Raw genomic sequence first — 57671 nt, 5'->3', positions numbered from 1 at the left:
CGGAGGCGATCCGAACGAGCACAAATACACCATGCGGATCAGCCGGTTGGCTATCGACAAGCTCGGTATACAACTCTACGACCGGGTCTCGGCGGTACTCGTTGAATTGATCGCGAACTCCTATGATGCCGACGCGACCCTGGTGGAGGTATCGCTGCCCTGGGGCGTGACGCCGGCTGGGACGGTGCATGCCGCGGAGGAACCGCAATACGAGATCGTGGTTACCGACAATGGCCACGGTATGACCGCGGCGGAAGTCAACGAGCACTATCTGATGGTCGGATCCGATCGACGGATGCGGATGGGTTCGGATCTGTCCCGAGAGCGCAAACGTCCGGTGATGGGCCGCAAGGGGATCGGGAAGCTGGCCGCTTTCGGCATCTGCCGCACCATCGAGGTGATCACGGCTGGCGGTGGTCCGGCGGATCGGGCAGTGCACGGTTGGCCGGTATCGCATATCGTGCTGGATTTGCACGATATGTTGTCCGATACCGAACACGACTACTATCCGAAAGTCGTTGCGCGGGATGGTGCTTTCGTCGCACAGCGCGGCACCACGGTAATTCTGCGGGATTTCTTCGGCAAGCGGGTCGATTCCGGTCCCGAGCTCAACCGGCAGCCGGCCGCGAGGTTCGGTATCGAGCGGCCGGATCGATAAACTGGGCCCGGCCTCGTTGTCTTCACTGGACAGCGATATCCGTGTCGATCGCCGCACCTGGCGGGAACTACTCGATTCGACACTACGGTCGCACCGTGATTTCCTCGAGCGTGTCTACACGATGCGCGGTGAGGAAGACGACACCCGACCGAGCGGAGCCAGGGCGGGCTGAGCATCGAAACAGGTGGAGCTGCTCGCTGCCGGTGGACACGAGGCGGTTGTTCGGGCGCGGCGCCGCCGAGCAGAGCGCGGATCCGGATCATCGGAGTTGCCGGGGTTCGGTCCTGAGGTCTGCCGCCGACGCTATACCCGCAGGAACTCGAAATACACCGCCATCAGCCCCCTACCCGGCAATTTATATGACGACTATCCGGTCATCGGCGAGGCTTCGAGATGAATACTCGGAAATCTTCTCTGCGGTGCCCCGGTGAAATAGAATTCGACGACAACCTCTATCAGCCCGTTTGTGTTGGCGTTCGTTTTCGCTGAACCCCTGGCGTCAGGGTATCGGCAAGTTTCCGAGAAACAAGGAGGTGTGTGCGGCAATGGTGGACACAGAACCCACGCTGCGGGCGTGGCCTGCATTGCGCGTCGATGACTGGACTCGGACACGCGACACCTTGCATATGTGGACACAGATCGTCGGCAAGATCAGACTCTCTCTGGCTCCGCTGGTAAACCACTGGTGGCAAGCCACCTTCTATGTCAGCCCACGGGGACTGACCACCTCTGCTATTCCGCATTCGGCGGGTTTATTCGAGATCGAGTTCGACTTCATCGACCATCAGTTGCGTATCCGGACCAGTGCGGGCCGCACTCGGCAGATCGCGCTCGAACCCAAGCCGGTTGCCGATTTCTACGCCGAAACCATCGGTGGGCTGAGCGAACTCGGAATTCCCGTGCGTATCCAAGCCAGACCCAACGAGGTCGAACCGGCGATCCCGTTCGCCGACGACTACGAACATCGATCCTATGATGCTACGGCCGCCACCTTGTTCTGGCAGCAATTGGTCGCAGCCGACCGAGTGATGCACGAGTTCCGTTCGCATTTCATCGGCAAGGTGAGCCCAGTGCACTTCTTCTGGGGCGCGATGGATCTGGCGTGTACCAGATTCTCCGGGCGAACAGCGCCGCGGCACCCGGGCGGTGCTCCGAACTGCGGCGACTGGGTGATGGTCGAGGGCTACTCCCATGAATTGAGTAGCTGTGGATTCTGGCCGGGTGGTGGCGCGGAGGGCGCCTTCTACGCCTACGCATATCCGGAACCCGACGGATTCGCCGAGTACCGCATCGGCCCGCGAGAAGCGTTCTACAGCCGAGAAAACCGCCAGTTCCTGCTGCCGTACGAGGCGGTGCGCACCGCTGAAGCACCGGAACGGGCGCTACTCGAATTCCTCCACACAACGTATGCGGCGGCCGCCGATCTCGGTCATTGGGACCGCGCAGCCCTCGAAGCCGACCCCGGTCGCTGGGATCACAAGCGCCGAATACACCACGCATCGGAGGTGCGGTCATGACCGATCGACAAGACCTACCAGCTCCTGAGCACGGGCTGATCCTGACGCATTTCTTGACTGTGCGTGATGTGGCTCGGTCACGGAACTTCTACGCCGACATCCTCGGCGGTCAGGTGGTTCTGGAGGAGAACCCCGCCATTGTCAAGGTCGCCAACAGCTGGATAATCATGAATCCGGGTGGCGGACCGACCCCGGACAAACCCGACATTACTCTGGTGCCGCCGCAGCCTGGAGATCCGGTTTCCTCGTTTCTCAACGTCCGCGTAGCGGATATCGCCGCCTTTTACTCGGAGGCAAAAGCCAAAAAGGCCCGATTCCTTACCGAACCATTGGACCGCAAGGCCGAGTTGCGCTGCTATCTACGCGACCCCGACGGCTACCTGATCGAGGTCGGCCAGGCTACCGGCATACTTCGCGGTGTTTTCGCCGATCGTGTGGTCGGAGAAGGTGATTGATCTGGTCGACATTGCCGACGGCCTCGTGCACCAGTCGGCCGTTCGCCACCGTCCAGTGCGTCAATTCGGTTGTTCGCCTCGAGGATTTCACCGGCAATGTAGGGATCATGTTGCAGTCGGAATCGCACGACCGACCGCGCGCTCGTACAACTCTGCCGCGATATCACGGTGCCCGTTGGGGTCGAACGGCACGATGGCCGCCACATGTGCGTCCGGCCGGATCAGGACTACCGTATCGGTGTCGACACCGAACCGTCGCTGAACCCGGCCGCCCGGATCGAACAGGGCGTGCCTGCGAAGACCGGAGTCGTGCGGGGCGTCCCACCGGCTGACCGCGAATCGGCTCAGGGCCTGCGATTCGGGGCCGATGACGGCAGGGCGGCGGCGGACATCAGTGAAATAGAGGGCGACAAAGCTGTTCACCACCAAGTCGTGCAGGTGGACCGGCCCGTTCTCGCCGAACAGCGGCAGATCGGGGGCGCGGTCCCCCGGCCGTACCGCAGTGGGTTCGTCACCGATATGCACCATCGACCAGTCGCCGGTGCCGTCGACATCGAGTCGGACACCGAGGAGCCCACGGGTGAAGGCATTCCCCCAATTACCTTCGCGCATCGCAGAAACACCGCTGCGCTTGCGGGCCATATACGCACGGGCCGCCTCGGCCATATGCCCTGAGCCTCGTGCGGCGACCGGCCGCTGCTCCCGTTCATATCCGGCCAGAAGGGATTCATCGGCCCATCCGCGGAGCACCCAGGCGAGGCGCCAGGGCAGATTCGACGCATCGAGAACACCCGTGTTCAGACCCAGCGCCCACATGGGGGTGATCAGATGAGCGGCGTCACCCATCAGGAAGATTCGTCCGTCCTGCCATCGATCCGCGACCCGCTGATGGACAGCATAGATATTGGAACCGATCACGTTCAGCCCACTGACATCGCCGATGAATCGCCGCGCCTTCTCCGCGATCTCCTCGCGACTCGGTGCGTTCTTCCCAGCGGCGAGCGGATAGAGGAAACGCCAGCAATGTGGCTGGCGGACCACGATCATCCACTCGTCGGGATCGCCGAAGTAGGCGAGGTAGGGATAGTCACGCGGATTGCTGATATCGAGGTCGACCTCGATATCCACCAGCATGTAGCGTTCTTCGAATGTCTGGCCTGCCACGGTGATCCCGAGATCCTCACGGATCTTCGATCTCCCGCCGTCGCATGCGAGCAGGTAAGGCGCGGTATAGTGCGCGTACCCGCCCGGTGTGGTGAAGTGCAGCTCGATGTGATCTTCTCGCTGGGTGAAGCCGGTCAGCCGGTGATTCATATGTAATGAACCAGGCAGCCGCCTTTCGAACGCTTCACCCAGGATCGGCTCGAGTTCGTGCTGTGAGATGTTGATGAGAAACGGAAACCGGGTGTCTTCGACAAGGTCGCCGGTGCGCACGGTCGCGGACGGAGTGTTCGTCGCCCGATCGATGTCCCCGATTTCGTCGATGCGCAGCGATGCCTTCAGTACATCGTCGAGAACACCGTATCGATGGAGTACTTCCAGCGTGCGCGTGAGTATCGTTCCGGCCTTGGTGTCCGAGGACAGACTGCCGTCCTCCTCGAACAGTGCGACGGGGACACCGTACGCGGTGAGGCCCAAAGCGGTGATCAAGCCGATCGGTCCGGCGCCGACCACCGCGACCGGCAGTCGATCGTATGGTTCGGTCAATCCGGTTCCTTTCGGTGAGTGCGGTCGCAGGTCGGTTGCGAGCCAGGCATCGCTGTCGCGTCGGACAGGTCACCGCCGCATCGGATAGCAGGAACATCTGGTGTCCGCGTGCTCGCTTCGTCAGCAGTTGGTTGGGGCGGGCTCTCCGCGAACCCGGGCCTCCAGCCACAACAGTGCCTCGGGTGCACCCAGTGCCGCCGCCGATAGATGTTCGACTCCCGGCAGGCGTTCAACAGTGGGCAGGTATTCGACCGTAGGTACTTGCCGGGTCTGTACCCGCACCCCTGCCGCGCACCAGCGGCGGATGGTGTGCTCGATGGCATCGACCGGAATCTCCTGGTCGTCTGGCGAATGCCATTCGAAGATAGGTGTTTCCGGCACTCCGGCATAGAGTTCCAGGCTGTTCTCCGCTACGACCGACCTGGCATCGCGGCTGTCGAAGATCGAGGTGCTGGTGACGTACTCCCCGGCGCTGCCGCCGGTGCCCGCGGCGAGGATATCGTTGCTGCAGCTGTTGACCATGGCATCAGCGACCGCGAGGCCGCGCGGGTTGAGATATGAGCTGATCGGCAGCCGGTCCGGGTACTCCCGTTCCAGACCGATCGCCGCAGCCATGGCTATCCCGAACGAGGGGTGCGGGCCCAAGCCCAGCGCCTCCGCCATCGTCTCCAGATTCATCGGTGCACCGCCGATGGCCGCGCCCGCGAGCTTCAGCTCCGGTGCATACATAGGCTGCAACGCGGCCGCCCATGCGGTGGCCAGACCACCGCCGGAGTAGCCTGCTATTACCGCTGGGCTGCGTTGCACGTTGAGGGCAGGCAGCCGCTTCACCGCCCGGACGCCGTCCAATACGATTTGGCCACCCAAACGCGCTGCTCCCAGCGCGAACTGCGGTCCGAGATGATCTGGCAGCGCGACACTCCAGCCCTGCGCCAGCACCACGTTCAAGCTCGGCACAGTCACCATCAGGTTCAGATCGTCGCTGTACAGCTTGTGCGATACGGCGCATTCGGTGCCGAGTCCGTTGATGAAGTGCTGATACGACAGCAGCGGCCCGCCGGGCCGGTGCCCGAAGGGGGTAAGAACCGTAGTCGTCGCCGCGATCGGTGCGCCACGCGAGTTGGTGGACCGGAATTTGACCAGCGTGACGGTGGAACCGGGGAAGATCGCCAGCGGCGGCAGTGCCCGCACACCGAGCACATCTCCCGGTTGATATGCCGCCAGATCCGCTGGTGCGGCATAGAAGGGGTCCGGATCGGGCCGCGGATACAGTGGTTCCGCGGTTGCCGTCGTCGTCAGGAGCAGCCCGAGTGTCACACCGCAGATCGCCGCCATGCGGGGCGCAGCCTGCCTACTACGCCTGCTGCCAGAGGAGAGAAGAAGCTGCCGGATCACGACCTTGACCTCCACGGGTAGTTCACGGCATTCGTCGCCCGGTCAGCTTGCATTCAAATCCGATATCGTGGGCAAATATCCAGCGACACGCCGAGTGGTGAGTCGAACACCAGGAAATCGAGCTGTCTACGCGATGTCATGCCAGCGGTATCGAACACGAATTGCCTCAGCAGGCTCAGGTCCTCGCCGCGTGCGGCTCATCCGGAATGCTCGAGCGGTACGCCGCCCCGGGCACGATATGCACTCAGCGGCGCATCCGATAGGTCGACATCGACTCGAGCCGGCTCGTCGGTCGAGTCCATCGCGTCTGTGCGCCCGATACCACGGCAGACCGAACCGGTGATTGTGAGGATCGACGGTTGCTGTTCAGCTCGACGTCATCTGGTGGTCCAGCTCGGGCGATACGTCTCATGGGTGAGAATTCGCCGTAGTACCCGAAGCGCACTCGCCATGGTTGCCGTGTGCGCGACCGCAGTTCTGTCCGCCTGCTCCTCATCGAGTCCGGGTGGAGACTTCACCGCCACCAAGGATCAGCCGTTGGTGATCTCGCTGGACGAGCTACTGGCCAAGACCGGCGGCAGCGCCGCGGTCGCCATCGCCGATCCGGAGCACGGCACAATCACCCGGCGCATCGACGGTGCGGTGGTGTACACACCGGAGGCCGGGTACACCGGCACCGACAGCATCACCGTGACAACCACCGACGCGGTGCGGCTGTTCACCACCGATATTCCGCCGCTCGGCGACTTCGGTGGGGTGAGCCTGCAGGACAGCGGGTACGGGTCGGCGCTGACGCCGGTGCCAGGATCGACCGACGAGTTCTACAGCCTCACCGACCGCGGTCCGAATGTGAACGGCAAGGCCAAGAATGAGAAGTTCACGCCGGTACCGACGTTCACACCAACCATCGCCAGGTTCAAGCTGGTCGGCACCGAGGCGGTGCTGCAAGACACCATCCCGCTGAAGAATCCGGCAGGACAGCCGTTCAACGGCCTGGTCGACACCTCGGCCACGACCGGTGAGACCATGCGCGATCTCGACGGAAACCTACTGCCGCCCACCGATCACGGTATCGACAGCGAGGGCTTGGTCGCGCTGCCCGACGGTACCTTCTGGGTCTCCGACGAGTACGGGCCGTTCATCGTGCACTTCGCTGCCGATGGCACCGAGCTGGAGCGGCTGGTCCCAGGCAACGGTCTGCCCAAGGAACTTTCGCTGCGTACACCCAATCAGGGCATGGAAGGGCTCACCGTCACACCGGACGGCAACACGCTGGTCGGCGTGGTGCAGAGCGCACTGAAACAGCCGGGTGTCGAATCGGCGCGGGAAGTGCCGATGACCCGGATCGTCACCGTGGATCTGCGGACCGAGGACGTCAAGGAATTCGTGTATCCGCTGGAGGATCCGAAGCAGAAGCTCATGGTCTCCGAGATCACGGCGCTCAGTGACACCACCTTCCTGGTTGTCGAGCGCGACGGCGGTAAGGCGCCCGCGGCCAATAAGAAGCTGTGGACCATCGATATCGCCGACGCCACCGATATCGGCCCGCAGGCGAAGGTCGATGGCGCGCACTATGATCCGGAAAAGGGCCTGCTGGTCGACGATAAGCCGCTGGAACTGCTGGTCGGCGCCGTGCCCACCGCCGAAGGTGTCGCCACGCTGCGGCAGGCGGGTATCACCCCCGTCGCGAAGCAGTCCGTCCTGGACCTCGCCGGCCTGCTGGATGGTCTGAACGCCGAGGGTGAGTTCTTCGGCCACGACAAGATCGAGGGACTCGCCACCCTGGACGGCGGCAAGACCCTCTACATCGCCAACGACAGCGACTTCGGCATCGAGGACGCCACCGGTGACCAGCCACCGTTCGGATTGAAAGCGAAGATCCTCGCCAACGGCGTGCAGGACTCGAGTGCGGTGCTGTGGGTGGACACCACCAAGCTGCCTGCCGAGACGCAAACGGCGACGATCACGGTCACCGTAGAATAACGACATAGGCAGCAACCCATCACACCGGCGAACTCTGATTCGCCGGTGTGTGCACTGCTATTTCGCCGCCGAGGGTGTAGTTCTCGGATAGCTGTAGCCGGTCTCCGCTCCAAAAACGGCCGGGGTCATACCAGTCGGGACTACGGTTCTGGGGCAGCAGCCCCATGGCTTGGTATGTCGTGGCGACGATTTCGGCGCAGTACGCGTTTTCCAGCTCCCTGGCGGCCTTCCGGTTCGGTCCCCGGCGGGGCAGGCGGCCTGCCCGGCCGCGGAGCCAGCGCGCGGCCAGACCGGCGGTGGACGGAAACGGGGTGCCGTCGAGCCGGGCGATGGTGCGCAGCACGCTGTCTTCCATCTCTCTGGTGGCTGGCGGGTCCAATTGACGCAACCATGCCCGCTGGCCGTAGCGGTTCGCCCACACCAGCACAGCATCGCGCAGATTGTGCAGCTGGACGCCGCGGTGCGCGGTTCCCGACCACATATCGGGCAGGCTGCGTCCGAGCTCCGCATGCCAGATCAGAGCGGGAAGATCGTCGATAACGACGGACATCCCGACGTGGTTCACCGGACTGTTCGTCGTCATCCGGATCACCCGGTCGGCGGTGGAATGGCCACGGAAAAGCCAGATATCGCCTGTTCTGGTGACCTCGACCGCACGGTCGAGGCTGATGCCGGTCCCCATCATGGTCGTAGCCTATGCGGTATGAGGTGGTGGAAGGTATTGGGATTAGCGGGTGTAGCCGGTGTAGTCGCCACCGGCGCCGTGGTGGTACGCGCCGAGCGCCGTCGCCGTGCGTACACCCCGGACCAGGTTCGCGAACAACTGCACGTGCGCTTCGCTCAGGCGGCAACAGCCCCGCACATGATCGAAACCGCCGCACCGGAACCTCGGGCACGCAAGGGTGTCAGCGGGGCTGTCCGGCGATTACTCCGGCGCCGGGCGCGACGGGGGAGGTGAGTGTGAGTCGATCCCGCCATCACTGGTAGGCGTGGGGTCCGTGTGTGCGGGCACCTGCAGGCAGCCGTTGCCAGGCCCCGCTGTGACCGTGGCGACGAGCTGAAACGCCGCCAGCACTGGCTGCCAGGTCAGTTTCTGACCGAGGGTCGTATCGGGTCGGCTGACAGCCTTTGCGGCGAATGGCGTCGGAAGGCGTCTATGGCGTCGAAATCCATGTGCTGCCATCGCTGTCGAGGTGCCAATCCTGCCGCAGGCCGTCCCCTTCGCGTACGACATCGGTGAGCCAGATGGTGCTGCCCGGATCCCAGCCTGCGATGACCGAGGCGGTCTCGGTGTCGACCTGAAGGGCCCGCGTCGCACTGCTGAGATAGCACAGAGGCGTGAGGTGCAAGGCATCCCACTCGCCGGCGACACGTTCCCAATCGGGGATGACCCACCGGCCGTCGCGGCCGGTGGTGCGGAACCAGTCATGCCGTCGGGACGCGGTGACTTCGAGCGGAAAGCAACGACACAGTAATATCCAGTCCTCTTCCGAGCGGACTTCGAAAGTCCGGCCTCTCCCGTAAACAGGTATCGCTGTCGCTTGCTGCCACCCGAGCCCGTCTTCTACGAGGCTCAGCCCAGCAGGAAGACGGCCGACAGTTGTGACGAGCCCGAGCGGGATCGACCACCATCTTCCGCTCCAAGCCGCATGAGGGCCGCGCAGGCGTTCGCGCGCGAACCGTGCTTCCTCCGCGCGTGTATCGGCCGCCCACTTCCTGAGTGTTTGTTGCGGATCCTTCGGCAGTGGCGCCCGGGCGTTGGCTGATCGCCAATCGATAGCCCACTGCTCGGCCCGACGAGGCTCCCCGAACCACTCCATGACCGGGGACGACGCGAGGTGTTCGGCGAGGCGTGCGAAGGCCGACCGGATGATCGGGTGGCCTGCGAGCACGTCCTCACCGTCTGGCTCCTGCCAGTACATAGCGGAATCCACCGACCGTGCCAAGGCAGCCTGAATCCGGCCGGTGTCGAGGTCTGCGAGATCCACAGCGGCAAGGGCGGCCGAGAGCTGCTCCAGTGACCGAACAGGGATGGGATCGGCGCCGCTCCCATCAGGCGGGGGCGACTGAACCCGGTATGCCCCGCTCACTACTTCACCGCTGCGTTGGAGTTGGAAGACCGCGGTTGAAATGTCCGGGTCCAGCTCCATGGCGAGTTCAAGGCAGAAACGTCGACCCCGCGGTCCTTCCAGGAGCAATTGCGCATTCGGATTCATCTGGCTACCTCGTAACTTCCTGTCGTGCTTGCATCTTCCTGTCGTGATGGAGAAATCTCCAGGTCATTTCGTGAGACTGTGCGCAAGCGGTTCTCGCTCGCCGTTCGAGCGATCCCCTTGTGTGAGCCGGCCGCCTCCTTCGGGGTCGAGGAGCGGTGGTGCGGAATCCGGCGGTAGCGCGAATCGATCTGGGCGGTCGCCCCTGGGCGAGCCCTCGAGGTCGTCGGTATCGCGCATGAGCGAGTCTCGACGCTAGGAATTTGCTCGATGGCGAGACACAATATTGGCAGTGATGAATGTTCCAGGGTGATCTGTCGTCCGCGGCAGATCCACCGCGCCTGCACTGATTGGGGGCGGAACCGACGATATGTGGCGAGACGGCGAGCGTCCGAAACGGCTTTCTGTTTCCGCGCTGGCGGCGGTAGCCAATCCGTCGTACTCGCGAATAGACACGTGGAATCTGCTCGACGACGCGTGCCGTCAGCTCGCCGATGTCACCCGTGCCGGGCTGGACACCACCCATGAAGCCGCCAGGGTGCGGCGTCTGCTCGATCGTCTCGGCACCTACGAGCGGTACTGGCTGTATCCCGGCGCGGCACGACTGGCGGCGTTCCGCGGATATGTCGCCGAGCTCGCCACGGTGCGGCTCACCGAGGAGGTGTCGCTGGCCGTGCGTCTGCTCTCCGAGTACGGCGACGGCACGGTGCTGTTCGACACCTCAGCGCCATTGGCCGATCAGGAACTCGTGGCGCGGGCCAGACATCAGCAGTTCTATACCGTCCTGCTCGGTGACGATTCGCCGCCTGATTCTCCGGAGAGCCTGGCGGAGAGCCTGCGGGCGCTGCGCGACCCGTCGGACGATGTGCGGTTCGAGCTACTGATCGTGGCGAGCATCGAAGACGCTATCACCGCTGTCGCGTTGAACGGCGAGATCCAGGCGGCGATCATCCGGCACGATCTACCGCTGCGTTCCCGCGACCGGGTGCCGCTGATGACCACCCTGCTCGGCATCAACGACGGCGTGGTGGTGGCCGACCGCACCCACGATTGGATCGAATGCGGAGAGTGGATCAGGCAGCTGCGGCCGCATATCGACCGGTATCTGCTCACTGACGAGTCGATCGCCGCGGAAACCGAGGACGAGCTGGACATCTACGATCGCACGTTCTATCGGCTCAACGATGTCACCGACCTGTACAGCACGGTGCTCGCAGGTATCCGCAGCCGGTTCGCCACCCCGTTCTTCGACGCGCTACGCACCTACGCGGCCGCACCGGTCGGCCAATTCCACGCCCTGCCCGTCGCGCGCGGCGCCAGCATATTCAACTCCAAATCACTACAGGATATGGGCGAATTCTACGGTCGAAACATCTTCATGGCCGAGACCTCGTCCACCTCCGGCGGACTGGATTCACTACTTGACCCACACGGCACCATCAGGGCGGCGATGGACAAAGCCGCCGAGACCTGGCGTGCCGATCACACGTACTTCGTCACCAACGGAACATCCACCGCGAACAAGATCGTCGTACAGGCGCTGACCCGGCCGGGCGATATCGTTCTGATCGACCGTAATTGTCATAAGTCGCACCACTACGGCCTGGTACTCGCCGGGGCATACCCGTTGTACCTGGACGCCTATCCGCTCGAGCCCTTCGCCATCTACGGCGCCGTATCCCTGCGCACCATCAAGAAGGTGCTGCTGGACCTGGAGGCGGCCGGGCAACTGGACCGAGTGCGCATGCTGCTGCTCACCAATTGCACGTTCGACGGCATCGTCTACCACCCCCAGCGCGTCATGGAGGAGGTCCTGGCGATCAAACCGGATATCTGCTTCCTGTGGGACGAGGCATGGTACGCGTTCGCCACCGCAGTGCCATGGGCACGGCAACGAACCGCGATGGTTGCCGCCGAACACCTCGAAGCAAGGTTGTCTTCACCCGGCTATGTCGAGGAATACCGCAGGTGGCGTGCCTCGATGCGGGGAGTCGACCGCGCCGAGTGGAGCGACCACCGGCTGCTGCCCGACCCCGAGCGCACCCGGGTGCGGGTGTACGCGACGCATTCCACCCACAAATCGCTATCGGCGCTGCGGCAGGCCTCGATGATCCATGTCCGCGACCAGGACTTCGAAGCCCGAGTCCGCGAGGCATTCGGTGAGGCATTCCTGACCCATACCTCCACCTCGCCGAACCAGCAGCTCCTTGCCTCGTTGGACTTGGCGCGCAGACAGGTCGATATCGAAGGTTTCCAGCTGGTCCGGCACGTCTACGATATGGCGCTGGTCTTCCGTCACCGTGTCCGCAAAGACCGGCTGATCGGCAGATGGTTCCGCATCCTCGACGAGGACGATCTGGTGCCCGACGAGTTCCGCTCCGCGGCAGTCAGCTCGTATCAGCAGGTCAGGCTGGGTGGCTTGGCCGAGTGGAACGAGGCGTGGCGGTCCGATGAGTTCGTGCTCGACCCGACCAGGGTCACCCTGTTCATCGGCAAGACCGGTATGAACGGATACGAGTTCCGTGAGCAGATCCTGATGGACCGGTTCGGCATCCAGATCAACAAGACCTCGATCAACAGTGTGCTGTTGATCTTCACCATCGGCGTCACCTGGTCGAGCGTGCGCTACCTGCTCGACGTACTGCGCCGGGTGGCCACCGACTTCGAGCGCAGCCATAACGCGGCAGGCGCAGCCGATCGCGCCCTGCGCAGGCGCCGGGTCGACGAGATCACCAAGGACCTGCCCGCACTACCCGACTTCAGCGAGTTCGACAGCGTATTCCGTCCCGATGAGGCCAGTGCGTTCGGCGATATGCGCTCGGCCTTCTACGCCGGGTACGAGGAGTCCGATCGCGAACACGTTCTGCTCGGCGACGCGGGCCGCCGGATCGCCAAGGGCAAGACCTTGGTGTCAACGACCTTCGTGGTGCCCTATCCGCCCGGCTTCCCGGTGCTGGTCCCTGGGCAGGTGATCTCGAGGGAGATTCTGTATTTCCTGGCCGAACTGGACGTCAAGGAAATCCACGGATACAACCCCGATCTCGGGTTGTCGGTCTTCACCGAGGATGCGCTCGCGCGGTTGGTAGCGGCCGGACACGCGGGTGCTGTGGCGATCGGTGGTGCGCCGCAGGTAGCTCCGGCTCCGGCCACCGAGATCGAGGATCGGGTCGTGCACTGAAACTCCACTCGTGTCGGTTGGAGTCTCGATTTCTCTCCGAGCTGGGCAGTCCGGTTCATATTGTTGTTCCACGGGGTTCCCGATGAGCGGGAGCAGTGCTGGACGTCGACATTATGCGTCAGCACTCTTGGTTTCCAAGACCGAGTTTGGAGCAGAACAGTGACCGAATCAGTTCTCGAGCAGATCATGCAACACCAGGACGACTTACGGAAGGAAGGCTTGGAGGCAGATCGGCTTGGCCGCCTGGCGGATGCGACTGTCGATACGATGAAGGCTGCGGGATCGATCAAAATGCTGCAGCCAACGACATACGGTGGCTTCGAGTGCGGTGTGCGTGAGTTCGCCGAGACCGTCATGGCCATGGCAGCACTCAACCCGTCCGCAGGCTGGGTGAATGGTGTCGTCGGAGTGCATCCGTGGCAGCTCGCGATGGCGGATCCCCGTGTACAAGAAGAGGTATGGGGTGCGGACGACAATACGTGGCTGGCGTCTCCGTACATGCCGAACGGTAGGGCGATCGCGGTCGACGGCGGTTACCGGATGAGCGGCCGCTGGAGTTTCTCGTCGGGAACCGATCACTGTCAGTGGGCTTATCTGGGCGCGATCACATGCGACCGTGACGGTAATTTTGTCGATCCGGGGATGCTGCATGTCGTCATTCCCCGCAGCGAGTACTCGATCGTCGCGGACTCATGGGATGTCGTTGGCTTGAAAGGTACCGGTTCCAAGGATCTCGTCATCGAAGACACCTTCGTCCCCGAGTATCGCGTTATGGAGTACAGCCGACTGCTCGACGGTACTCAGGTCCGTGCGGCCGGATTGTCCCAGACCCTCTACCGCATGCCGTGGTCATGCATGTTCCCGTTCGGTATCACCGCCGCCACGATCGGAATCTGTGAAGGTTTCCTTGCCGAGGCCATGGACTACCAACGAGATCGGATCACCGCACAGGGGACTGCGGTCAGGGATGACCCCTACACCTTGTACGCCATGGGGGATGCGGCGGCGCAGATCAGGTCGGCACGGGAAGCCTTGATCACCAACGCGGAACAGATCTGGGATCTTGTCGATGCGAACAAGGAAGTCGGCTTCGCCCGCCGCGCGGCGGGCAGGCGCGATCAGGTACATGCCGCATGGCAGGCGGTGCGTGCGATAGACGATATCTATCCGCGATGCGGTGGCGCCGCACTGCGGATGGACAAACCGCTGCAACGGTATTGGCGCGATGCGCATGCCGGGCTCCACCATGCCATTCACGTCCCGAACACCGTCTACCATGCCGCGTCGTTGAGCTCGCTGGATGTCGAGCCGCGAGGGCCGCTGCGCGCGATGATCTGACCGTCGCTACCGCCTCTCGGGCGATCCGCCGGACCATGGCCAGAGGATTACAAAACCTGAGCACTGGATCAGTTCCTCGGCGCCGGTGGACGAGTTTGTCGACTCGGCCACCGCAAGATGTGTGTAACCGCGTATGTCACAACGCGGTAGGTGAGGACAGCGGGTACGACGAACAGTAGCGCCAGGCGCAGCACCAACATCGCGCCGCTGACAGCCAGATAACTCAGGCTTGTGCCTTCGGGTGACCCGAACCCGTGTCGCTGCGACAACGCCGCCATTACCGGATACAGGGCGAGATACAGCACGACCAGGATCACCGGTATACGGACCAACCACAGGCCCGCGAGCAACCGTAAGGTACCGGCAGTTCTCATCGCGCCAGCTCCGGTCCTGAGGTGAGGAATGCGAGTAGCAGGGCATTGCCGACCGTTCCTCCGGTCGCGAAACGCAAGCGGGTTCCGCTCCACAACGGCAGACCGGTGAGGTCTGCGGTGCGATACAAGCGGGTGAACATGTCGTGGTGACCGAGGGAACGGGCAGGGGCGAGCGCGAAACCGGTAGCCGCGACCGATATCCCGAGTATCAGGGGACCGCTGTCGAGATCGCCTGCACCGTGATAACCGTCGCCGTACTCGCGAATCGCACTGAAGCCGAGGAAACTCCGCTGCTGGCGGAACAATCCGGTCGCCAACTCCTCGGCGAGCGCGCGGTCCGCGAAGCCGGCGAAATAGGCCGCCAGTCCGGTTCCTGAGGCGCGTGGGGCGTCGAGCGCATGCCCGTCGACATCCATGCGCTGCAGGATCAGCCCTGTGTCCCGATCGATCTGTTTCGCGCGTACCTGCTGCGCCCAGTGCGAGAGGACCGCAGTGTGGTCGACGCCGGTCGCGCGGCCGTGGACCGCGATCGCGGCGGCGACGGCTGCCACGTCGGTGGGGTAGGCCTCGCCGGGATAGGTGTCCAGCAGCCCGGTCGGGGAATCGAGCAATCGCCGCTCATAGGAGGCGATCAGCGCGTCATGCCGGATGGCGAGGTCGGCCGGAAACGCCGGATCTACCAGGCGCGCCATCCCGAGCGCGAGGGCGGGATAGGCGAGATAGGCGTGGCCGTGCGGGCTGTCGAGGTGGGCTGATCCGTCCTCGCCGTGCCAGGCTGTGGTGAATACGGTGCGCATTTCGGGTAACAGACTCTTGGCTGCCGCGCGGGTCACGATGGGGGCATAGCGTTCCCGCCATTCGGGATGCTCCAGACACACCTGCGCCAATCCCAGCGCCGTCATTTGGTGTGTGAGCAGCCCCCACATACCGTCGATCACCGCTCCCGAGCCCGTATCTCGAAGTCGATCATCTTCGACTTCGAAGGCCATCAACTCCTCGGCGAGCCCACGCACCTGCGCCGGATCTCCACGTAACCATTTGTCGGCGTCACGACCGCACCACCAGCTCGGCAGCAAGCTCACGACGGACATCGCCACCACGATGCCGACCAGGATCGCGAGCGGACGGCGAAACCTGGTTATCGACGCACCGAGCTGGTCGGACTCGCCACGGCCCGAACGTCTATCCATACCTCACCGTACAGTGAGAATTTTCATCCTCGGTGAGACCCGTTGTATCCGTGGGAGATCGATGCGACGTGAGTGATCCGCGATGGCACCCTGATCCGATCGGCCGCGTCGCCGCCAACCGGCCGTTCTATTCCGGTACGCACCGGATGCATGGAATGAACGTCCAGGTCATTGTCACCGGCGACGGGAACATCATGTAGGCATCAGGAGCACTGCCCGGCATTTTCCACGATGCGAAGGCCGCCTGGATCTGGCGAGTCCTGCGCAAAATACGCTGCTGCCCTGACAAAGCCGGGCAACCCGTCAAGGCCGTCGCCATGAATGCATACCTCTTCTCGAAAATAAATCGTGTGAGCGAACACTATCCGTGAGAGTCGAGGAATGACACGTTGTCCGCAGCGTTACGTGACCAGACATTCAGAAACAATAGCCACATATGCCCGATGTCGGCTAGCATCGGGGAAATTCGATCGAATGGACAGTGATGATAGATGCAGGACCAGGCTACCCCGGATCACCCGAGAACTACCGATGGATGATCCACGTGCCTGATCCGACGGAGAAGAGCCGCCGGACACTCGCGCTCTACCTGACTGCGGCCGCAGCATCTTTCATAATCGTTGGATACTTCGTCGACCTGCACCTGCTGCGACAGATAGGATTTCTGGCGCTGCCGCTTTTCGTATTGTGGCTGGTCGATATCCTCGGCTCCGAGGCAGCGCATCAGCCGCGCGTGATTATCGCACCCACATCGCCTTGGTCAAAGCTGCGGTACAGGCCGAGTAAGATATTCACCATGGCAACAGGGCTATTGATATTGGGCCCCCCTTCCCTCGCATATGGCCTGTTGAACGGAGTTCCGGAAGCTATTGCTGCCGGAGTTGTTTTTCCCGCAATGCTAGTTGCTGCATTCCTGCTCAGCGCCCCCGTTTTGCTTCACGGGGGACTATATTTTGAGCGCGACCGTATTCGTATCTCCACTTTCTTATACGAAAGAACTTGCGACTGGGATGCGATCGATTCTATATCTGTCGTAGAATCCTACCAGGGTAGTGATGCGATCAGAATATCCGCAACGGATGCAGTTCACACCACCTTTCGCAAATTCGGCCCTCGGCGCGCATCGAAAAAGGTCGACTCGAATTGGGATATCATAGCGTGGCTCTGGGGGGTAAAGATCAACTCCCTGGCTTCCACGGTGATCTATCTCAAGGATCATGCGGACTTCAGAGACAGCCCTGATGAGATCGGACTCCGGTCCATGTTGAGAACCCCGGACCGGCATCGGTAACGACCTCGAGCCGAGCCTCGTACCTCACCGATTCGTTGCCTGTTCGCATAGGTTCGGACGTTCTGCATCATCCCCATCCGAGCAGCTTTTTCATGCCGGCGATGCTGGTCGAATCTCCGATCTGCTCTGCCGAGTGTTTTGCTCCGGGGCGCGGAAGCAGCTCCCGCCATTGGTGAAGTCTGCCGAGCCGATTGGGCGGGGTTGTCGAATCGGCTCACTGCATTCTGCTCAGCGGCGGCAGAAACGCCGCCGTCGAGACACCATGCCGCAACGAGGTGGAGAAATGACTTGACAGCTTTCCATCGCCAGTTGAAGGCTAGCGGTCTATGAGCATTGCTGCGTTACGCCAGATGTTCGAGCAGATGGTGGAAAAGAAGGACCCCGCGGCCATCGACCGTTTCTGCCATCCGTCATTCGTGATGTTCTCCAACGGCGTCACCCAGGATTTCGAAGCATTCGCCGCAAGTCATCGCGCGATCTACGCCACGTCGATCCGCTACTCCGTGGAGTACGACGAACAGGCCTGGGTAGAAACGGCCGACAAGGTCGCAGGCCGGGTGTGGATCACGATCAGCCGCCCGGGCGAAAGCCCCACTCGTATCGAGGTCGTGTTGATCGCCGCTTTCACCGACGGCCGGATCAGCCGCGTCTGGGAGACAACGTGGCCGAGCTGGAAAACATTGCCGGCATTCGAGACCTACTGATCGAGCACAGTCAGCCGATGCCTCGATTACGCGATCGAGCGTAGTGAAATGGCGGCGGTTGAGGCTCGGCTGGGCCGCCATTTCACTGCGCTCGACGAGCAGAACGTGACGTGTCGGCCGATAGTGGCCGGATACCGGCGAGTTCGGCCGTATTGTGGCTGTGGCCTGTCCGCACGCCGCCGGTGTGGCCAGGCGCTTCAGGAGCACTGATTGTCGCGGACGCATGCGAGCAGCAACTGCGTGATGTCGGCTCGCGGCGGCGTTGTGGCGCGCGGCTGGATGGCCAAGGGGACCTGCGGGAAATCGCCGATATCAGCTGCGCCGAGTTCGGTGGCGGATCGGAAACCATAACGCTTCCAGGCGATCTGCTGAATCTTCTGATCCCGGAGTGCCGTGATGAGCTGATGTGCGGGGGTAGTGAGGGCGAGGACCGGATTGCTGTTGAAGATAGTCGGATCCGGGTACAACAACCGAGTATTCGCCAGGAGCGCCTCGGTGGCGGGGGCGTTGTCCCGGTAGGCGACCAGTTGTTGCAGGATCTGGTTTTCGTATCCGGCGTACAGCGAGGCCGCGCCCTGGATGAGCCATTCCCGGAAACCGCCGTCGGAGCTGTCGGATTGCAGACCCTGTGCGTCATAGAGGTCGCGCACCGTCGGCAGTCCCGCCTCGGCTTCCGCGATTGTCGGTGGCTGGAACACATCACCAGAGCCGATGACCGTCAATTCCAATTGCAGCAAAGTGAATCCGGAGTTCGATGATTTCGGATCGGTACTGGTGATGCGGATCGGACCGGCCAGGTGCTGCGCGTCGATGGCCTCCCACTTCTGCTTGGGCAGTATGTAATCCAGCAGCAGCCGCTTGAAATCGACTACGTAATGGGAGTCTGTGTGCTGTACCACGACGCCGGTGCGCATGAGGGCATCGGTGGCGGCGGCCCCGGCGTAGATCACCTCGGGAGTCTCGAGTACCGATTCGGCACGATAGTCGGGGAAATCCCCAGTATCGTGCGATTCCTCGAAGACGCTGCGCGCACTCGCCGAGGACGGCCACAGGCAGTCGATTTTCTGCAGGCGCAGCTGATCGGTGGGCAGCTGCACCAGATCGTAGGACCCGCGCTTATCGAAGCGCACCTCGAGCCCGTAGTCATCACGCAGGATATCGCGCACCTCGGTATCGGCCATGAGCGCGGATTTCTCCGAGCCGCCGAGGCAGGTGAGCTGCTGTACGGCGGCCGGGGTTTCGTTCGAATCACGAATCACCACGACGCCGATGGCGATGGTGACCGCGGCGATCACGATCGCGATGACGACAGGTAGACGGGATCGGTTCATCGTTCCTCGTTCGGGGGAAGCTGTGGGGGATTCATGAGTTCCAGGTGAGCCAGATCCCGGAAGAAGGGTTCGAGGTCCGCTTCGCCGATCTGTCCGGCGCTATGCGCGGTGAATGTCTCGAATCCGGCGAGTACGCGGCGGCTTCGGTCCAACAGTTCCTCGGTATCACGGTAGAGCGCCGGATGATCCTGGATCTGCACATACCGCTGCAGCGTCGATTCCACACTGGTCAGGTAATCGAGCATGGTGCGCGCAGTCATCGACCAGTTCGCCGGCTCGACCGCCGCGGTGCGCTCCAGCAGGCCGGGAATGGTGTCGCAGGCCCGTAGCAGTGATGCGCGGGTATCGATATCGGTAACCCGGGCGGCCAGCGAATTTATCCGCCGGTTGGTGTCCGATACCTGTCGCGTCAGCTTTTTGCGCTGCGTACCGGCTGAAACAGTGTATCCGGCGATAGCGGTGAGCATCGCCGCGCCCACTGCGATCAACACCGCGCCCACCGGAGATCCGAGCACGGCGTAGAGGCCGAGGAAGGCGACAACGAATACCCCAAGCGCCGCGATCATTGCGGAATTACTCGGCACGGACACGCTCTCCTACCGGTAGCCGGTGGCCTGGCGCAGCGCCGCGACCATATCGTCGGTTGTGAGATACGATCCGCCGGTGCGTTCGGCGATTGTCCGGAGAGCGTTCTTCTGTATCGCCGAGCCGAATCCGATGACCACCACCGGAATCCTGGTGGTGGCGATGTCCTCCAGGCCGTCACCACCTTCGGTGTCCGCGCCGTCGGTCATGAGGACGACCAGTCGTTTGCGCTCCGGATCGGTCAGGCCGGTGAACTGTTTCGCCGCCTCGCTCAGGCACCGATAGATGCCGGTGTTGCCACCGGGATCCCTGGCACGAATAGTCTCGCGGAGGGCTTGAAGTTCCGGTGCCGAATTACCAGTGGTCCACCGCATAGTTTCAGTGGTCTCATGGAACAGCAGCACGGCGGTACGGTCGCTCGGCCCGGTCTGCAACAGGTATTTCTTCGATTCCACCGGATCGAAGAGCAGATCCGCGGCCTGCTGCACACCGGTCCAACCGCCGTTTGCCGCCATACTGCCGGAAGCATCGATGCAGTACACGAGATCTGTCGGGGTGCGATAGACGGTCTGGTAGTTCTCCAGGGCAGCTTCGATGACCGGTGCGGCCGGATAGGTGATGGGCTGTTCGGTGAGGGTGGCGTGAATGCCCCAGGCCGGATCGAATACCGCACGCGGTGCGTCGGGCAGGGACAGCCCGATACTGGTGACCGGCCGTCGTCCCAGCTGGAGTAGCTGCTGCTGGGTATCGGCCGAGAGCAGGAAGTCTTGCAGTGCGCGGAAGTTGCGCAGCTTCTCGGGATTGTCGCCGTGCGGCAGGAATCCCAGCGGGGCATCCGATATCGCCAGCACACCTTCGGGATAGATGACGTGCAAAGGTTCCTGGCCTGTGCGCAGCAGTTCCTGGTTGTGTTCGATCACCAAGGCCTCATAGGTGAACATGGTTTCGCACTGCTGGGGCGCGGCCAGGCATTCGTCCATGAGCAGCCCGGTGGACGGCGGTGTCTTGTCGATCGCTCGGACGAGGCGGGTGATCCCGGTGCGTACCTGCTCCGAATCGAGCTGGGCCGCGGTCAGCGGCACACCGGGACCGTTGCCCGCGAAGTGGTTGAGGAAGCCGACCAGAACCGTCGCACCGGAATTCGACTGGGTCGGATTCGTCATCCACGTCGTGGTCTGCTTCGCCTCGATGGCGGCCAGGATCTCGTCGATATCCACATCGCGCCCGAGGAACCCCAGCGCATCCAGTTCACTGCGACGGCCCGCGAACACCAGTGGTGTGCTGAACATGGGTTGCACCTGCCGCAGGTGATGTCCGGTATCGCCGAGTTGCTGGAACACGCTGCTGGCGAACCAGAATCCGTCGTAGGGCGCGTCACCGGTCTGCAGCAGCCTGGCTTGGTCCACCGAGCCGAGCTCGGTCATGGTGCAGGTCAGCTTCTGCTGCAGACACCACGGCTGCACGATCTGCTGGAATACCTTGTCGTGCTCCGAGCCCGCCACGATGTTCAGCACACTCGGATCGGCGTTGTATTCCTCGACCGGCCCCGGCGCACGATCGCTCCCGCAGCCTGCCGACCAGGCACACAGCATGATGATGGCTGCGATAAGTACTTTCGTGCGGTGATACGACAATTCTTCACCTTCCCCTCGCTGAGAGGATCATAGGTGCGCTGGTAGCCGGGGGCGAGTGAACAATCGGAAACATCAGGTGTCGCGGAGACGGGATCAGGAATGTCGGTGGTGTGGAGTAGGGTCACATCCGGTAAACATCGGGAGAACCGGTGCAGCGGGGAGGCTTTCATCGTTTCTTCGGCTGTGCTCGAAGGAATTATGTTGCGAAGACTATTTGCCCCCGCGGCCGCACTGGCCGCCTTCCTGTTGATCGCTGCCGCGCCTGTGAACGCCGCACCCGGCGTGAGCCGCGATGATCCGGTCCCGTTCGCGGTGAGCGCGAAGGTCGGGTCGGATTGGGAGGTACAGGTGTTGCGTGTGGACGAGAACGCCGATGCCGTCGTCCACGCGGAGAACAGATTCAATGCACCACCTGCTGCGGGTCGCCAGTTCGTCATCGTGGTACTGGCGGTGCGGTATGTCGGTGAGGAATCCGGAATACCATGGACCGACCTGGATTTCGCGTATGTCACCCGCTCGGGCAATTCCTACCGAGACTACGAGGATGACAGTATGTGCGGGGTGATCCCCAGGGAGCTTTCCGATGTCGGTGAACTCTTCCCAGGCGCTTCGGCGACCGCCAACCTCTGCTACTCCCTACCGGTGGACCAAATCGACGGCGCGACCCTTCTCGCCGAGGAGTTTTTCGGCAGTGCACCTCGGGTGTTCTTCGAACTTCTCCTATAACACCGAGTTCCGGTGACCGTGGGGTTCGATGATCTCGAGGGTGTGTACCTTCCCGAATCCTGATGCGGTGGAAGTGCATCCGTGTGCTACTTCGTCGCCGAAGCAGTACCGGAATAGATGAACAGGACCGGAGTATGCCCCGGTGTGCAGTGCCGCCGGGGCACACTCGCGCAATTCTGGTGGCGATACCGACCGATGGCGCGGGGTAGGCAGAGTATCCGCGGCCACTATCAGCGCGCGTACCCGCACCGTTACTCTCGGACATCTGCCGATCGACCGACCCAGAAGGAGCCACCGGTGACCTCCGCTCTGTTCGTGGGTTTGTCCACTCTCGACCTCGCCTACGCTGTCGACCGGTATCCGGCCGAGGATTCGAAAACCCAGGCACTGGATCAGTTCCTCGGTGCCGGTGGGCCCGCCGCCAACGCGGCGGTCGCCTACGCGACCGTCTCCGGACAACCTGCGACGTTGATCACCGCGCTCGGCCGCCACCAGCTCACCGACCTCGTACGCAACGACCTGAGCAGCCACCACGTCACCGTCGTCGACACAACACCCGACCGGATCGACACACCTCCGGTCTCGTCGATCGTGGTCGCGCTGGAGGCGGGCTCACGAACGGTCGTCGGTCTCGACGCAGCGCGGATCCAGGCGGTATACACCGCCGAGCTCGCCAGGCATGTCGATCAGGCCGCTGTCGTGCTTATCGACGGACACCATCCCGAGGTGGCGGTGGGTATCGCCCGTCGCGCCACCGAGCTCGGGGTGCCGGTCGTCCTCGACGCGGGCCGATGGAAGCCGATACATGAGCAGCTCCTGCCGTTGACCGATATCGCGATCTGTTCGGCGGCGTTCGCGCCGCCAGGCTTCGGGGGCGATGCCCCGGCGTTGCTGAACTATCTCCGAGCGGCCGGGCCGAAGCAGGTGGCTGTGACGCGCGGACCGGATCCGATCCTGTTCGCTGTGGCAGGCAGGCGCGGTGCCATCGAGATCACGCCGGTGCCCCACGCGGCCGATACCCTCGGCGCCGGCGACATCCTGCACGGCGCCTTCTGCGCCTACTACAGCGCAGGCCGTGACTTCGTCGACGCGCTCACCCGCGCCTCCGCGGTCTCGACGTTGTCGTGTCGCACCTTCGGCACCCGCAATTGGGCGTCCGAACTCACCGAACTCCACAACTGCCCATCGCGGGACTCGGGCCGAGGATCCGATTCATAGCCACCAGGCATGGGTAAGCTGTCGGAATGTCGATTGCCTCCACGAGACGCAAGGTCGCCGTGATCGGTCTCGGCGGCACAATCACGATGACCTCATCGCCTGCCGGTGGCGTCGTACCGGCCCTGACCGCTGAGGATCTGGTCGCGGGGGTGCCCGGACTCGATGATATGGGCATCGATCTCGAGGTGACGACCTTACGCCAGGTAGCCGGACCTTCATTGTCCTTCGATGATCTGCAGGCGCTCCGCGATGACATCGCCCGGCGGGGCGGCGGGGTCGACGGTGTCGTCATCACCCAGGGCACAGACACCATCGAGGAAACGGCATACCTGCTCGACCTGCTGCACTCCGAACAGACACCGATCGTTGTGACCGGCGCGATGCGTAATCCGACGATGCTCGGTGCGGACGGGCAGGCGAACCTTCTCGCGGCCATCGTGACAGCTGCCGCTCCCGCAGCGCGCGGATGGGGCTGTCTCGTGGTGTTCAACGACGAGATCCACTCGGCCGCTGCCGTGCGCAAGCTGCACACCAGCAGTACGGCGACCTTCCGATCACCGGATACCGGACCGGTCGGTCATATCGTCGAGGGGATACCGCGTTTCCACTGCGGCCACAGCAGTCGGTTGACCGTGCCTGCCCGCGTGCACGATGACATCCGGATTCCCGTTCACACAGTGGTTTTCGATGACGACGCCGTACTTCTCGACGGTGGGGAAGACCGTGTCGACGGTCTGATCATCGCAGCGATGGGTGCGGGACATATCCCCGCACGCCTGGTCCCGATCGTGGACAAGTACACCGCGCGGGTGCCGGTTGTGCTCGCTTCCCGTGCTTACGGCGGAGCGGTGATGCGGTCTACGTACGGGTTCGCCGGATCCGAACGCGATCTGATCGGACGAGGCCTGATCCCCGCCGGCTACTTGGACCGGGTGAAAGCCCGCATCCTGTTGACCGTTCTGCTGTGCAGCGGCTGTGACGACCGGACACTGCGACAGGCGTTCGCCACAGCGGCAGGCTACTGCGAAGCCGATCTGTGGCCTTGGCCGACCGATACACGGCAGAAGTGACCGATGCGCGCACCCGTCACCGGGCGTCCGATCTCACCGCATTCCACAGACGAGGTAGTTCCCGGCGGTTTCGCGCAGCATCGTATCGGCGCGGTCGCGAGTGTTCGTGATCAGGCGAGCATTGGGGAGATCGCTGTCGGCGATCATGGTGCGGGTCTGCTCGGCGGATTTGCCGCCGCGCAGGTGGCGTTCGGTCAGCCGCCGGATGATCACCCGGTCCTCGGCGTCGAGATACCACACCTCGTCCAGCCGGCTGCGCACCTCGGCCCATCCGGGCTGCTCCAGCAGTAAATAGTTGCCTTCTACCACTGCGACCCGCTGCTGGGTGAAGCCGATCGCATCGGGCACCGGATCGTGCAGCTCCCGGTCGTAGCTCGGCCAGGGCACGTATTGTCCCAGTGGCGCTTCGCGCAGCAGGTTCAGCCGTTCCACGAACCCGGTTACCTCGAAAGTATCGGGTCGACCCTTCCGATGGCGCGCGCCGAGGGTGTCCAGCTCAGCGGATGTCTTGTGGAAACCGTCCATCGGGGCGGTCTCGGCCGGGAGCCCGTATGCCGAGGTGATCGCCACGGCGAGGTTCTGTGCCAGCGTTGTTTTTCCCGCTGCGGGCGGCCCGGCGATGCCGAGCAGGTACCGTCGGCCCGCGGGGACGCGGCAGGCAACCCACGCCGCGAGTTCGGCCACGGAGACCTCGCTGCCCACACGCATTCCGGAAACCTCTGCCCGTGTCGAATCGGTGCGTACCACCATACCAACGGGTTGCCGGTCGATTTCCGCATCCGCGTGCGGGATCGGTGTGGCCGCACCGGACAGAACCCGACGGATCAGCCTGGCCGGAAATGTTGCGGCCGTGCAAGAATCGCCACCGCGAGACCGAATGGGGCACAGTACCGAATGGCTCCCCGCGGAACCGTCAGTGGAGACCGCCCGACTTTCGGTCAGGTGAGGTCGTGGACGGTGTCGGCGATGGCCTCCAGCACGGTATCGACATCGGTGTCGGTGGTGCGCCAGTTGCTGAAAGCGGCCCGTAGCGCCGGGGTTCCGGCGAGGACGGTCGGGGTGAGGAACACCTGGTGGTGGAGGCGCCGGGCGAGGGCATTCACGCGGTCGGCGGTCGGGTCTTCGGTGAGGGTGAAGCACACCACGTTGAGGTGCACCGGGGCGATTAGCTGTAGCTCCGGGATCGAGCCCAATCCGTCGGCCAGCCGGTGTGCGCAGGCGATGCAGCGTTGCACGATCTCGCTGTGCCCGGCGCGGCCATAGGCTCGCAGCGTGAACCAAGCGGCCAGCGCTCTGAGTCTGCGCGAGTTCTCTGGCACCGAATGGAGCGGATCGGCATCCGCGCCGAGCGGACCGAGATATGCCGCGGCGTTGTGGAAGACCCTGGTCTGCAGGTCACGGTGCCGGGTGAACTGTACTGCGCTGTCGTAGGGCACGTTGAGCCATTTGTGCAGGTCGATGCAGATCGAGTCGGCGAGTTCGAGGCCGTCGGCGAGGTGGGCGTGTTCGGGAGACAACACGGCGAAAGCGCCGAAGGCGGCATCCACGTGCAGCCAGAAATCGTAGCGGTCACGGAGTGCGGCGATGGCGCGGATATCGTCGAAATCGCCCGTATTGACCGTCCCCGCATTGGCGACGACGATACATGGGCCCGAGGTTTCCTGGAGGGCCTGTTCCAGTGCCCGTGGGTCTACGGCTTCCCGGCCGGGGATAGTCGCCACCTGAATCAGCGCCTTGCGCCCGAGCCCGAGCACCGACAGTGCCTTGGACACACTGGAGTGGGCATTGCCCGACAGCACCCGTACCGGACCGAGCGCAGCCGCACCATCGTCGGCGGGACGGATACCGAGCCGTTGCCCCAGCCATTCTCGTGCGATCGCCAGGCCGACCATATTCGACATCGTCGCGCCGCTGACGAACATTCCCTGGTGCGCGGGGCCGATCCCGAACAGCTCGCGCAGCCAGTTCACCGCTTCCTGTTCCAGGTGGTGTCCCGCTGCGTCGAGCAATGAGAATGCGTTCTGGTCCCATGTCGCGGTCAGCCAGTCACCTGCCAGTGCGGCGGGCGTGACGCCGCCGGTGACGAACCCCCAGTAGCGCGGGCCCGAACTCGCGGAAAGGCAAGGCTCCCAGCGGGTGGCGAAGTCGTCGAGAGCGGCGCGCAGTCCGATCCCGGACTCGGTGAGCGGCTGCGCCTCTGGCATGGCCCGCGTAGGCAGCACATCCCGTTCCGCGACATCCTCCAGGACCGCGGCGGCATGCTTGTGCACCATGCTCATCACGTCGGGTAGCTGAGCGATGTCCTGGACCAAGTGTGGATCCACGCGCGAACTCCATTCTGTCGAGTAGTCGGCAGTGAGGCTATGCAGATTCGCGGCAAAATACACGGTCCACTTCGAAAGAAGTGGATATGAGTGAATCGCTACGGGTATCGCAAATAGCTGTAGTGTTCGCTGCCGGTGGAGTCGGCTGGTTCAGCGTGGATGCCGCCTGGGAACCGGGAACCCATGTGCTGGCAGCCCACTGGATCCATCGCAGTTTCCCCAGGAACGTGATGAGCGCCAGGATCGCGTCCGAGCCGCGCGGCCGGCGGGTGAACGGATCACGGAATCCATCCACCGCGCCGGACGACGAGAGCGCGGTGCGATCGCTCATCGTCCTGAAACCGGAACGCTGGTAGGTCAGCCAGGGCCTGCGGTCATCACACCCGGTGCGGATACCGTCTCCGCCGTCAGGCGGAGCGACGCAGCGCGGCAACCCGACTCCAAGGAGGGAAGCGAATATCCGCGCGGCGGATGATCGCGCACCGGCCCGCCGCCACGATGGATTGTGCTGGACAAGCGCCCTCCCACACCCATCGGAAAGGTAAGCAACTATGAAAGCGATCGTTCAGGACGAATACGGCGCACCCGCCGAAGTCTTGCAGTTGCGCGATATCGATGTCCCGACGCCGGAGGGCAACTCGGTGCTGGTCCGCGTGCACGCCACCTCGGTGAACCCTGCTGACTGGCACCTGATCAGAGGTATTCCCCACATCGCCCGCCTCCAAGTGGGGCTGCGGCGACCACAGCACACGGTGCCCGGTTGCGATGTGGCCGGGCAGGTGGAATCGGTCGGTGCGGGCGTCACTGGATTTCGCCCCGGAGACGAGGTCTTCGGCAGTCCGTTCCTGCGCGGTTTCGGCGCCTTCGCCGAATACGTCGCCATCCCGGTGGATCGCGTGGCGCACAAACCTGCCAATCTCTCGTTCGAGCAGGCCGCGGCGGTGCCACTGGCGGCGAGCACCGCTGTGCAGGGACTGCGCGATCACGCGGGGATCGGTCCAGGCAAGCGCGTACTGATCGTCGGTGCGGCGGGTGGTGTCGGCACATTCGCGGTGCAACTCGCCGAACACTGGGGCGCCGAGGTGACCGGGGTATGCGGCCCGGGGAATATCGAGCTGGTCCGATCCCTCGGGGCGGACCAGGTCATCGATTACACCCGAGTGGATTTCCGCCGCGGCGGGCACCGCTATGACGCGGTGTTCCAGTTGTCCGGAACGTATTCCGCATCGGACTATCTACGGATACTCGAGCCTGACGGCACACTGGTGTTGGCAGGCGGTGACTCCGACAACCGCTGGATCGGTCCTATAGGCCGTCTGCTCGCTGCCCGCGTGATATCCCCATTCGTGAGCCAACGGCTGACCAGCTTCACTGTCGCGCCGAATGCGGAGGATCTGGTGGTGCTCAGGGAAGCTATCGAAGCAGGCGCGGTGACGCCGGTCATCGACCGCGACTATCCGTTCGACGAACTGCCTGCCGCTATCGGTTACCTGGAGCGAGGGCACGCTCGCGGCAAGATCGTGATCGCGGTGAAATAGCTCGAATTGGTATTCGCGACAGACCCTCTGGCAGTGCGTCGATGCTGAGTCGATGTCGGCGCACCGCCCGTCCGGCAGTTCATGGCCTGCCGGCGGCGTGACCGCTGTGGTAATGCGGTTTACTCCGGTCGGGAGGGCTGAGGATCATGTCCTGATGCCCAGCATGTTGTTTTGCGCTGATCCGCTCGATCCGCGTCGCCCCGATCCCTATTTCGCCGCCGAGACCACTGCGGCTCGCGAACTCGGTGCGCCCGTCGGGTTGATCGACCACGATCTGTTGGTGGCCGGTGATGCTGCGGCAGCCGTTCGGAATGTCCCGCGAGATATCGGACCTGCCTGGTATCGCGGCTGGATGATCCCCTCGGCCGCTTACTCGGCATTGGCCGACGCACTCGCGGCTCGTGGAACACCGCTTATCGTAGACGCCACGACATACCGGAAGGCGCATGAGTTACCTGGTTGGTACGAGACATTCGCGGTCGTGACTCCGGCCAGCCGGTGGCTGCCGAGTCCGCCGGGTCAGGTGCCGGACGCCGCCACATTGGCGAACCTGGCAGCCCCGCTCGGTGGCGGTGCGGGCATTGTCAAAGACTATGTGAAATCGGCCAAGCACGCCTGGGCCACCGCCTGTTATATCCCGAATCTCGCCGATACCGTCCGCCTACACCAGGTCGTGGCCGCTTTTATCGCCGAGCAGGGTGATTATCTCGCAGGCGGAATCGTGCTGCGGGCCTTCGAATCTTTCGGTGTCGGTGCACGCAGGGCGGCGGAGGCGAGGGTGTGGTGGCTGGACGGGGTGCCACTGCTGGTCGGCGCGCATCCAGACACACCGGGCGAGTGTCCTGAGCTGCAGTTGGATCGAGTTGGTACGTGCGTCGCGCAACTGGGTGCCCGTTTTGTCACCACGGATCTCGCGTTACGCGAGGACGGTGTCTGTCGGGTGGTGGAAGTCGGTGACGGCCAAGTATCAGATTTACCTGCGGGTATCGGACCGGAGTCGATCGTCGAGGCACTGCTCGAAACCCGGCCCGACTGATCCTTCGGTTGCTGTACATGGCTGCCTGGGCGTGGTCGCACCCGCCGGCTTCGACCCAGGCCATTCGCCGCCGTTCTCACTGATCACCGAGGTCGCAAGCTCGCCCCATTCCCAGCACCCGGATACCAGTCAGCGCAATTCGAGAGCTGGTGCGACCCAATGGACATCGGCTGCGGAGACCTTGGTGCGTGGTACACAGCCACGGGCGAGTACTTCGAGGACCCGGTCCGGGTTGCACCCGTACACACCGGCCCCGAACGCGCTGTTGGCTTCTACGACAGCCCACCCGCGGCCTTCGATCATGCCGATATCGATCACGACCGCAGGTGGCGCAGGCACTTCGGAGAACAACTGCTCGGCGAAGGAGCGGACCTCTACCTCCTCCGCCGACGTCATCGGTCGGCTGCCATCGATTGACCGAGCGACTTTACCATTGCGGAGGTACGGCGACATCGTCAGCACTACACCATCTTTGACGAAGCAGCGGAATTCCGACTCCCACCGCACTGGTTCGGCCAACAGCACCGGGGTGCTTTCGGGGCAGGCGTCAGGTGAAGGTAGCCCCTCGCCATGTCGGTACACCCTGCCCGCGAATCCCTTATCGCCGTCCGCCGGTTTGACGAACACCGGGTTCGGAAAGGTCCGAGCTACATCCATCGTGGCCACCCAGATGTCTCGCCGTCGAAACCGTTCCGGTAGACCGGGCAACCAGTCATCGGGTGCATCGAGCAGCGCCAGTCCGAGCTGCCCGGCAACAACCTTCGCGAACAACGGCTCACCATAGACTGCTGTTACCTCTGGTGCTTTGTCCTCGGGGGCCCGCCAGTTCGGCAACCGCAGGACATTCCAACCGGATCGAAGTGCCGCCGATCGCATGGTCCGGGAATCCGGGGAATAGCGCGGTGACAGTATCAAGGTAGACATCGTCAGTGACTGTAATAGGGATTACAGACACCGAGATCCCGCGAATCGCGGAGCGCTACATGCCTCTGGACAGCAAGTCCCTGCGGGATGACCGCGGCCCGCTGCCACCGCACCTGTGGTCCCTGGTTATGGAGAGTCGGGCAAGTGCCGATCAGCCTCCAGGCTGAGTACGGCGTTCAGGATTCGCTGTGGCGTTCCTGAACTTTCCCGAGGAACTCGACAATGTGACCGGCCAACGTTTCGCCGGCATCCTCTTGCAGGAAGTGTCCGGCATTATCGACCACCGGGTGTTCATACCCGCCGGCTCCGCGCATCTCGCGCTGGAAGATCGGCGCCATTCCGCCGGTGATCGGGTCGCTGTCGCTGAATGCCACCAGCATCGGGGTCGGGCTTTCGCACAGCGTCGCCCAGGCTGCCCGGTTGGCTGCCGCGGCGGGGTCTTCTGGCGTGGTCGGCACCAGCCCCGGCATCGCGCGGGGACCGGCGGAGTAGGAGTCATCGGGGAACGGTGCGTTGTATGCGGCGATGACCGCATCGCTCACCGGACGTAGGCAGCCCGACCGCACGAACTGTCCGACATCGATGGTTGGCACGGTTCGGATGATTTCGCGGAACTGCAGCCACACCTCGGGCATCGAGATGTCGCCGCTGGGCAGGCCGGTGTTGGCGGCCACAATGTTGCTGAACCGGTCGGGGTGCTCGGCGGCCAGGCGCAAACCGATCAGTCCACCCCAGTCCTGACAGACCAGTGTTACGCGGTTCAGGTCGAGCTTGTCGAATACCAGGGCACGCACCCATTCGACGTGTCGCGCGTAGGTGTGGTCTTCCACGTCAGCGGGCTTATCGGAGCGGCCGAAGCCGACCAGATCGGGGCAGATGACGCGATGACCGGCCGCGACCAATATCGGAATCATCCGCCGGTACAGGAACGACCAGGTCGGTTCGCCGTGCAGCATCAGCACCGGGTCCGCGTCCGCGGGTCCGTCTTCGATCCACGCCATCCGCAGTGTGCCGCCTTCGCCGTCCGGGACCTCGGCGTATTGCGGCGAGTAGGGGAAGTCGGGCAGATCGGCGAAACGCTCATCGGGTGTGCGCAAAGTCTTCATGAATGCCGAACGTATCAGCGATTTGACCGACCGGTCAACTACACATATGTTCGACGGCATGCAAACACGCGATCGGATCGTGCGGTCTGCGGCCAAGCTGTTCATCACCCGCAGCTATCACTCGGTGGGGGTCAGTGATCTGTGTGCCGCCGCGGATGTGCGCAAAGGCAGCTTCTATCACTTCTTCTCCTCGAAAGCCGACGTGGCCAAGGCTGTTATCGATCTGCATGCCGCGGAGATGGAGCAGTGGTTGGCCCAGGAGAGCGACCGCGATCCGGCGGACCATTTGCTGGCTGTCGCGAGTGCGGTGACGTTGGTGCAGGGTGGTTTCGAAAAGCGGTTCGGCCGCATCGTCGGGTGCCCGTTCGGCAATCTGGCGGCCGAACTGTCCACCACCGACGAAGCGCTGCGCGAATATGTCGCTACGGTACTGGCGAGCTGGGAGGCGAAATTGGCCGCTGCGTGCCACACCGCCGCCGAGCACGCGGTTCTGCGCGACGATGTCGACCCCGACCAGCTGGCGCATACGATCCTCGCGCAGATCCAGGGCCTGATCCTGCTGGCCAAGGTTTCCAACAGCCCCGCAGCGCAGATCACCGCCGGGTTGCACGCGTTCCTCGGACTCACCCTGCGACAGCCATGATTCGCTGTGCTGTCGCCGAGTGCCGACCTGGTGTGGCGCGCTGGGAAGCGAAATAGGTGCGATCTCGGCACTATGGAAGTAGTGCGGTGCCATGCCGTATTTCCTGACGATGCCTTGGTGAATAGCGCCTGAGGGAGCCAGAATGGAGCTGTCAGAGTTTACGATCGCTGAGCTGCAACAGGCCTTCGAACGCGGCGAATGGACCGCTGCCGCCTTGATCGAGCACTATCTGCGTCGGGTGTCGGAAATCGATTCTTCCGGCCCGACGCTGAGGTCGCTGATCGAGGTGAACCCCGATGCGCCCGCTATCGCCGAAGAGCTCGATGCGGAGCGGCGGCAGGGTCGGATCCGCGGTCCACTGCACGGGGTCCCCATCGTGGTCAAGGACAGTATCGATACCGCCGACACGATGATGACGACTGCTGGTTCGTTGGCGCTGGAGGGCAATATCGCACCTCGAGACGCGTTTATGGTCGAGAAGATGCGCGATGCCGGGGCGGTGATTCTCGGTAAGGCGAATATGAGCGAGTGGGGTTACTTTCGCTCGGCCCGGCCATGCAGCGGCTGGAGCAGCCGCGGCGGTCAGACGCGTAATCCGTATGTACTCGATCGCAGTCCGATCGGCTCCAGTTCCGGATCGGCAGTGGCAGTGGCGGCGGATCTGTGTATGGGCGCCATCGGTGCCGAGGTCGACGGCTCCATTGTCCGGCCGGCCTCGGCCAACGGGATCGTCGGAATCAAACCCACCGTCGGGCTATTGAGCCGCTCGGGTGTTATCGGGGTGGCGGCTCCGCAGGACACTGCCGGGCCCATGGGCCGTTGCGTGGCGGATGTGGCCGTTATGTTGACGGGGCTGGCCGGATACGACGAACGCGATCCTGCGACACGGAGCGTTTCGGCGCGCGACGTACTCGACTATCGTAGATTCCTCGACCCGGCCGCTCTTCGTGGTGCCCGGCTCGGTGTGGCCCGAGAGTGTTTCGGCTGGCATGAGGCAACCGATAAGGTGATCGAATACGCGATCGACCAGCTGGCGGATTTGGGGGCCGAGATCATCGACCCTGTTCAGGCCAGCTCATTACCAGCTTTCAGCGATCTAGAGCTCGAGCTGTTCCGCTACGGCATCAAGGCGAGCCTCAACAGTTACCTCGCGAGCCACCCGTACGCGGCGGTACGAGACCTCGGGGAGCTGATCCGGTTCAACGAGGACAACGCCAGCCGGGTCATGCCGTACTTTCGTCAGGAGTTTCTCCAGCAGGCACAAACAAAAGCCGGTCTGGACAGCGAGGAGTACCTCGGGATCGTCGCGGAGCTACGCCGCCGCAGTCGTAGGGACGGAATCGACAAGGCGCTGCACGACCATCAGCTGGACGCGATCGTCGCACCCACCGAAGGGTCACCGCCGTTCGTCATCGACCCTTTGGTCGGAGACAACGTACTGCCCGGTGGATGTTCCACAGCCCCCGCAGTAGCTGGATACCCACACATTTCGGTGCCTGCCGGTTATGTTCACGGCCTGCCCGTCGGATTGTCGTTCTTCGCGGGCGCGTTTGCGGAGCCCCAGCTCATCGGCTACGCGTACGCCTTCGAGCAGGCGACTCGAATGCGACGACCGCCGCGATTCTCGCCGACTCTGACAATCTGAAACCATAGGCGCATCCTGTCGCTTCGTGGATCGGGTCGTGGGGTGGCTGGATCACTACCAGTGGGTTATACGTGGGCGCACTGGGCCGACGTGGTTCACCGGTGTCGGGAATCGCTATGCCGATTGCAGCGGTTCGCCGGACGAGTTCATGCCCGCGAATATCACCGCTGTCACCACGGTGGTCGCCGCTGCGAATCACCACGATGAAAACGAATCCATGCAGTGAGATTTTCATAGCAGGCGGCTATTAATTGGCGATTGGGGTGGATCTGCTATGGCAAAAGAAAAGCAGAACATTTCGGTATCGGTGCGTATCGGCCGATCCTCCCTGTCTCTGTGCTGGTAGGGACCGCTGTCGGCAGTGTATGACCACAACTCACCGGAGCGCTCCAGGATAAAATTTTCCATTCACTCTGTACTAATGGCTGCCAGTAATGGAACATTGCATTATTCTCTTCGTTTAGCAGATATATGGGAGCGACTCAGGTCGATCTATCTCCAACGCCTGCAGACCTGACAGATTCCTGCTCGAAGTTCGTAACAGGAAGAGGTACCGAGCGCATGGCCATATCGGACGTAGGGGCTTATGCCCATCTAGCCCCGAAGGATATCGAGGAGTTCGGCCAGAGACTGGATCTGCTTCGGAAAGAAATCGAGTCCGACCTGGGTGAGAAGGACGCCAGGTATATCCACAGAACCATCGCCTTCCAGCGAAGTTGCGAGGCTCTGGCCAGAATCGTCCTGGCTACCAGCTCCGGTAAGAGGGCAGGCTGGTGGGCGGGAATGTCTCTGCTGACCCTTTCCAAGATCGTGGAGAACATGGAGATCGGTCACAATGTCATGCACGGCCAATGGGACTGGATGAATGATCCGGAGATCCACTCCACAACCTGGGAGTGGGATCACAGCATGCCTGCGGAGCATTGGAGAGAAGCTCACAACTTCCGCCATCACGTGTATGCCAACGTTATCGGCATGGACCCCGACGAGGGTTACGGCCTGCTGAGAATTACCAGGGATCGCACCTGGAGGCCGTACCACATGGGCAACGTCCTCTATCTGATGCCCATCTCGGTTCTCTATGAGTTCGGTATGTGCATCTACCATCTGGAGATACCCAAAGTTCTGGCGGGTAGGAGTGACAAACGGAAATTCAAGATCAGAATGAGGGAGGTCGGCAGAAAGGCGTCGAAACAACTCCTGAAGGATTATTTGATCTTTCCGATCCTCTCCGGAAGATCATGGAGAGCTACGATGACCGCCGATCTCACCGCGAGCTCGATCCGAAATATCTGGGAGCAGATGGTGACGTTCTGTGGGCATTTTCCGGATGGCGCGGAGAAGTTCACCAGGCGAGAGCTGGAAGACGAGACCAAAGGGGAGTGGTACCTGAGGCAATTCTTCGGTAGCACGAACTTCCGGGCAGGACCTGTGTTGCGGTTCTTATCAGGTACCCTGTCCCATCAAATCGAACACCATCTCTTCCCCGACCTGCCCAGCAACAGGATGGAAGAGATCTCCCATCGGGTCAGAGAACTCGCAGAGGAATATGATCTCTCCTATACCAGTGGCTCATTCTTCTATCAGTATCTGCTGACCCTGAGAACCATCATCAAGCTGTCGTTTCCCGACAGGTTCCTGGTGGCCACCTCCGACGATGCCCCGGAGACCTCGTCCGAGCGCAGGGAGACCGAATCTCTCGCGCAGAGCGCGGGACAGCGCTTCGATGAGGAGATCGCGGCGCAGCCGAAGGTATCGGCAGCGGCCTGGTAAGTACCTGCCAGAACCGACGAGTTACCCGATAGCGCATCGAAGGCACGGGTTGTCGTAGCGATAGTGATCTCCTTCGCCTGCCCGAGTACCTGGCGACCGTAGTCGCGAAACGCGCCGTGGGGGTTTGCGGCGGACTACAGTGCCTCGAGAGGCAGTGTCGACCGGAGTCCGGTCGAATATTGTTTGGGTGCGAAGGGGTTTCGTCCCGCCCTGGGTGTGCCCGCTGGATCTTGTCGAGGAGGCTCGAAGGCATTGGTGGATGGGTTTGTCGAGCGTGGATTCGAGGGGGTCCAGGACGGTTTCGCCCGCGCACACGACGGTGATGCGGGTGGCGCGCAACTCTGCGTCTATCGCCGAGGACGCGTGGTGGTGGATCTGTGGACGGGACAGGATCCGGAATCCGGGAAGACCTGGGACGCGGAATCGCTGACGGTGCTCATGTCGGTGTCGAAGGGGATGACCGCGACCTGTGTGCACATCCTCGTTGATCGCGGCCTGCTCGATCTCGACGCGCCGGTTCGGGAATACTGGCCGGAGTTCGCGGCGGAAGGAAAAGGTGACATCACGGTCGCCGACGTACTGTCGCACCGAGGTGGCCTGTCGAGTTTCGATGCCGGATCAGGTATCGGGGCTCGGGAACTGACGGACTGGTCGGCATGCGTATCCGCACTGGAATCGATGCCACCCTTATGGGAGCCGGGAACCGCGTTCTACTATCACTCCCTCACCTGGGGCTATCTGGCCGGAGAGCTGATCCGCCGGGTCTCCGGTAAGAGTGTCGGTGAGTTCCTCGCCACCGAGATTGCCGAGCCGCTCGGGCTGAGTCTGTGGATAGGTCTGCCGGAAGACCAGGAATACCGTGTCGTTCCGCAGTTCGTGCGGCGGCAGTTGCCTGGGGCTGCCGATGTGGAAGCGGTGTTGAGCCGCATGGGCGTCGACCTCGACGCCCGGCTGGTTCGCGCGACGCTCGCGACGGTCGCGGCCAGAGACGAGGGCCTCGCACTGCTCAATACTCGCGCCGGCCACTCGGCGGAGGTGCCCTCCGGCAACGGGATCGGGAACGCGCGTTCCGTGGCGCGGATGTTCGCGGCGACGATCGGTGAAATCGACGGTATCCGGTTGCTCACTCCGGAAGCGGTCGAGCGGGCACGGCAACCACAGACCGAGGGCCTCGGCCATCCCGCGCCGCTGGACGTGCTGCCGCGGGGCAACTACTTCGCCAACGGCTACGAACTCACCCGGCCTGCCCAGTTGCTGGGTGACGGGGCTTTCGGGCAGGTCGGAACCGGAGGAAGGATCGGTATGGCCCATCCCGAATCCGGTGTCGCCGTGGGTTACACGTGCACGAATATGGTGGGTGATGACACAGGCGGACCCGACCCGCGCTGGCAGCCTTGGTCCGATGTGCTGCGCACAGCATTCGCCTGAGCCGCCCGAGCATGGGGGATGCGGCACAACACTCAACGAGCCGGTGCGGGCTCTCCTGCGGCGGGTACCGGCACTGTGTTCGGCATGAGTACCGCGGTGAGAATGCTGCCTGCCGAGAAGATCGCCGCGGCCCATCCGAAGCTGGTGGTGTAGCTCTCGATCGAGGACTGGGCGATGGTCAGTGGGTCCGGCTCATGGGCGGACAGGTAGTCACCGGCCGCGGCGGCGCCGAGAGTGCTGAGCAGCGCTGCGCCGATCGATCCACCGACCTGCTGACTGGTGTTGATCATGGCCGAGGCCACACCGGTGTCCTTGTACCGCACACCCGAGGTCGCTCCCTGCAAAACGGTCGCCATCGTGGCGCCGAGGCCGAGTCCGAGCAGGACAAGAGCGGGCAGGATATGGGTGACATACCCGGTATCCACACCTATCCGAGTCAGCCAGGCCATGCCTGCCGCCGCGATCAAGAAACCGCCACTGGCCACGATCTTCGGTCCGACCTTCGGCAGCAGCACCAACGGGGTGGTGGTCGAGGAAACCACCGTCGCGGCGACGATCGGCAGGAATGCCAGGCCGGTCGTGATCGGTGAGTAACCGAGGGTTAGTTGCATGTAGTAGGTGAGGAACAGGTACATCGCGAACAACCCGATGCCCATGATGAAGACCGCCAGGTAGGAGGCGCCGCGCATACGGTCGAGCACGATCCGCGGCGGAAGGAGCGGATACGCGACCCGGGTCTCCATCCAGACGAACACCGCGAGCAGCGCCATACCACCGAGCAGGAAGGTCAGGGTGACGTCATCGGTCCATCCGGTCGATTCCGCGTGCGCGAAGCCGTAGACGATGCCGAACAAGCCCACAGTGACAACTGCCGTACCAGGAATGTCGAGCTCGGGTCGCTCGGCGCTCGTGTGTTTCTCCAGTAACAGCACCGCGCCAACCAAGATGACAGCGGCGAAGGCCAGGTTCACCAACATCACCCAGCGCCACGACGCCCATTCGGTGAGTGCGCCGCCGAGTAGCAAGCCGATGGCTCCACCGGTCCCGGGCATCGCGCCGAAGATACCGAAGGCTTTCGCCCGCTCGGCTGGTTCGGTGAAGGTCACAGTGAGCAGCGACAGGGTGGCCGGTGCCAGCAACGCGCCGAAAACACCCTGTCCGGCGCGTGCCGCGACGAGCATTTCGAAGCTGGTGGCAGCGCTACCGACCATGGAGGCAACCGCGAAACCGACCAAACCGATGATGAAGGTGTTGCGTCTGCCGAACAGGTCGCTGAGGCGTCCGCCGAGTAGCAAGAGGCTGCCGAAGGCCAGCGCGTAGCCGGCGAACCCCCAGAAGCGGTCGCTGTCGCTGAAGCCGAGATCTCGTTGCGCGGAGGGCATCGCTATGTTCATCACGGTCGCGTCGAGCACGATCATGAGCTGAGCGGCGCCGAGGACACCGAGTACCCACCAGCGCAGTGCGTGCGAACCGCGCCGGCCGGTTCTCTTTTCCCCGGGATCGGGCACCTCATAGTCGACCGTGATTGTCACGTGCTACCTGCTTCTCGAGTTCCTCTGCGAAGATCTTTCCGCCTCGACCAGGACAGCATGGAACCTCGAGTTAGGTTGAGGTCAAATCGAAGGTCGGAACCCGCCACCGCGGCTGCCACCCACCGCCGGATATCTCGGCATCCACCTCGGGGATCCGCAGATACCTGCCTGGTCAGCACGGAACTATTGCAGTGCTGCTGAAATCATCTCGGGCCCGTTTGTCCATACGCGGCACCTCGGGCGGGCTGCTGCGCGTGGGGAACATCGTCTCCAGTTCGGCGATGAGCCGTTTGCCGGTAATCGAGCGTTCCACGAGATGCAGCAGGGATCCGACGGGCGATTCGCTCGGGGAACGGCGCAAGCCCCCAGCAAGGGTCGAACGCGCCGGGGAAATGGTGCGGATCGTGCGCGACTTCGGCGACTTCCGTCCGAAGTCGCCTCGTTTCTACAAGGACATCCGCATTTGCCGGGCTCGGCAGAAGATGCTGTCCACCTGGCGGCGAAACTTCTTGCGAACGTGGACTATCAGATCGCGTTGATATTTTTCTGCTGTCGAGTGCTATCTGCGGTTACCTGATCGACATGTCGCCCTCGACCGGGTCGAGGGCGACACGTCGATCGTTCGAAAGGTGACCGCCGAGGTCCTCGCCAACTCACCGGGAGCGAGCCATCGGCGCTCGAGTACAGGTCGATTTCTGCGAATCGGTTGCGCACTGCGAAGTCCGGCTGGAACCCGGTCGTCGGTGAGGAAAGCGCGGCGGCGGTGTCAGACCAGAGTGAAATTGCCGCCGCTGCGAAGCGCGTGGCGGATCTCCTCGGCCTCGAGTTCGTGGTCGGCGTCCACGGTTACCCGTGACAGTCCCTCGATATTCAGGTCGACGCTCACACGATGGACGTCGGGAATAGTCGAGATCGCCTTCTCGACAGTTCCGGCGCATCCCTGGCAATGTAGACCATCCACTGAGAATGCAAATTCGGACACGACACTCCCGTCATCTGAGAATTGGACGTTCCGGTGCGGCGTTCGCCGAGCGGCGACGCCGCGGCTATCGATGATACTGCGGTTGCTGATGGAATGCTGGATATTACTCGGAAGCCGCAGTCCTCAGAGCGGGCTCGGCTCGGAGGCGTGGGTGGCGCCGATCCAGTGCAAGAGTCGGTGAATCGTTTCGTCGGCGAGGCGGTAGCGCACGATTCGGCCGCTCTTGGAAGCGGTGACCCAGCCTTGGTGACGTAACTGGCGCAGGGCATGTGACGCGGCGGTAGCCGTCATACCGACGGTGGTGGACAGTTCGGTCACGTTCTGGTCGGGGGTGTGGTGCAGGCACACCAGCAGCCGGAGCCGATTGGCGTCCGACAGTAGGTCGAACCGGTGCGCCCAGTTCTCGATACCGGCCACGTCCAGACCGAGCGGCGCGGGCTGGGAGTGCTCTGGGTCGAGCGCGGGGCTGGTGGCCACTGTTCTACTCTGCCGTTCTCTCCTCGCCGGGTCCAGTCGCCGCCGATACTCGCACACCTGTCTGATTGAACATATATTGCGAGTATCGTATCGGGGGATGAGGAATACCACTTCGGCCATGCACATGAGTGATGGCATTGTCAGCGCACCGACTTCGGTGGCATTCGTGGTCATCGCCGTCGCCGGACTGGGGTTGGCGGCGAGGCGCGTGCGTGCCGAACTCGATGAACGTTCCGCTCCGATGGCCGGTCTGGTGGCCGCGTTCATCTTCGCGGTGCAAATGGTGAACTTCCCGATCATGCCCGGCGTGAGCGGGCATCTACTCGGCGGAGCGCTCGCCGCGATTCTGGTCGGGCCCTATGTGGGCGCGCTGTGCGTAGCGATCGTCCTCATCGTCCAGGCGCTGCTGTTCGCCGACGGTGGGTTGACGGCACTGGGTACGAACATCACGAATATGGCTTTGCTCGGGGTAGCGATCGGCTACATCGTTGCGCGTGGATTGCTACCCCTCGGATCGAAGCGTGGCGGGATCGGTGCTGTCGCGTTCGTCGCCGCCTTGGTCGGGACGATCTGTGCTGCGATGGGTTTCGTCATCGAATACGCTGTCGGCGGAGCCGCTGGGGCCGGCGTCGGTGCGGTGGCTTGGTACATGCTGCTCACGCACACGCTGATCGGCATCGGTGAAGGCATCATCACCGCGATCACCGTTGTCGCCGTTGTCAACGCACGGCCGGACTTGGTGTATCTGCTACGGATCAGCGAGCGGACAGGGGGGAACGTACCGCGCGTCGCGCTGTCGACGAACAAATTCCTCTTCGGCTTCGCCGTGGTCGCGGTGCTGGTCGCCGGCCTGCTGTCGTATGTGGCCAGTTCGCAGCCGGACGGTTTGGATGCCACCACACAACGTGGCTGCACAGTCGTCGAGGTCGATGGCGCCGAAGAATTGCACGGTGAGTGCATCGCGCAGAATGCGGAAGGCCACCTGTTGGCGAACTCGCCGCTGGCGGATTACGCGATCGACGGCGACGACCGGCTGACCGGCATCGCGGGCGTTCTCGGAGTCGCCGCGGCCTTCGCCGCACTGTTCGCGGTGGTACGCATCATCAGGGCCGGTCGACCGCGTCGGAGGGGCGACGATGTACCCGAAGGTGGCACCGCGTCCTCTGGATCGGTGACCACCTAGGTGGCCACCGTCAGCCACCGGCTGCACCTACCCGGTAGTTCGCCGGTGCATCGAACTCCGGCCGAAGTGAAGATCGTCTGCGCTGTACTCACTGTCTTCGCGGTGGTCGCGACGCCGAGGGAACTGTTCTGGCCGTTCGCTGCCTATGGAATCGGGTTGGTCGTGGTCTGGCGCATGGCACGAATCCCACTTCGGTGGATCGCGCCTCGGCTGATGATCGAACTACCATTCGTCGTGCTGGCCGTGCTGCTGCCGTTCGCGGCGGGAGAACCCCGAACGACACTGCTCGGGGTATCGCTGTCGACGAACGGCCTGTATGCCGCATGGGGAATCATCGCGAAAGGAACTATCGGGGTGGGTATTTCGCTGACGGTCGCGGCCACAACGAGTGTACGTGAGCTGCCCGCCGGGCTCAGCAGGCTTCGCGTACCCGGCATGGTCGTGACGATCATGGTGCTGATGCTGCGGTATGTGGACGTGATCGCCGACGAGGCGGCACGTATGCGCCTGGCCCGGATTTCACGTGGAGACGACCCGCGCATGATTCACCAGATCGGTGCGATAGGACGCGGGGTCGGCAGCCTGTTTCTGCGATCCTACGAACGAGGTGAACGGGTCCATCTAGCGATGCTCTCGCGCGGGTTCACCGGAACTGTCACCGACTTCGGCACGCCCCCGGCCACCCGGAAGCAATGGTCGGTCGCCTGTCTTCCCGCCGTGGCCGCAGTCGGTGTCTGTATCGGCGCCTGGGTCGCGCGGTGAACGAGTCTACGGCGGCCGCCATACGTGTGGTCGACCTGACTTTCGCATATCCCGATGGGACCGGTGCGCTGCACGGGCTGAATCTGGACATCGCCCCCGGTGAGCGAGTCGCGGTTCTCGGCCCCAACGGCGCGGGCAAGTCGACGTTGATGCTGCATCTCAACGGTGTGCTCACCGCGAGTTCCGGTGAGGTGTTCATCGGCACAACACGATTGGACAGCAAGACCGTTCGCGCGATACGCCAGCGGGTCGGTGTCGTGTTCCAAGATCCCGACGATCAGCTGTTCATGCCAACGGTCGGGCAAGATGTCGCGTTCGGACCATCCAATTTCGGGATGCGTGGCGAGGAACTCGCCGAGAGCGTGCGCTTCGCCCTCGCCGCGGTCGGAATGTCGGACCGGGCCGAACGCTCCCCGGCACGCCTGTCGCTCGGCGAACGCCGCCGCGCCGCGCTCGCCACCGTCCTTGCCTGCCGCCCCGAGGTACTGGTCCTCGACGAACCGGCGGCCAATCTGGACCCGGTGGCGCGCCGCGAACTCGCCGATATCCTGCTCGCTCTGCCGAACACCCTCGTCCTGGTAACCCACGACCTGCCCTACGCCCAGCGCATCTGTGAGCGCGCGGTAATCCTCGACGGCGGTCGTATCGTCGCGGACGGACCCATCGACACAATCCTCAGCGACGCCACCTTGCTCGCCGAACACCGCCTCAGCTGACCTCTGCGATCATTGACCGTGCCGGGAAGCGACCGCGGTGCCGCACGGCCATGAGATCGCTTGCCGCCCCGGTATGTGCCCAGCAGATGCCGGAGGGGTCGACAGCCGACGTGTTCGATACTCGCCGAGCTCCTGACCTCGGGTATCTTCGCGACGGTCGAGTTCGCGTGCGGTCGGTTCCTCGGTAGGAAGGGTGCTTCGGTGGAAAAGATGTATGCCGGAGGTCGATTGCGCGCATTGCGTGAGCAACGGAAGTTGTCGCAGTCAGGTCTGGCAAAGGTGCTCGGTTTGTCGGTGAGCTATGTCAACCAGCTCGAGAATGATCAACGCCCGCTCACTGTGCCGGTGTTGATGCGGTTGACCGCGACCTTCGATCTGGAGATGGGTTTCTTCGCCGCCGAGACCGACGCCAGGTTGTTGGCTGATCTTCAAGAGGTGTTCGTCGAAGATCCGGAGGCAGGCGCGGTTTCCGGTGGGGAGCTCGATGACTTGTTGTCGCGGGCTCCGACTGCGGCCAGGTTGCTGATCAGCCAGCACCGCAGGCTTCGCGCGGCCAACGGGCAACTCGACCTGCTCTCGGCTGGTATCGATCTGCCCGCGCCGGATTCGCGCACGGCGATGCCGTATGAGGATGTTCGCGATTATTTCTACGACCGTCGCAATCACATCGCCGCCTTGGATACCGCCGCCGAGGAATTGTTCATCGCGGGCAGGCTCACCCTTGGCGGGTTGGATCTGCAACTCGCTCGAATACTGAACGATCAGCATGAGGTGGCGGTGCGGATCCGTTCGGAGGATCCGGGAAAGCCTGGTCCGAAACGCGTCTACGACCCGGCCGCCCGCACGCTCACGCTCGCCCGTCGGTTGACGGCCGGGCAGCGCGCGTTCCAGCTCGCCACTCAGCTGGCGTTTCTGACCCAGTCGGAGGTGATCGAGGAACTGCTCGCCGAGACGACGACATTGCCCTCCGAGTCGCGCAGGTTGCTGCGAATCGGTTTGGCCAACTACTTCGCCGGTGCGCTGATCTTGCCCTATGGGTTGTTCCTGGAAGCAGCCGAGAGGCTGCGCTACGACATCGATCTGCTGTCGGCACAGTTCGAGGTCGGGTTCGAGACGGTATGTCACCGGTTGTCGACGTTGCAGCGGCGAGGTCGGCGTGGTGTTCCGTTCTTCTTCGTTCGCACCGATCGGGCGGGCAATATCTCCAAGCGCCAGTCCGCGACGGCATTCCATTTCTCGCGGGCAGGCGGTAGTTGCCCGCTCTGGGTGGTGCACGATGCCTTCGCCACGCCAGGGCGGATTCGGACCCAGATCGCGGAGATGCCCGATGGACGTACCTATCTGTGGTTGGCTCGCACCACCGGAGAGAGCAATCCCGGCTATCTGGCGCCCGCGCGTGATTTCGCGGTGGGGCTCGGTTGCGACCTGACCTTCGCCGAGAAGCTGGTGTACTCGCACGGTCTGCCTATCGACGACCCTGCGGTGACTGTTCCGATCGGTGCGGGCTGCCGGGTCTGTGAACGCGCCGCGTGCGCTCAGCGGGCGTTCCCCCAGATCGGGCGGCCGCTGGCAACGGACGAGAATCGTCCCGCGAACACCCCCTACGCGCCGTCGGCCACGACCGCCGACGATTGATCGGTCGCGGCCGATCGATGCGGAGCCATGGGCTTTCACAGATTACGCAAATTTGCAGGTCTGCTGCCGCAAAATTCGCTTTCTGCAACGTATTCTCTCGCGGACTGGCTGTGGGTAGCGTGCGAATCAAGCGAAGATTCGACATCGTGGAGGGCCTGGACCGTGAAGAACCATCTTGTCCGCACGTACCGCTCGGCCGAGCGTTTTCCCCGGGAAGAGCATCTCGCGTGGCGGATCGCAGAGGTGGCCACGGATCCGGTGGCGGTCGAGCCCGCGACCGAGGAGATGATCATCAACCGGATCATCGACAACGCCGCGGTCGCCGCCGCCTCGCTGACCCGCCGCCCGGTCGCCAATGCCCGCGCCCAAGCACTGACGCATCCGTATCAGCCCGGCGCGACCGTCTTCGGCGCCGAGGGCCGGTTCTCCCCGGAGTGGGCGGCCTGGGCCAATGGCGTGGCGGTGCGTGAATTGGATTTCCACGACACCTTCCTTGCCGCGGAGTACTCCCATCCCGGCGACAACGTCCCGTCGATTCTGGCGGTGGCCCAGCACGCAGGCCGCAGCGGCCGGGATCTGATCCGCGGTCTTGCCACTGGCTACGAGATCCAGGTGGATCTGGTGCGTTCGATCTGTCTGCACGAACACAAGATCGACCATGTCGCCCACCTCGGTCCGTCGGCAGCCGCCGGTATCGGCACGCTGCTCGGTCTGGACACCGAGACGATCTACCAGGCGATCGGTCAGGCCCTGCACACCACAACCGCCACTCGTCAGTCCCGCAAGGGCGAGATTTCGAGCTGGAAGGCGTACGCGCCCGCCTTCGCGGGGAAGATGGCGGTCGAAGCCGTGGATCGGGCGCTGCGCGGGGAAGGTGCGCCGTCGCCGATCTGGGAGGGTGAGGACGGTGTGATCGCCTGGCTGTTGGGCGGCCCCGAGAAGGAGTACTCGGTGCCGCTGCCCGGTCCGGGGGAGCCCAAGCGCGGCATCCTGGACACCTATACCAAGGAACACTCCGCCGAATACCAGAGCCAGGCCCCGATCGATCTGGCGCGCCGCCTGCGCGACCGGATCGGTGATCTCGAGCAGATCGCGTCGATTGTGCTGTATACCAGCCATCACACTCATGTGGTCATCGGCACCGGCTCGAACGATCCGCAGAAGTTCGATCCGACCGCCTCGCGCGAAACCCTCGACCATTCGGTCATGTACATCTTCGCCGTCGCCTTGCAGGACGGGGTGTGGCATCACGAGCGGTCCTACGCCCCCGAACGTGCCAAGCGGCCCGACACGATCGAGTTGTGGAACAAGATCTCCACGACCGAGGACCCGGAGTGGACGCGGCGCTACCACTCGACCGATCCGAAGGAGAAGGCGTTCGGTGCTCGCGCCGAGGTGACCTTGAAGAGCGGGGAGGTGATCGTGGATGAACTCGCAGTGGCCGACGCGCATCCGCTCGGCGCGCGTCCGTTCGCCCGCGAGCAGTACGTCGCCAAGTTCCGCACGCTCGCCGAGGGCGTGATCGAACTCGCCGAACAGGACCGCTTCCTCGAGGTGGTCCAGCGCACGGGTGAGTTGTCGGCCGGTGAGTTGTCGGAGCTCACCTTCACCGTCTCGGACGATGTACTCGCCCGCGCGCCCGAGTCGCCGAAGGGCCTGTTCTGATGACCGGGCTGCTGACGGCGACCACCTCGGCATCGGATAAGCGCAAGGCGTTTCGCGCCGGTCTGGCCTCCGGCAAGATCCAGCGTATTCCTGGCGCGTTCAGCCCATTGGTGGCGAAACTGATCCAGGAGATCGGATTCGAGGGCGTCTACGTCTCCGGCGCGGTCGTCTCCGCTGATCTGGCGCTGCCTGATATCGGTCTGACGACGTTGACCGAGGTCGCCGAGCGTGGCAGGCAGATCGCTCGGGTGACGGATCTGCCGGTGCTCATCGACGCCGACACCGGCTTCGGTGAGCCCATGAGCGCCGCGCGGACGGTGACGATTCTGGAAGACGCGGGCCTGGCGGCGCTGCATCTAGAGGATCAGGTCAACCCGAAACGCTGTGGGCACCTCGACGGCAAGGCCGTGGTGCCGACCGAGGAGATGGTGCGCAGACTGCGGGCGGCGGTTTCCGCGCGGCGCGACCCGGACTTCGTGATCTGCGCGCGCACCGACGCCGCTGGTATCGAGGGCATCGACGCGGCGATCGAGCGGGCGAAGGCCTACGCCGCCGCCGGTGCGGATCTGATCTTCACCGAAGCCCTGCACACTGTCGCCGATTTCGAGAGATTCCGGGCCGCGGTCGATACTCCGCTGCTGGCGAATATGACCGAATTCGGTAAGTCCGACCTGATCCCGGCTTCGACGCTGGAGCAGGTCGGCTACAACGCGGTCATCTACCCGGTCACCACACTGCGGTTGGCGATGTTCGCCACCGAGGTCGGCCTGCGTGAGATTTTCGCCGAGGGTACGCAATCCGGGCTGCTCGCCACAATGCAGCACCGTTCTCGACTCTACGAACTGCTTCGGTACGAGAGCTACAACGAATTCGATTCCGAGATCTTCAATTTCACTCTGGGAAGGAACCAGTGATGATGGAGACCGCGATACCGACCATCTACAAGGGTCTGGCAGGCGTCGTCGTCGACACCACTGCCGTGTCGAAGGTGGTACCGGAAACCAACTCGCTGACCTACCGCGGCTACGCGGTCCAGGATCTGGCCACGCACTGCTCCTTCGAACAGGTCGCCTATCTGCTGTGGTACGGCGAATTGCCGTCGCACGCCGAACTCGCACAGTTTCAGCAGCGTGAACGCGCCTCACGTCGCGCGGACCGATCGCTGCTGTCGCTGGTGGCGAAGATGCCCGACAACTGCCACCCGATGGATGTGGTGCGGACCGCGATCAGCTACCTCGGCGCCGAGGACCCGTCCGAAGAAGACAATTCGCCGAAGGCCAACCACGAGAAGGCTCTTCGCATGCTCGCGGTACTGCCGACGATCGTGGCCGCCGACCATCGGCGGCGGCGCGGCCTGGAGCCGATCGCTCCGCATTCGCATCTCGGTTATGCCGAGAACTTCCTGAACATGTGTTTCGGGACGATCCCTTCGCGGGAATTGGTGAAGGCATTCGAAGTGTCGCTGATCCTCTACGCCGAGCACTCCTTCAACGCCTCGACGTTCGCCGCGCGCGTGGTCACCTCGACGCTGTCGGATATCTACAGCGCGGTGACCGCCGCCATCGGTGCGCTCAAGGGGTCGCTGCACGGTGGGGCCAACGAAGCGGTCATGCACCACATGATCGAGATCGATGATCCCGCGTCGGCCGAAGAGTGGATGCGCAACAAACTGGCCGTGAAGGAAAAGGTGATGGGTTTCGGCCACCGGGTCTACAAGAACGGTGACTCCCGTGTGCCCACCATGAAGAAGGCGTTTCTCGATATCGCCGCGGTGACCGATGGCGAGAAATGGGTGCGGATCTACGAGATCCTCGAACGCACCATGAACGAGGCCACCGGCATCAAACCGAATCTCGACTTCCCCACGGGTCCTGCCTACTATCTGCTCGGCTTCGATATCGAGGTGTTCACCCCGATCTTCGTGATGAGCCGGATCACCGGATGGGCCGCGCACATCATCGAACAAGGCGAGTCCAACGCGCTGATCCGCCCGCTCAGCGAATACGTGGGCGTGCCGCAACGATCGGTCGTGGCTTGACCCCCCTGCCAACCCAGCTATCGACGGCTCGCACCACAGTGCGGACCGTCTGACCGGTCCCCGATAACGCGACCACCTGATCCGGTCTCGTCGACGGGGCCGACCCGGTATTTCGAGTCCAAGTGGACCACATCACGGGGACCCGTCAGAGAGTGTGTTCGTGCCGGGTCATGCGAGGGAGGGGTGATATCGACCGCGACACCTACAAACTCAGATCAGCATCCATGTCCACCCCTGTCTTCTCCCGATGTTGTGCTGTACCACGAAACGCGTGGCGTCGGTCAACGGCTCGGTTGGGGAACCGTTTTCTGTTGCCGGGCGAGGAAAACGGCGGCGAGTGTGGCGGGAAAGAACATGATGATGCCGTAGATCGCACCTGGAATGGCCATGGTTTCGTCGCCGAGTACCGATACGGCGACCGCAATGGCAAGGGTAGCGTTGTGAATACCGATCTCCATTGCTGAAGCGATCGCCTGGCGGGGGTCGACTGCGAATAGACGGGGTACGAAGTAGCCGATCGACAGGCTCAGTATGGACAATAGCAGCGCGATCAATCCGAGCCTGTCGATATTGTCGATAAATGTGTCGAATTCGGCTATCGACGCCGCAACGATCACCAAGAACAGGACCGCGATCGATACGACTTTCACCGGCTTACGCATCTGCTCGGCCCACCCTGGCAGTAGGCGTCGCACCCACATGCCGACCGCGACCGGCACCAGCACAATGGCGACCACTTGCACGAACTTCGCCGGTTGTAGTCCGACGGAGGCGTCCTCGTCCATGAATCCTGCGATGGCCAGGGTTACCACGATCGGCATGGTGAATACGGCGAGCACCGAATTGATCGCGGTGAGTGTGATATTCAGTGCGACATCACCACCCGCGAGATGGCTGAACAGGTTTGCCGATGTGCCACCGGGCGAGGCCACCAGTAGCATCATTCCGACTGCCAGCGCGCCTTCGAGACCGAAAAGGACGACCAAGGCAAGGCAGATCGTAGGCAACACCACCATCTGGCAGATCAGCGCCACCAGTGCCGCCTTCGGATAGCGCAGGACTCGCGCGAAGTCATCGAAGGCGAGTGTCAGCCCCAAACCGAACATCACCAATGCCAGTGCGAGTGGCAAGAATACTACGAAGATAGACGAACCCATTGCTCTCCTACTGCGCCGAGCCATCATGCTTCCGGCCCGGGTCGAACGATCCGGCGGCGTCCGCGCGATGGATAACTTACATGGCGAGCGCTCAGCGCGGTGACGATCGGCAGGAATGCCAGGCCGGTCATGGTCGGTGAGTAACCGAGGGTTAGTCGCATGTAGTAGATGAGGAATTCCGGTCACCGTGGTCTGGCCGGTGGGCGCCGCGCGCGAGTGACGCCAGTCCTGCTGGAAGCGTCGCCGACGTCCCGTTTTCCCGTGGGAAGGTGGGCCGTCTTTCGCGATCCGATCCGTATTGGCTATATTCATCGGTGCAGCTGGTTCGCTGGAGGCGGAGTCGAGGAGCCCCTGATCCGTCCGAAGGCGTCGAAGCCCGGTAGCGCTGACGCGCCGTCGGGCGAGAGGGAACCCGGTGGAAATCCGGGACTGTCCCGCAGCGGTGAGTGGGAGCGACAGCCGTCACCCGCACTGGGCGCATGCCTGGGAAGCGACGGTCAGTAGGACCAGCCCCGGGCCACGAAGCGCCGAGGCCGACCCGTTCTCGGGTCGATGCCCACGAGTCCGAAGACCTGCCCGTTGTACCGGATACGCCGTATCCGGTGGTCGTCGCCTCGTGGATTGAGCGCTACGCCGAGTGGACCCGGGCACGGGAACGATGCTTCATGGGCTCCATCAGCGTGCGTTTCATATGGGTGGCGGTCCTTGCTACTGACCATGGAGCTCACCAATGTCGAACCCACACAATACTTTCACCGCAACCGTGCTGGGGCTCCCGCGCATCGGCCCCAACCGGGAGCTCAAACGCGCGACCGAGTCCTACTGGGCCGGTCGTCTCGATGCCGAGAGCCTGCACGCTGTTGCGGCGGACCTGCGTGCCGCCCAACTGACCGCAGCCCGTGACGCCGGGCTGGATTCGGTCCCGGTGGGCACGTTCTCCTACTACGACCAGGTGCTCGACACCGCCGTGCTGCTCGGCGCGCTGCCGCGGCGAGTGGCCGGGATCGCCGATGAGCTCGATCGCTACTTCGCGGCCGCCCGCGGCAATGCCGAGATCGCTCCACTGGAGATGACCAAGTGGTTCGACACCAACTACCACTACCTGGTGCCCGAACTCGCGGCGGATACGACGTTCTCCCTGCACCCGGAGAAGCCCTTGGCCGAACTGAAGGAGGCGTTGGCGCTCGACGTACCCGCTCGTCCGGTGGTCGTCGGCCCGATCACCTTCCTGAAGCTGGCCAAATCGGTGGACGGCAGCGATCTGCTCAACCGTCTGCCCGACCTGTTGCCGCTCTACGAGCAGTTGCTCGGTCTGCTCGCCGAGGCCGGTGCGCAGTGGGTGCAGATCGACGAGCCGTCGCTGGTCACCGATCTCACCGAGGCCGAACTGGCAGCGGTGCGTACCACATATCAGCGGTTGTCCGAGGTGTCCGCTCGTCCGTCGATCCTGGTCGCCACCTACTTCGGCAGGCTGGGTGCGGCGCTGCCCGCGCTGGCGGAGACCGGCATCGATGGCATCGCGCTCGATGTGGTCGCCGGTGCCGACGCGGATGTGACCGTGGCTCGATCGATCACGGACAAGCTGATCGTGGCGGGTGTGGTCGACGGCCACAACATCTGGCGGGTCGACCCCGATCAGGCGTTGCCGCGGCTGACCGGGCTGCGCGAAGCCGGCGTATCAGTGGCCGTATCGAGTTCGTGCTCACTGCTGCACGTCCCCTACAGCCTCGAACCCGAGAACGATCTGGACGAGCGGCTGCGCACCTGGCTGGCATTCGGGCAGGAGAAGATCGCCGAGATCCGTGCGCTGGCCACCGCCCTCACCGAGGGGGAGGACGCGGTCGCGCAGGTTCTCGAGGTCGCTCGCGCCGCGGTAGCCGACCGCAAGGCCGATCCGCGTCTGCGCGTCGAGTCGGTGCGCGAGCGCCTGGCAGGCCTGGACTCGGACGCCATTCGCCGCGCTCCGGCCGAGGAGCGTCGCACGGTGCAGCAGGAACGGTTGAAGTTGCCGCTGCTGCCGACCACCACGATCGGCTCCTACCCGCAGACGAGCCGGATCCGGGTGGCCCGTGCCGAGCTGCGCCGTGGCGAGATCGACCAAGCCGAGTACGACAAGCGGATGCGTGCCGAGATCGCCGAAGTCATCGCGCTGCAGGAGGACATCGGTCTCGATGTGCTGGTGCACGGTGAGCCGGAGCGTAACGACATGGTGCAGTACTTCGCCGAACAGCTCGACGGTTTCGCCGCGACGATCAACGGCTGGGTGCAGTCCTACGGCAGCCGCTGCGTGCGCCCGCCGATCGTGTACGGCGATGTGGTGCGTCCGGCGGTCATGACCGTCGAGTGGATCACCTACGCGCAGTCGCTGACCAGTAAGCCGGTCAAGGGCATGCTGACCGGTCCGGTCACCATCCTGGCGTGGTCGTTCATCCGCGACGATCAGCCGCAGGCCGACACCGCGCGGCAGATCGCGTTGGCTATCCGGGACGAGACGGTGGACCTGGAGGCGGCTGGAATCGGCATCATCCAGGTGGACGAGCCCGCGTTGCGCGAGCTGCTGCCGCTTCGTAAGGCCGATCAGGCCGCCTACCTGGACTGGGCGGTCGACGCGTTCCGCCTCTCGACCTCAGGGGTCGCCGATAGCACGCAGATCCACACCCACCTGTGCTACTCGGAGTTCGGTGAGGTCATCGGGGCTATCGCCGGATTGGATGCCGACGTCACCTCGATCGAGGCGGCGCGCTCGCATATGGAGGTCCTCGACGACCTCAACGCGGCGGGCTTCGACCTTGGCGTTGGACCGGGTGTCTACGATATCCACTCCCCACGCGTGCCCGGCTCCGAGGAGATCGAGAAGTCTCTCGCACTGGCGCTCGAAGCCGTTCCGGCCGAACGCCTGTGGGCCAACCCGGACTGCGGACTGAAAACCCGCCGCACCGACGAGGTGACCGCCTCGCTGCGCAATCTCGTCACGGCGGCCAGGGCGCTGCGCTGACATGCTGCCGGGGCGCCCGCCACGGCGGGCGCCCCGGCATCCGGCGCCATCCCTCCGAGCCCGAGGCCGACATGCACTTCTTTCCAGAGGACCGCACGGTGACCGACCACGCCGTCCGAACCACACGACCCGCGTCCGCGGCTCGATCGGTCATCGAGAATCTGCGTATCCATTCCACGACACGGGTACCGTTCTCCGTGGAGTTCAACCCGCCCCGCGACGCCGACGGCGAGGCCAGACTGTGGCGGACCGTCCGGCAGTTCGAGCGCATGCATCCGGCATTCGTCTCGATGACCTACGGTGCTGGCGGCTCCACCAAAGATCGTACGGCCCGCATCACCGGTCAGCTGGCCCAGCACACCACCCTGCTGCCGGTGGCGCACCTGACAGCGGTCGGACACAGCGTGGCCGAACTGCGGGCGTTGGTCGGTTCCTACGCCGACTGCGGCATCCGTGACCTCCTCGTACTGCGCGGAGACCCACCCGGTGACCCGCTCGGGGATTGGCATAAGCATCCGGACGGTGTCGCCTATGCCGAGGAACTGGTTCGGATCGTGCGCGATCTGGGCGAGTTCAACATCGGTGTGGCATCCTTCCCGCAGGGCCATCACCGCTCCAAGGACCTGAAGACCGATACCGCCTTCCTGGCCGCGAAACTCCGTGCCGGAGCGGACTATTCGATCACCCAGATGTTCTTCGACATCGAGCACTACCTCCGCCTGCGTGACCGCATCACCGCCTATGACCCGGTCGAGGGCGCGAAACCGATCATCCCCGAACTGATGCCGATCACCTCGCTGCGCACCGTGCGGCGTGCGGCGGAACTGTCCGGGCGGGAGCTGCCCGCGACGGTACTGGAGCGGTTGTACAAGGCCGCCGGTGACGGCCAGGAGGAGAATCGTGCGGCAGTGCGCGCCGCGGGCATCGAGATCGCTACCGAGATGGCGCAGCGCCTCATCGACGAGGGCGCACCGTGCCTGCACTTCGTCACTCTCAATTTCGCCAAGGCGACGACACAGGTGCTGACCAATCTCGGCTACGACGTGACCGCTGCTCCAGCGCCTCCGACTCCAACCCGGCCGACTGTCGTCGGCACGTAGGTGACGTTCGATTAGGGGCACTTACTATGCCTTCGGTTTTCTGCGGGGGCGCTTGCGTCCCGGCCAGGTTGTCCAGCGCAACGTGGTCGCCTCCGCTTCGGGCAGCAGTCCAGCGGCGATCAAGGCCGCGCGCCCGGCTTCCCGGCCGGCGATCCGATAGCCCCATTCAGAGGAATCCATTTCGTGGAACGTGCTATTGGTGACCAGGACCGCAGCCGCAACTCCGCCGAGCCCTTCCCGAATGCCTTGCTCGAGCGCTGGTATGTACTCGCTCGGCAGCTGTTCATCCGATATGGCACACAGGATTTCGGTTTCGTCCGGCATTCCTGGCGGCTCGAAGTCGACGAGTATGCCGGCACAAGGCCCACAGCCTCGGACGCCTCGCGTCATCGAACGTTCGTGGCTGCGGTTTCTGTCATCGATGCGGTGATCAGAGGTGCTCGTGCAGGCTCGGCCAGGCGGGGAACGGATCGGGATAGTCGCGCCAAGTGTCCGGTCCCGCCGCGAGTTCGGTGTCGGTGAGCAGGGCGGTGTCGAGTGCGCTGTGGAGGCTGTCGATGTCGAGCCGGATGCCGATGAACACCAGTTCCTGGCCGGGCTCTTCGGCGGCGACGCTCCAGTATTGGGCGGGTTCGAAGGTGAGATTGGGGCCTGCCTGGGACCAGACGGCCGCGAATTCGGGGCGGCTGGCTATCCAGCAGAATCCCTTGCTGCGCAGTACTCCGCGCAGGCCGTCGAGGAACTGCGCGAGTCGGGCCGGGTGGAAGGGACGGTCGGAGCGGTAGGTGTGGCTTCGTATGCCGTATTCCTCGGTCTCGGGGGTATGGCCGCCCGCTGCTTCCTCGTCCCATCCGGGTGTTTCGGCTGCCGAGACGGGGTCGTAGCGGCCGGTGTCGAGTACGGCGGCCAAGTCGACTCTGCCGTGCTGGATCCGGCGCAGGTCCGCGCTCGGATTCAGCCTGCGCAGCGTCGCTTCGACCGCACCCGCTATCGCAGGGCTGACCAGGTCGGTTTTCGTGAGGAGCAGGACGTCGGCGAATTCGACCTGGTCGACCAGCAGGTCGGCGATATGGCGCTCGTCGCCGTCGCCCGCGGCCAGGTCGCGCTCGGCCAGTGACTGGCTGCGCGTCACCTCGGTGAGGAAGGTGGAGGCGTCGACGACGGTCACCATGGTGTCGAGCTTGGCCAGTTGGGCGAGGGAGAAGCCGTCCTCGAACTCCCAGTCGAAGGTCGCCGCCACCGGCATCGGTTCGGAAATCCCGGTGGATTCGATGACGAGATTGTCGAATCGCTCTGCGGTGGCGAGTTTTTCGACGGTATCGATCAGGTCTTCCCGCAGTGTGCAGCAGATGCAGCCGTTGGTGAGTTCGACCAGTTTCTCCTGTGTGCGGTCGAGATGACCTTGACCGGCGATCAGTGCCGCATCGATGTTCACCTCACTCATATCGTTGACGACGACCGCGACGCGCCTGCCCTCCCGGTTGGCCAGGATGTGGTTGAGCAGGGTGGTTTTCCCGGCGCCGAGGAACCCGGACAGTACCGTCACCGGTAGGCGGGTGTCGGTCACAGTCGGGCCGGATCGATCAGGCCGCGCTCGATCGCGGCGACCAGACGCCGCGGCACTTTGCGTGTGATGCCGTCGACGGTCACGGGTATCAGGTGGGGTGCGGTCGCTTTCCACTGTGATCGGCGGTGGCGGGTGTTCGACCGGGACATGCGGCGCTTCGGTACGGCCATGGTGATCAGGCTCCTTTTCCTGGGTGGGTGCGGCGGCCGTAGCGCCGTTCGAATTTCTCCACGCGGCCCGCTTTGTCGAGCACTCGGTGGGCACCGGTCCAGAACGGGTGCGAATCCGAGGTGACGTCGACAACGATCAGTGGGTAGGTGTTGCCGTCGGTCCAGGTCGCGGTGCGATCGCTGGTCGCGGTGGAGCGGGTGCGGAAACGCTTACCGGTACTGGAGTCTTCGACGAGTATCGGGTGGTAGTCGGGGTGGATGCCGGGTTTCACGACAGGTGTTCTCCTTCTCGTGCGGGGGATGCTTGGGGTGATTCGGTGGCGTCACACGGGTCGTCGTGCCACTCGCCGAAGGGGTCGGCGAAGTTCGGCCATGAATCCGGTTGTTGTAGTTCGTGGTCGGTGATCAGTGCCCATCGCAGGGCACGCTCGATCTCGTCGGGATCGGCGTGATGGACCAGCACCATCAGCGAGGAGTGCCGGTCACCGAAGCTCGGGTGCCAGTTCAGTGCGGCCAGCGCGCGTCGCTGCGGATCTTCGGCTTCCTGTTGGTCCTTGGGCATCGCGGCCAACCACAGCCCGGCGGGACCGATGCGCAGTCCGCCGCCGGCCGATTCGAGCCACAGCACATGCCGGGGCCGGGTGGCCAGCCACACCCGGCCCCTGGCGGTGACGACGCCGTCCAGCAGTGTGTCGATGGCCTCGTGCAATCGTTCGGGATGGAATGGCCGTTGTGCGGTGAACTCGACCAGGCGGACACCGGTGTCGACGTCCAGTGGCGGCGCGCCTGCCAGTAGCGGGGCATGTGGATCGAATCCGCGGTCGGCGCGTTGCTCGGGTAGCGCCGCGAGGATGGCGCCCACATCGGGGCCGTCGGTATCGGGGCGATCGGTTGTCCAGTACCGCGCTGCAGTCGGGGCGAGGCGTCGCAGGACCGCGGTCAGTACGGTGGCGTCCAGTGGGTCGGGGTTACCGAACAGCACCACGGCGTCGGCGTGCTGCACCCGCGCGACCGCGACTTGGGCCACAGTGCGGTCGTCGTCGCCACCGAGTCGTTCGGCCATGGTGTCATCGCCGGTCGCGTCCGCGAGCCAGGTGGTGGCGTCCACTGCGGCGAGTACGGCGGTGACTCGCACGTCGTGTCCGGCCGGTGCGTCGACGCGGCCGGATATGCCGGTGACCACCACGTGGTCGATGGCTTCGCAGATCTCGGCTGGTTCGTGCGCCGGGTCGAGCAGGAGCACGATGCGGGTCACCGATGTGCGATCGGACAGTGTGCGCAGCAAGGGGAGCAGATCCTTGCGTAGCGTGCACGACACACAGCCGTGTGCCAGCTCCACCAGGGTCAGTTGCTCACGGTCGGTCGTAGTCAGTGTTCGGGTGACCACTCCCTCGCGTAACAGGCTCAGATTGTGCTCTACCAGCACAGTTCCTGGCTCGAGCAGTGCATAGCCGAGGCGGTGAACGTCTACGGAAGAACCGGCCACCATGATCACGGGCGTCCTGGTGTCCACCTCACTCCTTTCGGTAATCGTTTTCAATAACTGTCGATCGAGCGTACAGTTCCGAAGGACAGTTGTCGAAAATGGTTTTCAACAGAGAGGGGAGTGTCATGTCGGCGCACTGCCAGGTGACCGGGCGTATGCCCGGATTCGGCAAGACGGTCTCGCATTCGCATCGCCGCACGAGTCGGCGCTGGGATCCCAATATCCAGCGCAAGACCTACTTCGCGCCCAGCCTCGGTCGCCGGGTCACACTGAATGTGTCGGCCAAGGGCATCAAGGTGATCGACCGTGACGGCATCGATGCCGTCGTCGCCCGGATGTGGGCACGGGGGGAGCGGATCTGATGGCGTCCAAGAGCACTGAACTGCGGCCGGTGGTCAAGCTGCGCTCCACTGCGGGTACCGGATACACCTACGTCACCCGCAAGAATCGGCGCAACGACCCGGACCGGCTGGTATTGCGCAAGTACGACCCGATCGTGCGTCGCCACGTCGACTTCCGAGAGGACCGCTGATGGCGAAGAAATCGAAGATCGTCAAGAACGAGCAGCGACGCTTGGTCGTGGCCCGTTACGCGCAGCGGCGCGCCGAATTGCGCTCGCTCGCACGAGATATCACCGCGACGCCGGAGGTACGGGCGCAGGCCCAGCTGGCCCTGCAGCGACTGCCGCGTGACGCGAGCCCGACCCGGCTGCGCAACCGCGACGTCATCGACGGCCGCCCACGCGGGCATCTGCGCAAGTTCGGACTGTCACGAGTTCGCCTGCGCGAGAAGGCGCATCGCGGTGAACTGCCCGGTGTCAGCAAGTCCAGTTGGTGAGAACATCCGCGAAAGGTCGCTGTCGCATGTGGCGATGAGGTGAACGCACCGACGGGACCGGCCCGGCCGTAGGCGAATTCGGAGCGATGCTATCGCGGTACCACTCGGCACCGGATGGATGAGCTCGAGTCCGCCGCGACGTGCGGACGCCTTCGGTCGAGGTTCGGCTCGGTTCGAAGCGCCTGCGGAGGGCGCGTCGTTGGCTGGTGTGCGGCACTGATGGGCTGACCTGCTCGATCGTTCCGCCTAGTGGAGAGCAGGCCCCGGTGAAACAGGAACCTATCGAGAGCATCCCGTGCGGACGCTGGTAGGAAACCTTGGTCCTTCAGGCCGAGGAGGACGTCAATCGTCCGGATGAGCGGGTTGCCGTCGAAGTACGTACGGT

Annotated in this window: 54 protein-coding genes, 2 pseudogenes and 1 riboswitch (1 of these 57 cut by a window edge); of the genes and pseudogenes, 34 read left to right on the top strand and 22 right to left on the bottom strand. The window is 63.7% G+C overall.

Annotated features, from left to right (window positions below):
• The 4 genes from ACL02S_RS15845 to ACL02S_RS15830 all read left to right on the top strand — a co-directional run.
• Window positions 1-658 carry the 3' portion of an ATP-binding protein gene (locus ACL02S_RS15845; protein ID WP_412803179.1) on the top strand. The gene continues 29 nt to the left of window position 1, outside the view, so only the last 658 of its 687 coding nucleotides appear in the window; its start codon lies beyond the left edge, outside the window; its stop codon occupies window positions 656-658.
• 16 nt (window positions 659-674) lie between these two features.
• Window positions 675-830 carry a hypothetical protein gene (locus tag ACL02S_RS15840; RefSeq protein WP_412803178.1) on the top strand — a complete coding sequence of 52 codons (156 nt, stop codon included), beginning with the start codon at window positions 675-677 and terminating at the stop codon, window positions 828-830.
• 373 nt (window positions 831-1203) lie between these two features.
• The gene (locus tag ACL02S_RS15835; RefSeq protein ID WP_412803177.1) at window positions 1204-2175 is read left to right on the top strand and encodes a DUF5996 family protein; all 972 of its coding nucleotides are present in this window, start codon (window positions 1204-1206) and stop codon (window positions 2173-2175) included.
• Window positions 2172-2630: a VOC family protein gene (locus ACL02S_RS15830; RefSeq protein WP_412803176.1), complete on the top strand. Its 459-nt coding sequence runs from the start codon at window positions 2172-2174 to the stop codon at window positions 2628-2630. The genes ACL02S_RS15835 and ACL02S_RS15830 overlap by 4 nt, the downstream gene beginning before the upstream one ends.
• Before the next feature lie 105 nt (window positions 2631-2735).
• On the opposite strand, the gene ACL02S_RS15825 is transcribed toward ACL02S_RS15830, so the two are convergent.
• A complete protein-coding gene (locus ACL02S_RS15825; RefSeq protein ID WP_412803175.1) occupies window positions 2736-4337 on the bottom strand; it encodes an FAD-dependent monooxygenase in 1602 nt (533 codons plus the stop codon).
• Between the two features lie 120 nt (window positions 4338-4457).
• The gene (locus tag ACL02S_RS15820) at window positions 4458-5672 is read right to left on the bottom strand and encodes a lipase family protein (RefSeq protein ID WP_412803174.1); all 1215 of its coding nucleotides are present in this window, start codon (window positions 5670-5672) and stop codon (window positions 4458-4460) included.
• 510 nt (window positions 5673-6182) lie between these two features.
• Between ACL02S_RS15820 and ACL02S_RS15815 the strand changes: the two genes are divergently transcribed.
• Complete coding sequence (locus ACL02S_RS15815; RefSeq protein ID WP_412803239.1) at window positions 6183-7715, top strand: esterase-like activity of phytase family protein; 1533 nt, start codon at window positions 6183-6185, stop codon at window positions 7713-7715.
• A 19-nt stretch (window positions 7716-7734) separates the two neighbouring features.
• Here ACL02S_RS15815 and ACL02S_RS15810 read toward each other — a convergent pair whose 3' ends face one another.
• The gene (locus tag ACL02S_RS15810) at window positions 7735-8400 is read right to left on the bottom strand and encodes a hypothetical protein (protein WP_412803173.1); all 666 of its coding nucleotides are present in this window, start codon (window positions 8398-8400) and stop codon (window positions 7735-7737) included.
• Between the two features lie 469 nt (window positions 8401-8869).
• Window positions 8870-9931 carry a hypothetical protein gene (locus ACL02S_RS15805; RefSeq protein WP_412803172.1) on the bottom strand — a complete coding sequence of 354 codons (1062 nt, stop codon included), beginning with the start codon at window positions 9929-9931 and terminating at the stop codon, window positions 8870-8872.
• A gap of 367 nt (window positions 9932-10298) precedes the next feature.
• On the opposite strand from ACL02S_RS15805, the gene ACL02S_RS15800 reads away from it, so the two are divergent.
• Together ACL02S_RS15800 and ACL02S_RS15795 are read left to right on the top strand one after the other, a co-directional pair.
• The gene (locus tag ACL02S_RS15800; RefSeq protein ID WP_412803171.1) at window positions 10299-13106 is read left to right on the top strand and encodes an aminotransferase class I/II-fold pyridoxal phosphate-dependent enzyme; all 2808 of its coding nucleotides are present in this window, start codon (window positions 10299-10301) and stop codon (window positions 13104-13106) included.
• Between the two features lie 159 nt (window positions 13107-13265).
• Window positions 13266-14444 (top strand): acyl-CoA dehydrogenase family protein, encoded by a 1179-nt coding sequence (locus ACL02S_RS15795; RefSeq protein WP_412803170.1) that lies wholly within the window; start codon window positions 13266-13268, stop codon window positions 14442-14444.
• A 68-nt stretch (window positions 14445-14512) separates the two neighbouring features.
• Here ACL02S_RS15795 and ACL02S_RS15790 read toward each other — a convergent pair whose 3' ends face one another.
• Both ACL02S_RS15790 and ACL02S_RS15785 read right to left on the bottom strand, forming a co-directional pair.
• A complete protein-coding gene (locus ACL02S_RS15790) occupies window positions 14513-14818 on the bottom strand; it encodes a hypothetical protein (RefSeq protein WP_412803169.1) in 306 nt (101 codons plus the stop codon).
• The gene (locus tag ACL02S_RS15785; RefSeq protein ID WP_412803168.1) at window positions 14815-16008 is read right to left on the bottom strand and encodes a hypothetical protein; all 1194 of its coding nucleotides are present in this window, start codon (window positions 16006-16008) and stop codon (window positions 14815-14817) included. The genes ACL02S_RS15790 and ACL02S_RS15785 overlap by 4 nt, the downstream gene beginning before the upstream one ends.
• Window positions 16009-16080: 72 nt before the next feature.
• Here ACL02S_RS15785 and ACL02S_RS15780 point away from each other — a divergent pair.
• The 3 genes and pseudogenes from ACL02S_RS15780 to ACL02S_RS15770 all read left to right on the top strand — a co-directional run.
• Window positions 16081-16205 (top strand): annotated as a pseudogene (locus tag ACL02S_RS15780) (IS5/IS1182 family transposase); the annotation flags it as partial.
• Window positions 16206-16552: 347 nt separating this feature from the next.
• Window positions 16553-17299, top strand: coding sequence for a hypothetical protein (locus tag ACL02S_RS15775; protein WP_412803167.1), 747 nt, complete (start codon window positions 16553-16555; stop codon window positions 17297-17299).
• A 326-nt stretch (window positions 17300-17625) separates the two neighbouring features.
• Window positions 17626-18003: a nuclear transport factor 2 family protein gene (locus ACL02S_RS15770; RefSeq protein WP_412803166.1), complete on the top strand. Its 378-nt coding sequence runs from the start codon at window positions 17626-17628 to the stop codon at window positions 18001-18003.
• Window positions 18004-18200: 197 nt separating this feature from the next.
• On the opposite strand, the gene ACL02S_RS15765 is transcribed toward ACL02S_RS15770, so the two are convergent.
• The 3 genes from ACL02S_RS15765 to ACL02S_RS15755 are packed head-to-tail and all read right to left on the bottom strand — an operon-like array spanning window position 18201 to window position 21553.
• The gene (locus tag ACL02S_RS15765) at window positions 18201-19334 is read right to left on the bottom strand and encodes a hypothetical protein (RefSeq protein WP_412803165.1); all 1134 of its coding nucleotides are present in this window, start codon (window positions 19332-19334) and stop codon (window positions 18201-18203) included.
• Window positions 19331-19924, bottom strand: a complete 594-nt coding sequence (locus tag ACL02S_RS15760; protein ID WP_412803164.1) for a hypothetical protein — start codon at window positions 19922-19924, stop codon at window positions 19331-19333. Before ACL02S_RS15760 ends, ACL02S_RS15765 begins: the two co-directional genes overlap by 4 nt.
• Before the next feature lie 6 nt (window positions 19925-19930).
• A complete protein-coding gene (locus ACL02S_RS15755) occupies window positions 19931-21553 on the bottom strand; it encodes a vWA domain-containing protein (protein ID WP_412803163.1) in 1623 nt (540 codons plus the stop codon).
• A 201-nt stretch (window positions 21554-21754) separates the two neighbouring features.
• Between ACL02S_RS15755 and ACL02S_RS15750 the strand changes: the two genes are divergently transcribed.
• The 3 genes from ACL02S_RS15750 (at window position 21755) to ACL02S_RS15740 (ending at window position 24567) form a co-directional block, all read left to right on the top strand.
• Window positions 21755-22279, top strand: a complete 525-nt coding sequence (locus ACL02S_RS15750) for a DUF4376 domain-containing protein (protein ID WP_412803162.1) — start codon at window positions 21755-21757, stop codon at window positions 22277-22279.
• Between the two features lie 297 nt (window positions 22280-22576).
• Window positions 22577-23497, top strand: coding sequence for a PfkB family carbohydrate kinase (locus tag ACL02S_RS15745; protein ID WP_412803161.1), 921 nt, complete (start codon window positions 22577-22579; stop codon window positions 23495-23497).
• Between the two features lie 26 nt (window positions 23498-23523).
• Window positions 23524-24567 (top strand): asparaginase, encoded by a 1044-nt coding sequence (locus tag ACL02S_RS15740; protein ID WP_412803160.1) that lies wholly within the window; start codon window positions 23524-23526, stop codon window positions 24565-24567.
• A gap of 33 nt (window positions 24568-24600) precedes the next feature.
• On the opposite strand, the gene ACL02S_RS15735 is transcribed toward ACL02S_RS15740, so the two are convergent.
• Both ACL02S_RS15735 and ACL02S_RS15730 read right to left on the bottom strand, forming a co-directional pair.
• Complete coding sequence (locus ACL02S_RS15735) at window positions 24601-25275, bottom strand: nucleoside/nucleotide kinase family protein (RefSeq protein WP_412803159.1); 675 nt, start codon at window positions 25273-25275, stop codon at window positions 24601-24603.
• 230 nt (window positions 25276-25505) lie between these two features.
• Window positions 25506-26891 carry a pyridoxal phosphate-dependent decarboxylase family protein gene (locus ACL02S_RS15730; RefSeq protein WP_412803158.1) on the bottom strand — a complete coding sequence of 462 codons (1386 nt, stop codon included), beginning with the start codon at window positions 26889-26891 and terminating at the stop codon, window positions 25506-25508.
• Between the two features lie 86 nt (window positions 26892-26977).
• Between ACL02S_RS15730 and ACL02S_RS15725 the strand changes: the two genes are divergently transcribed.
• From ACL02S_RS15725 to ACL02S_RS15715, 3 genes are all read left to right on the top strand, one after another.
• Window positions 26978-27247, top strand: a complete 270-nt coding sequence (locus ACL02S_RS15725) for a hypothetical protein (RefSeq protein ID WP_412803157.1) — start codon at window positions 26978-26980, stop codon at window positions 27245-27247.
• A 195-nt stretch (window positions 27248-27442) separates the two neighbouring features.
• Entirely contained in the window at window positions 27443-28429 is a 987-nt protein-coding gene (locus ACL02S_RS15720) for an NAD(P)-dependent alcohol dehydrogenase (protein WP_412803156.1), read from the top strand.
• A gap of 154 nt (window positions 28430-28583) precedes the next feature.
• Window positions 28584-29465: an ATP-grasp domain-containing protein gene (locus ACL02S_RS15715; RefSeq protein ID WP_412803155.1), complete on the top strand. Its 882-nt coding sequence runs from the start codon at window positions 28584-28586 to the stop codon at window positions 29463-29465.
• Window positions 29466-29594: 129 nt separating this feature from the next.
• Here ACL02S_RS15715 and ACL02S_RS15710 read toward each other — a convergent pair whose 3' ends face one another.
• Window positions 29595-30389, bottom strand: a complete 795-nt coding sequence (locus ACL02S_RS15710; protein WP_412803154.1) for an ATP-grasp domain-containing protein — start codon at window positions 30387-30389, stop codon at window positions 29595-29597.
• A gap of 176 nt (window positions 30390-30565) precedes the next feature.
• Entirely contained in the window at window positions 30566-31495 is a 930-nt protein-coding gene (locus ACL02S_RS15705) for a haloalkane dehalogenase (RefSeq protein ID WP_412803153.1), read from the bottom strand.
• Window positions 31496-31553: 58 nt separating this feature from the next.
• Between ACL02S_RS15705 and ACL02S_RS15700 the strand changes: the two genes are divergently transcribed.
• The 5 genes from ACL02S_RS15700 to ACL02S_RS15680 all read left to right on the top strand — a co-directional run bounded on the left by ACL02S_RS15700 (window position 31554) and on the right by ACL02S_RS15680 (window position 36984).
• Complete coding sequence (locus ACL02S_RS15700; RefSeq protein WP_412803152.1) at window positions 31554-32138, top strand: TetR/AcrR family transcriptional regulator; 585 nt, start codon at window positions 31554-31556, stop codon at window positions 32136-32138.
• Window positions 32139-32259: 121 nt separating this feature from the next.
• Window positions 32260-33783 carry an amidase gene (locus ACL02S_RS15695; RefSeq protein WP_412803238.1) on the top strand — a complete coding sequence of 508 codons (1524 nt, stop codon included), beginning with the start codon at window positions 32260-32262 and terminating at the stop codon, window positions 33781-33783.
• Window positions 33784-33808: 25 nt separating this feature from the next.
• Window positions 33809-34009, top strand: coding sequence for a hypothetical protein (locus ACL02S_RS15690; protein WP_412803151.1), 201 nt, complete (start codon window positions 33809-33811; stop codon window positions 34007-34009).
• A gap of 335 nt (window positions 34010-34344) precedes the next feature.
• Entirely contained in the window at window positions 34345-35556 is a 1212-nt protein-coding gene (locus ACL02S_RS15685) for a fatty acid desaturase family protein (RefSeq protein WP_412803150.1), read from the top strand.
• Between the two features lie 255 nt (window positions 35557-35811).
• Window positions 35812-36984: a serine hydrolase domain-containing protein gene (locus tag ACL02S_RS15680; RefSeq protein ID WP_412803149.1), complete on the top strand. Its 1173-nt coding sequence runs from the start codon at window positions 35812-35814 to the stop codon at window positions 36982-36984.
• Window positions 36985-37016: 32 nt separating this feature from the next.
• Here ACL02S_RS15680 and ACL02S_RS15675 read toward each other — a convergent pair whose 3' ends face one another.
• The 3 genes from ACL02S_RS15675 to ACL02S_RS15665 form a co-directional block, all read right to left on the bottom strand.
• The gene (locus tag ACL02S_RS15675) at window positions 37017-38516 is read right to left on the bottom strand and encodes an MFS transporter (protein WP_412803148.1); all 1500 of its coding nucleotides are present in this window, start codon (window positions 38514-38516) and stop codon (window positions 37017-37019) included.
• A 766-nt stretch (window positions 38517-39282) separates the two neighbouring features.
• Window positions 39283-39477 carry a heavy-metal-associated domain-containing protein gene (locus ACL02S_RS15670; RefSeq protein ID WP_412803237.1) on the bottom strand — a complete coding sequence of 65 codons (195 nt, stop codon included), beginning with the start codon at window positions 39475-39477 and terminating at the stop codon, window positions 39283-39285.
• 144 nt (window positions 39478-39621) lie between these two features.
• Entirely contained in the window at window positions 39622-39975 is a 354-nt protein-coding gene (locus ACL02S_RS15665) for an ArsR/SmtB family transcription factor (RefSeq protein ID WP_412803147.1), read from the bottom strand.
• Between the two features lie 118 nt (window positions 39976-40093).
• Here ACL02S_RS15665 and ACL02S_RS15660 point away from each other — a divergent pair.
• The 8 genes and pseudogenes from ACL02S_RS15660 to ACL02S_RS15625 form a co-directional block, all read left to right on the top strand.
• Window positions 40094-40741: pseudogene (locus ACL02S_RS15660) on the top strand (energy-coupling factor ABC transporter permease); the annotation flags it as partial.
• A complete protein-coding gene (locus tag ACL02S_RS15655; RefSeq protein ID WP_412803236.1) occupies window positions 40715-41158 on the top strand; it encodes a PDGLE domain-containing protein in 444 nt (147 codons plus the stop codon). The pseudogene ACL02S_RS15660 and the gene ACL02S_RS15655, both read left to right, overlap by 27 nt.
• Window positions 41159-41920, top strand: a complete 762-nt coding sequence (cbiQ, locus tag ACL02S_RS15650) for a cobalt ECF transporter T component CbiQ (RefSeq protein WP_412803146.1) — start codon at window positions 41159-41161, stop codon at window positions 41918-41920.
• Window positions 41917-42636, top strand: a complete 720-nt coding sequence (locus tag ACL02S_RS15645) for an energy-coupling factor ABC transporter ATP-binding protein (protein WP_412803145.1) — start codon at window positions 41917-41919, stop codon at window positions 42634-42636. Before cbiQ ends, ACL02S_RS15645 begins: the two co-directional genes overlap by 4 nt.
• Before the next feature lie 201 nt (window positions 42637-42837).
• A complete protein-coding gene (locus ACL02S_RS15640; RefSeq protein ID WP_412803144.1) occupies window positions 42838-44271 on the top strand; it encodes a short-chain fatty acyl-CoA regulator family protein in 1434 nt (477 codons plus the stop codon).
• A gap of 162 nt (window positions 44272-44433) precedes the next feature.
• Window positions 44434-45936 (top strand): 2-methylcitrate dehydratase PrpD, encoded by a 1503-nt coding sequence (gene prpD, locus ACL02S_RS15635; RefSeq protein ID WP_412803143.1) that lies wholly within the window; start codon window positions 44434-44436, stop codon window positions 45934-45936.
• Window positions 45936-46850: a methylisocitrate lyase gene (gene prpB / locus ACL02S_RS15630; RefSeq protein ID WP_412803142.1), complete on the top strand. Its 915-nt coding sequence runs from the start codon at window positions 45936-45938 to the stop codon at window positions 46848-46850. Before prpD ends, prpB begins: the two co-directional genes overlap by 1 nt.
• Window positions 46851-46852: 2 nt before the next feature.
• Window positions 46853-47974 (top strand): bifunctional 2-methylcitrate synthase/citrate synthase, encoded by a 1122-nt coding sequence (locus tag ACL02S_RS15625; RefSeq protein WP_412803235.1) that lies wholly within the window; start codon window positions 46853-46855, stop codon window positions 47972-47974.
• 281 nt (window positions 47975-48255) lie between these two features.
• On the opposite strand, the gene ACL02S_RS15620 is transcribed toward ACL02S_RS15625, so the two are convergent.
• Window positions 48256-49131 carry a bile acid:sodium symporter family protein gene (locus ACL02S_RS15620; RefSeq protein ID WP_412803141.1) on the bottom strand — a complete coding sequence of 292 codons (876 nt, stop codon included), beginning with the start codon at window positions 49129-49131 and terminating at the stop codon, window positions 48256-48258.
• A 381-nt stretch (window positions 49132-49512) separates the two neighbouring features.
• Window positions 49513-49725, top strand: a riboswitch (cobalamin riboswitch).
• Window positions 49726-49861: 136 nt separating this feature from the next.
• Here ACL02S_RS15620 and metE point away from each other — a divergent pair.
• Window positions 49862-52126, top strand: a complete 2265-nt coding sequence (metE, locus tag ACL02S_RS15615) for a 5-methyltetrahydropteroyltriglutamate--homocysteine S-methyltransferase (RefSeq protein ID WP_412803140.1) — start codon at window positions 49862-49864, stop codon at window positions 52124-52126.
• A 71-nt stretch (window positions 52127-52197) separates the two neighbouring features.
• The gene (locus tag ACL02S_RS15610; protein ID WP_412803139.1) at window positions 52198-53226 is read left to right on the top strand and encodes a methylenetetrahydrofolate reductase; all 1029 of its coding nucleotides are present in this window, start codon (window positions 52198-52200) and stop codon (window positions 53224-53226) included.
• Between the two features lie 24 nt (window positions 53227-53250).
• Here the strand turns inward: ACL02S_RS15610 and ACL02S_RS15605 are convergent, their stop codons facing one another.
• The 5 genes from ACL02S_RS15605 to mrf are packed head-to-tail and all read right to left on the bottom strand — an operon-like array spanning window position 53251 to window position 56476.
• Complete coding sequence (locus tag ACL02S_RS15605) at window positions 53251-53616, bottom strand: hypothetical protein (protein WP_412803138.1); 366 nt, start codon at window positions 53614-53616, stop codon at window positions 53251-53253.
• A 40-nt stretch (window positions 53617-53656) separates the two neighbouring features.
• A complete protein-coding gene (locus ACL02S_RS15600) occupies window positions 53657-54793 on the bottom strand; it encodes a GTP-binding protein (protein ID WP_412803137.1) in 1137 nt (378 codons plus the stop codon).
• Window positions 54790-54963: a 50S ribosomal protein L32 gene (gene rpmF, locus ACL02S_RS15595; RefSeq protein ID WP_412803136.1), complete on the bottom strand. Its 174-nt coding sequence runs from the start codon at window positions 54961-54963 to the stop codon at window positions 54790-54792. The genes ACL02S_RS15600 and rpmF overlap by 4 nt, the downstream gene beginning before the upstream one ends.
• Window positions 54964-54968: 5 nt before the next feature.
• Window positions 54969-55235, bottom strand: coding sequence for a type B 50S ribosomal protein L31 (locus ACL02S_RS15590; RefSeq protein WP_412803135.1), 267 nt, complete (start codon window positions 55233-55235; stop codon window positions 54969-54971).
• Entirely contained in the window at window positions 55232-56476 is a 1245-nt protein-coding gene (mrf, locus tag ACL02S_RS15585) for a ribosome hibernation factor-recruiting GTPase MRF (protein WP_412803134.1), read from the bottom strand. Before mrf ends, ACL02S_RS15590 begins: the two co-directional genes overlap by 4 nt.
• Window positions 56477-56574: 98 nt before the next feature.
• Between mrf and rpmB the strand changes: the two genes are divergently transcribed.
• Genes rpmB through rpsN form a run of 3 tightly spaced genes read left to right on the top strand, consistent with a single transcriptional unit; the run spans window position 56575 to window position 57286 of the window.
• Window positions 56575-56811 (top strand): 50S ribosomal protein L28, encoded by a 237-nt coding sequence (rpmB, locus tag ACL02S_RS15580; protein WP_412803234.1) that lies wholly within the window; start codon window positions 56575-56577, stop codon window positions 56809-56811.
• Complete coding sequence (gene rpmG / locus ACL02S_RS15575) at window positions 56811-56981, top strand: 50S ribosomal protein L33 (protein WP_412803133.1); 171 nt, start codon at window positions 56811-56813, stop codon at window positions 56979-56981. Before rpmB ends, rpmG begins: the two co-directional genes overlap by 1 nt.
• On the top strand, window positions 56981-57286 hold the full coding sequence (gene rpsN / locus ACL02S_RS15570; RefSeq protein WP_412803132.1) for a 30S ribosomal protein S14: 306 nt from the start codon (window positions 56981-56983) through the stop codon (window positions 57284-57286). Before rpmG ends, rpsN begins: the two co-directional genes overlap by 1 nt.
• The last annotated feature ends 385 nt before the right edge of the window (window positions 57287-57671 follow it).

This window comes from Nocardia spongicola (genome assembly GCF_047200775.1).
In the GTDB taxonomy this organism is placed as follows: domain Bacteria; phylum Actinomycetota; class Actinomycetes; order Mycobacteriales; family Mycobacteriaceae; genus Nocardia.
This window is presented reverse-complemented; position numbering and strand designations above follow the sequence as displayed.

Excerpts from the sequence above, each read along its gene's own strand:
- prpB (WP_412803142.1), top strand. The coding sequence starts at position 45,936 with ATGACCGGGCTGCTGACGGCGACCACCTCGGCATCGGATAAGCGCAAG.
- ACL02S_RS15770 (WP_412803166.1), top strand. The coding sequence starts at position 17,626 with ATGAGCATTGCTGCGTTACGCCAGATGTTCGAGCAGATGGTGGAAAAG.
- ACL02S_RS15625 (WP_412803235.1), top strand. The coding sequence starts at position 46,853 with ATGGAGACCGCGATACCGACCATCTACAAGGGTCTGGCAGGCGTCGTC.
- ACL02S_RS15805 (WP_412803172.1), bottom strand. The coding sequence starts at position 9,931 with ATGAATCCGAATGCGCAATTGCTCCTGGAAGGACCGCGGGGTCGACGT.
- ACL02S_RS15705 (WP_412803153.1), bottom strand. The coding sequence starts at position 31,495 with ATGAAGACTTTGCGCACACCCGATGAGCGTTTCGCCGATCTGCCCGAC.
- ACL02S_RS15710 (WP_412803154.1), bottom strand. The coding sequence starts at position 30,389 with ATGTCTACCTTGATACTGTCACCGCGCTATTCCCCGGATTCCCGGACC.
- ACL02S_RS15725 (WP_412803157.1), top strand. The coding sequence starts at position 26,978 with ATGAGTGAATCGCTACGGGTATCGCAAATAGCTGTAGTGTTCGCTGCC.
- ACL02S_RS15715 (WP_412803155.1), top strand. The coding sequence starts at position 28,584 with ATGCCCAGCATGTTGTTTTGCGCTGATCCGCTCGATCCGCGTCGCCCC.
- ACL02S_RS15815 (WP_412803239.1), top strand. The coding sequence starts at position 6,183 with ATGGTTGCCGTGTGCGCGACCGCAGTTCTGTCCGCCTGCTCCTCATCG.
- ACL02S_RS15830 (WP_412803176.1), top strand. The coding sequence starts at position 2,172 with ATGACCGATCGACAAGACCTACCAGCTCCTGAGCACGGGCTGATCCTG.
- ACL02S_RS15740 (WP_412803160.1), top strand. The coding sequence starts at position 23,524 with ATGTCGATTGCCTCCACGAGACGCAAGGTCGCCGTGATCGGTCTCGGC.
- ACL02S_RS15800 (WP_412803171.1), top strand. The coding sequence starts at position 10,299 with ATGTGGCGAGACGGCGAGCGTCCGAAACGGCTTTCTGTTTCCGCGCTG.
- ACL02S_RS15810 (WP_412803173.1), bottom strand. The coding sequence starts at position 8,400 with ATGATGGGGACCGGCATCAGCCTCGACCGTGCGGTCGAGGTCACCAGA.
- ACL02S_RS15735 (WP_412803159.1), bottom strand. The coding sequence starts at position 25,275 with ATGCGTGTGGGCAGCGAGGTCTCCGTGGCCGAACTCGCGGCGTGGGTT.
- ACL02S_RS15620 (WP_412803141.1), bottom strand. The coding sequence starts at position 49,131 with ATGGGTTCGTCTATCTTCGTAGTATTCTTGCCACTCGCACTGGCATTG.
- rpmB (WP_412803234.1), top strand. The coding sequence starts at position 56,575 with ATGTCGGCGCACTGCCAGGTGACCGGGCGTATGCCCGGATTCGGCAAG.
- ACL02S_RS15685 (WP_412803150.1), top strand. The coding sequence starts at position 34,345 with ATGGCCATATCGGACGTAGGGGCTTATGCCCATCTAGCCCCGAAGGAT.
- ACL02S_RS15790 (WP_412803169.1), bottom strand. The coding sequence starts at position 14,818 with ATGAGAACTGCCGGTACCTTACGGTTGCTCGCGGGCCTGTGGTTGGTC.
- ACL02S_RS15765 (WP_412803165.1), bottom strand. The coding sequence starts at position 19,334 with ATGAACCGATCCCGTCTACCTGTCGTCATCGCGATCGTGATCGCCGCG.
- ACL02S_RS15785 (WP_412803168.1), bottom strand. The coding sequence starts at position 16,008 with ATGGATAGACGTTCGGGCCGTGGCGAGTCCGACCAGCTCGGTGCGTCG.
- rpmG (WP_412803133.1), top strand. The coding sequence starts at position 56,811 with ATGGCGTCCAAGAGCACTGAACTGCGGCCGGTGGTCAAGCTGCGCTCC.
- rpmF (WP_412803136.1), bottom strand. The coding sequence starts at position 54,963 with ATGGCCGTACCGAAGCGCCGCATGTCCCGGTCGAACACCCGCCACCGC.
- ACL02S_RS15605 (WP_412803138.1), bottom strand. The coding sequence starts at position 53,616 with ATGACGCGAGGCGTCCGAGGCTGTGGGCCTTGTGCCGGCATACTCGTC.
- ACL02S_RS15820 (WP_412803174.1), bottom strand. The coding sequence starts at position 5,672 with ATGGCGGCGATCTGCGGTGTGACACTCGGGCTGCTCCTGACGACGACG.
- ACL02S_RS15835 (WP_412803177.1), top strand. The coding sequence starts at position 1,204 with ATGGTGGACACAGAACCCACGCTGCGGGCGTGGCCTGCATTGCGCGTC.
- ACL02S_RS15610 (WP_412803139.1), top strand. The coding sequence starts at position 52,198 with ATGCACTTCTTTCCAGAGGACCGCACGGTGACCGACCACGCCGTCCGA.
- ACL02S_RS15700 (WP_412803152.1), top strand. The coding sequence starts at position 31,554 with ATGCAAACACGCGATCGGATCGTGCGGTCTGCGGCCAAGCTGTTCATC.
- metE (WP_412803140.1), top strand. The coding sequence starts at position 49,862 with ATGTCGAACCCACACAATACTTTCACCGCAACCGTGCTGGGGCTCCCG.
- ACL02S_RS15720 (WP_412803156.1), top strand. The coding sequence starts at position 27,443 with ATGAAAGCGATCGTTCAGGACGAATACGGCGCACCCGCCGAAGTCTTG.
- rpsN (WP_412803132.1), top strand. The coding sequence starts at position 56,981 with ATGGCGAAGAAATCGAAGATCGTCAAGAACGAGCAGCGACGCTTGGTC.